Origin of the sequence: Neobacillus cucumis, from assembly GCF_016908975.1 — a bacterium.
Classification (GTDB): domain Bacteria; phylum Bacillota; class Bacilli; order Bacillales; family Cytobacillaceae; genus Neobacillus; species Neobacillus cucumis.
Genome location: NZ_JAFBEX010000003.1, coordinates 1 through 57,671 on the forward strand (window position 1 = coordinate 1; position 57,671 = coordinate 57,671).

At 37.3% G+C, this 57,671-nt stretch carries 65 protein-coding genes, 1 pseudogene and 1 riboswitch (1 of these 67 running past the window's edge); of the genes and pseudogenes, 7 read left to right on the forward strand and 59 right to left on the reverse strand.

The window, feature by feature from the left end; genetic code table 11:
* Window positions 1–173: 173 nt before the first annotated feature.
* Genes JOC76_RS04150 through JOC76_RS04180 form a run of 7 tightly spaced genes read right to left on the reverse strand, consistent with a single transcriptional unit; the run spans window position 174 to window position 5,758 of the window.
* On the reverse strand, window positions 174–1,151 hold the full coding sequence (locus tag JOC76_RS04150) for a biotin--[acetyl-CoA-carboxylase] ligase (RefSeq protein ID WP_205176680.1): 978 nt from the start codon (window positions 1,149–1,151) through the stop codon (window positions 174–176).
* Entirely contained in the window at window positions 1,136–2,335 is a 1,200-nt protein-coding gene (locus JOC76_RS04155) for a CCA tRNA nucleotidyltransferase (protein WP_205176341.1), read from the reverse strand. Before JOC76_RS04155 ends, JOC76_RS04150 begins: the two co-directional genes overlap by 16 nt.
* 10 nt (window positions 2,336–2,345) lie before the next feature.
* Window positions 2,346–3,473, reverse strand: coding sequence for an N-acetyl-alpha-D-glucosaminyl L-malate synthase BshA (bshA, locus tag JOC76_RS04160; RefSeq protein ID WP_205176342.1), 1,128 nt, complete (start codon window positions 3,471–3,473; stop codon window positions 2,346–2,348).
* The gene (bshB1, locus tag JOC76_RS04165; protein ID WP_205176343.1) at window positions 3,473–4,186 is read right to left on the reverse strand and encodes a bacillithiol biosynthesis deacetylase BshB1; all 714 of its coding nucleotides are present in this window, start codon (window positions 4,184–4,186) and stop codon (window positions 3,473–3,475) included. Before bshB1 ends, bshA begins: the two co-directional genes overlap by 1 nt.
* The gene (gene mgsA, locus JOC76_RS04170) at window positions 4,173–4,595 is read right to left on the reverse strand and encodes a methylglyoxal synthase (RefSeq protein ID WP_205176344.1); all 423 of its coding nucleotides are present in this window, start codon (window positions 4,593–4,595) and stop codon (window positions 4,173–4,175) included. The genes bshB1 and mgsA overlap by 14 nt, the downstream gene beginning before the upstream one ends.
* A 10-nt stretch (window positions 4,596–4,605) precedes the next feature.
* The gene (gene dapB / locus JOC76_RS04175) at window positions 4,606–5,409 is read right to left on the reverse strand and encodes a 4-hydroxy-tetrahydrodipicolinate reductase (protein WP_205176345.1); all 804 of its coding nucleotides are present in this window, start codon (window positions 5,407–5,409) and stop codon (window positions 4,606–4,608) included.
* 4 nt (window positions 5,410–5,413) lie between these two features.
* Complete coding sequence (locus JOC76_RS04180; protein WP_205176346.1) at window positions 5,414–5,758, reverse strand: nucleotide pyrophosphohydrolase; 345 nt, start codon at window positions 5,756–5,758, stop codon at window positions 5,414–5,416.
* A 194-nt stretch (window positions 5,759–5,952) separates the two neighbouring features.
* Here JOC76_RS04180 and JOC76_RS04185 point away from each other — a divergent pair, with 194 nt between their 5' ends.
* A complete protein-coding gene (locus tag JOC76_RS04185; RefSeq protein ID WP_205176681.1) occupies window positions 5,953–6,825 on the forward strand; it encodes a YitT family protein in 873 nt (290 codons plus the stop codon).
* A gap of 304 nt (window positions 6,826–7,129) precedes the next feature.
* On the opposite strand, the gene JOC76_RS04190 is transcribed toward JOC76_RS04185, so the two are convergent.
* The 28 genes from JOC76_RS04190 to JOC76_RS04325 form a co-directional block, all read right to left on the reverse strand.
* Window positions 7,130–7,807: a zinc metallopeptidase gene (locus tag JOC76_RS04190; RefSeq protein ID WP_205176347.1), complete on the reverse strand. Its 678-nt coding sequence runs from the start codon at window positions 7,805–7,807 to the stop codon at window positions 7,130–7,132.
* Window positions 7,808–7,864: 57 nt separating this feature from the next.
* Window positions 7,865–8,659 carry a sporulation protein YpjB gene (gene ypjB / locus JOC76_RS04195; RefSeq protein WP_205176348.1) on the reverse strand — a complete coding sequence of 265 codons (795 nt, stop codon included), beginning with the start codon at window positions 8,657–8,659 and terminating at the stop codon, window positions 7,865–7,867.
* Between the two features lie 61 nt (window positions 8,660–8,720).
* Complete coding sequence (gene lhaT / locus JOC76_RS04200; RefSeq protein ID WP_205176349.1) at window positions 8,721–9,317, reverse strand: lipoprotein heptaprenylglyceryl N-acetyltransferase LhaT; 597 nt, start codon at window positions 9,315–9,317, stop codon at window positions 8,721–8,723.
* A gap of 133 nt (window positions 9,318–9,450) precedes the next feature.
* Entirely contained in the window at window positions 9,451–10,227 is a 777-nt protein-coding gene (locus JOC76_RS04205; protein ID WP_205176350.1) for a menaquinol-cytochrome c reductase cytochrome b/c subunit, read from the reverse strand.
* 56 nt (window positions 10,228–10,283) lie between these two features.
* Complete coding sequence (gene qcrB / locus JOC76_RS04210) at window positions 10,284–10,958, reverse strand: menaquinol-cytochrome c reductase cytochrome b subunit (RefSeq protein WP_205176351.1); 675 nt, start codon at window positions 10,956–10,958, stop codon at window positions 10,284–10,286.
* Window positions 10,959–10,960: 2 nt separating this feature from the next.
* Entirely contained in the window at window positions 10,961–11,470 is a 510-nt protein-coding gene (locus tag JOC76_RS04215; RefSeq protein WP_205176682.1) for a Rieske (2Fe-2S) protein, read from the reverse strand.
* Between the two features lie 136 nt (window positions 11,471–11,606).
* Complete coding sequence (locus JOC76_RS04220) at window positions 11,607–12,071, reverse strand: YpiF family protein (RefSeq protein ID WP_239557546.1); 465 nt, start codon at window positions 12,069–12,071, stop codon at window positions 11,607–11,609.
* Window positions 12,072–12,182: 111 nt separating this feature from the next.
* Window positions 12,183–12,749, reverse strand: a complete 567-nt coding sequence (locus tag JOC76_RS04225) for a ReoY family proteolytic degradation factor (protein WP_205176352.1) — start codon at window positions 12,747–12,749, stop codon at window positions 12,183–12,185.
* A 32-nt stretch (window positions 12,750–12,781) separates the two neighbouring features.
* The gene (locus tag JOC76_RS04230) at window positions 12,782–14,047 is read right to left on the reverse strand and encodes a tetratricopeptide repeat protein (protein ID WP_205176353.1); all 1,266 of its coding nucleotides are present in this window, start codon (window positions 14,045–14,047) and stop codon (window positions 12,782–12,784) included.
* A 428-nt stretch (window positions 14,048–14,475) separates the two neighbouring features.
* Window positions 14,476–15,765 (reverse strand): 3-phosphoshikimate 1-carboxyvinyltransferase, encoded by a 1,290-nt coding sequence (aroA, locus tag JOC76_RS04235; protein ID WP_205176354.1) that lies wholly within the window; start codon window positions 15,763–15,765, stop codon window positions 14,476–14,478.
* 257 nt (window positions 15,766–16,022) lie between these two features.
* Window positions 16,023–17,129, reverse strand: a complete 1,107-nt coding sequence (locus JOC76_RS04240; protein WP_205176355.1) for a prephenate dehydrogenase — start codon at window positions 17,127–17,129, stop codon at window positions 16,023–16,025.
* A 32-nt stretch (window positions 17,130–17,161) separates the two neighbouring features.
* Window positions 17,162–18,250: a histidinol-phosphate transaminase gene (hisC, locus tag JOC76_RS04245; RefSeq protein WP_205176356.1), complete on the reverse strand. Its 1,089-nt coding sequence runs from the start codon at window positions 18,248–18,250 to the stop codon at window positions 17,162–17,164.
* Window positions 18,251–18,286: 36 nt separating this feature from the next.
* Complete coding sequence (gene aroH, locus JOC76_RS04250; RefSeq protein WP_205176357.1) at window positions 18,287–18,661, reverse strand: chorismate mutase; 375 nt, start codon at window positions 18,659–18,661, stop codon at window positions 18,287–18,289.
* A gap of 17 nt (window positions 18,662–18,678) precedes the next feature.
* Window positions 18,679–19,749 carry a 3-dehydroquinate synthase gene (aroB, locus tag JOC76_RS04255; protein ID WP_205176358.1) on the reverse strand — a complete coding sequence of 357 codons (1,071 nt, stop codon included), beginning with the start codon at window positions 19,747–19,749 and terminating at the stop codon, window positions 18,679–18,681.
* Complete coding sequence (aroC, locus tag JOC76_RS04260; protein ID WP_205176684.1) at window positions 19,749–20,921, reverse strand: chorismate synthase; 1,173 nt, start codon at window positions 20,919–20,921, stop codon at window positions 19,749–19,751. Before aroC ends, aroB begins: the two co-directional genes overlap by 1 nt.
* A gap of 168 nt (window positions 20,922–21,089) precedes the next feature.
* Entirely contained in the window at window positions 21,090–21,536 is a 447-nt protein-coding gene (gene ndk / locus JOC76_RS04265) for a nucleoside-diphosphate kinase (RefSeq protein ID WP_205176359.1), read from the reverse strand.
* Between the two features lie 107 nt (window positions 21,537–21,643).
* A complete protein-coding gene (gene hepT, locus JOC76_RS04270; protein ID WP_205176360.1) occupies window positions 21,644–22,606 on the reverse strand; it encodes a heptaprenyl diphosphate synthase component II in 963 nt (320 codons plus the stop codon).
* 42 nt (window positions 22,607–22,648) lie between these two features.
* On the reverse strand, window positions 22,649–23,353 hold the full coding sequence (locus JOC76_RS04275; RefSeq protein WP_205176361.1) for a demethylmenaquinone methyltransferase: 705 nt from the start codon (window positions 23,351–23,353) through the stop codon (window positions 22,649–22,651).
* Between the two features lie 3 nt (window positions 23,354–23,356).
* A complete protein-coding gene (locus JOC76_RS04280; protein WP_307784686.1) occupies window positions 23,357–24,166 on the reverse strand; it encodes a heptaprenyl diphosphate synthase component 1 in 810 nt (269 codons plus the stop codon).
* 199 nt (window positions 24,167–24,365) lie between these two features.
* A complete protein-coding gene (gene mtrB, locus JOC76_RS04285; RefSeq protein ID WP_205176362.1) occupies window positions 24,366–24,602 on the reverse strand; it encodes a trp RNA-binding attenuation protein MtrB in 237 nt (78 codons plus the stop codon).
* Between the two features lie 34 nt (window positions 24,603–24,636).
* Window positions 24,637–25,203, reverse strand: coding sequence for a GTP cyclohydrolase I FolE (gene folE, locus JOC76_RS04290; protein WP_205176363.1), 567 nt, complete (start codon window positions 25,201–25,203; stop codon window positions 24,637–24,639).
* A 155-nt stretch (window positions 25,204–25,358) separates the two neighbouring features.
* Window positions 25,359–25,631, reverse strand: coding sequence for a non-specific DNA-binding protein Hbs (gene hbs / locus JOC76_RS04295; RefSeq protein ID WP_007084878.1), 273 nt, complete (start codon window positions 25,629–25,631; stop codon window positions 25,359–25,361).
* 350 nt (window positions 25,632–25,981) lie between these two features.
* The gene (gene spoIVA, locus JOC76_RS04300) at window positions 25,982–27,460 is read right to left on the reverse strand and encodes a stage IV sporulation protein A (protein ID WP_205176364.1); all 1,479 of its coding nucleotides are present in this window, start codon (window positions 27,458–27,460) and stop codon (window positions 25,982–25,984) included.
* A 349-nt stretch (window positions 27,461–27,809) separates the two neighbouring features.
* Complete coding sequence (locus JOC76_RS04305; RefSeq protein WP_205176365.1) at window positions 27,810–28,520, reverse strand: YphF family lipoprotein; 711 nt, start codon at window positions 28,518–28,520, stop codon at window positions 27,810–27,812.
* A 34-nt stretch (window positions 28,521–28,554) separates the two neighbouring features.
* Entirely contained in the window at window positions 28,555–28,740 is a 186-nt protein-coding gene (locus JOC76_RS04310) for a DUF2768 domain-containing protein (protein ID WP_205176366.1), read from the reverse strand.
* 235 nt (window positions 28,741–28,975) lie between these two features.
* On the reverse strand, window positions 28,976–30,034 hold the full coding sequence (locus tag JOC76_RS04315) for an NAD(P)H-dependent glycerol-3-phosphate dehydrogenase (RefSeq protein ID WP_205176367.1): 1,059 nt from the start codon (window positions 30,032–30,034) through the stop codon (window positions 28,976–28,978).
* Window positions 30,035–30,060: 26 nt separating this feature from the next.
* The gene (der, locus tag JOC76_RS04320; RefSeq protein ID WP_205176368.1) at window positions 30,061–31,371 is read right to left on the reverse strand and encodes a ribosome biogenesis GTPase Der; all 1,311 of its coding nucleotides are present in this window, start codon (window positions 31,369–31,371) and stop codon (window positions 30,061–30,063) included.
* Window positions 31,372–31,546: 175 nt separating this feature from the next.
* Entirely contained in the window at window positions 31,547–32,158 is a 612-nt protein-coding gene (locus tag JOC76_RS04325; RefSeq protein WP_205176369.1) for a YphA family membrane protein, read from the reverse strand.
* Window positions 32,159–32,262: 104 nt separating this feature from the next.
* Between JOC76_RS04325 and JOC76_RS04330 the strand changes: the two genes are divergently transcribed.
* Window positions 32,263–32,409 carry a YpzI family protein gene (locus JOC76_RS04330; protein ID WP_205176370.1) on the forward strand — a complete coding sequence of 49 codons (147 nt, stop codon included), beginning with the start codon at window positions 32,263–32,265 and terminating at the stop codon, window positions 32,407–32,409.
* Window positions 32,410–32,440: 31 nt separating this feature from the next.
* Here the strand turns inward: JOC76_RS04330 and fni are convergent, their stop codons facing one another.
* The 13 genes from fni to JOC76_RS04395 all read right to left on the reverse strand — a co-directional run bounded on the left by fni (window position 32,441) and on the right by JOC76_RS04395 (window position 44,775).
* Window positions 32,441–33,499: a type 2 isopentenyl-diphosphate Delta-isomerase gene (gene fni, locus JOC76_RS04335; protein WP_205176371.1), complete on the reverse strand. Its 1,059-nt coding sequence runs from the start codon at window positions 33,497–33,499 to the stop codon at window positions 32,441–32,443.
* Window positions 33,500–33,510: 11 nt separating this feature from the next.
* Window positions 33,511–34,650 carry a 30S ribosomal protein S1 gene (gene rpsA / locus JOC76_RS04340; RefSeq protein ID WP_205176372.1) on the reverse strand — a complete coding sequence of 380 codons (1,140 nt, stop codon included), beginning with the start codon at window positions 34,648–34,650 and terminating at the stop codon, window positions 33,511–33,513.
* 151 nt (window positions 34,651–34,801) lie between these two features.
* A complete protein-coding gene (locus tag JOC76_RS04345) occupies window positions 34,802–35,395 on the reverse strand; it encodes a lysophospholipid acyltransferase family protein (protein ID WP_205176686.1) in 594 nt (197 codons plus the stop codon).
* 2 nt (window positions 35,396–35,397) lie between these two features.
* Entirely contained in the window at window positions 35,398–36,078 is a 681-nt protein-coding gene (cmk, locus tag JOC76_RS04350) for a (d)CMP kinase (RefSeq protein ID WP_205176373.1), read from the reverse strand.
* 206 nt (window positions 36,079–36,284) lie between these two features.
* The gene (locus JOC76_RS04355; protein ID WP_205176374.1) at window positions 36,285–36,470 is read right to left on the reverse strand and encodes a YpfB family protein; all 186 of its coding nucleotides are present in this window, start codon (window positions 36,468–36,470) and stop codon (window positions 36,285–36,287) included.
* 240 nt (window positions 36,471–36,710) lie between these two features.
* On the reverse strand, window positions 36,711–38,060 hold the full coding sequence (gene ypeB, locus JOC76_RS04360) for a germination protein YpeB (RefSeq protein ID WP_205176375.1): 1,350 nt from the start codon (window positions 38,058–38,060) through the stop codon (window positions 36,711–36,713).
* Between the two features lie 14 nt (window positions 38,061–38,074).
* Window positions 38,075–38,767 carry a spore cortex-lytic enzyme gene (gene sleB, locus JOC76_RS04365; protein ID WP_372441913.1) on the reverse strand — a complete coding sequence of 231 codons (693 nt, stop codon included), beginning with the start codon at window positions 38,765–38,767 and terminating at the stop codon, window positions 38,075–38,077.
* A 225-nt stretch (window positions 38,768–38,992) separates the two neighbouring features.
* Window positions 38,993–39,949 carry an asparaginase gene (locus JOC76_RS04370; protein ID WP_205176377.1) on the reverse strand — a complete coding sequence of 319 codons (957 nt, stop codon included), beginning with the start codon at window positions 39,947–39,949 and terminating at the stop codon, window positions 38,993–38,995.
* Window positions 39,950–39,955: 6 nt separating this feature from the next.
* The gene (locus JOC76_RS04375; RefSeq protein ID WP_205176378.1) at window positions 39,956–40,927 is read right to left on the reverse strand and encodes a YpdA family putative bacillithiol disulfide reductase; all 972 of its coding nucleotides are present in this window, start codon (window positions 40,925–40,927) and stop codon (window positions 39,956–39,958) included.
* Between the two features lie 138 nt (window positions 40,928–41,065).
* Window positions 41,066–42,346, reverse strand: a complete 1,281-nt coding sequence (locus JOC76_RS04380; protein WP_205176379.1) for a Glu/Leu/Phe/Val family dehydrogenase — start codon at window positions 42,344–42,346, stop codon at window positions 41,066–41,068.
* A 215-nt stretch (window positions 42,347–42,561) separates the two neighbouring features.
* Window positions 42,562–43,143, reverse strand: coding sequence for a genetic competence negative regulator (locus JOC76_RS04385; protein ID WP_205176380.1), 582 nt, complete (start codon window positions 43,141–43,143; stop codon window positions 42,562–42,564).
* Between the two features lie 73 nt (window positions 43,144–43,216).
* Entirely contained in the window at window positions 43,217–43,999 is a 783-nt protein-coding gene (locus JOC76_RS04390) for a metallophosphoesterase (RefSeq protein ID WP_372441914.1), read from the reverse strand.
* 143 nt (window positions 44,000–44,142) lie between these two features.
* Window positions 44,143–44,775 (reverse strand): CBS domain-containing protein, encoded by a 633-nt coding sequence (locus JOC76_RS04395; RefSeq protein WP_205176381.1) that lies wholly within the window; start codon window positions 44,773–44,775, stop codon window positions 44,143–44,145.
* A 146-nt stretch (window positions 44,776–44,921) separates the two neighbouring features.
* Here JOC76_RS04395 and JOC76_RS04400 point away from each other — a divergent pair, with 146 nt between their 5' ends.
* The 3 genes from JOC76_RS04400 to JOC76_RS04410 are packed head-to-tail and all read left to right on the forward strand — an operon-like array spanning window position 44,922 to window position 45,998.
* Entirely contained in the window at window positions 44,922–45,152 is a 231-nt protein-coding gene (locus tag JOC76_RS04400; protein ID WP_205176382.1) for a spore coat associated protein CotJA, read from the forward strand.
* A complete protein-coding gene (locus tag JOC76_RS04405; RefSeq protein ID WP_205176383.1) occupies window positions 45,149–45,409 on the forward strand; it encodes a spore coat protein CotJB in 261 nt (86 codons plus the stop codon). The genes JOC76_RS04400 and JOC76_RS04405 overlap by 4 nt, the downstream gene beginning before the upstream one ends.
* A gap of 19 nt (window positions 45,410–45,428) precedes the next feature.
* Entirely contained in the window at window positions 45,429–45,998 is a 570-nt protein-coding gene (locus JOC76_RS04410) for a manganese catalase family protein (protein WP_205176384.1), read from the forward strand.
* A 31-nt stretch (window positions 45,999–46,029) separates the two neighbouring features.
* Here JOC76_RS04410 and JOC76_RS04415 read toward each other — a convergent pair whose 3' ends face one another.
* On the reverse strand, window positions 46,030–46,485 hold the full coding sequence (locus JOC76_RS04415; protein WP_205176385.1) for a DUF2663 family protein: 456 nt from the start codon (window positions 46,483–46,485) through the stop codon (window positions 46,030–46,032).
* 588 nt (window positions 46,486–47,073) lie between these two features.
* Here JOC76_RS04415 and JOC76_RS29860 point away from each other — a divergent pair.
* Window positions 47,074–47,257 (forward strand): annotated as a pseudogene (locus JOC76_RS29860) (transposase); the annotation flags it as partial.
* Window positions 47,258–47,559: 302 nt separating this feature from the next.
* Here JOC76_RS29860 and JOC76_RS04420 read toward each other — a convergent pair.
* The 4 genes from JOC76_RS04420 to JOC76_RS04435 are packed head-to-tail and all read right to left on the reverse strand — an operon-like array spanning window position 47,560 to window position 51,099.
* Window positions 47,560–47,940 (reverse strand): hypothetical protein, encoded by a 381-nt coding sequence (locus tag JOC76_RS04420; protein ID WP_205176386.1) that lies wholly within the window; start codon window positions 47,938–47,940, stop codon window positions 47,560–47,562.
* Entirely contained in the window at window positions 47,937–48,548 is a 612-nt protein-coding gene (locus tag JOC76_RS04425; protein ID WP_205176387.1) for a CPBP family intramembrane glutamic endopeptidase, read from the reverse strand. Before JOC76_RS04425 ends, JOC76_RS04420 begins: the two co-directional genes overlap by 4 nt.
* Window positions 48,545–50,062, reverse strand: a complete 1,518-nt coding sequence (locus tag JOC76_RS04430; RefSeq protein ID WP_205176388.1) for a RecQ family ATP-dependent DNA helicase — start codon at window positions 50,060–50,062, stop codon at window positions 48,545–48,547. Before JOC76_RS04430 ends, JOC76_RS04425 begins: the two co-directional genes overlap by 4 nt.
* Window positions 50,053–51,099, reverse strand: a complete 1,047-nt coding sequence (locus JOC76_RS04435) for a YpbB family protein (protein WP_205176389.1) — start codon at window positions 51,097–51,099, stop codon at window positions 50,053–50,055. The genes JOC76_RS04430 and JOC76_RS04435 overlap by 10 nt, the downstream gene beginning before the upstream one ends.
* A gap of 262 nt (window positions 51,100–51,361) precedes the next feature.
* On the opposite strand from JOC76_RS04435, the gene JOC76_RS04440 reads away from it, so the two are divergent.
* Complete coding sequence (locus JOC76_RS04440) at window positions 51,362–51,610, forward strand: ferredoxin (protein ID WP_144563023.1); 249 nt, start codon at window positions 51,362–51,364, stop codon at window positions 51,608–51,610.
* A 256-nt stretch (window positions 51,611–51,866) separates the two neighbouring features.
* On the opposite strand, the gene JOC76_RS04445 is transcribed toward JOC76_RS04440, so the two are convergent.
* From JOC76_RS04445 to ccsB, 6 genes are all read right to left on the reverse strand, one after another.
* Entirely contained in the window at window positions 51,867–52,436 is a 570-nt protein-coding gene (locus JOC76_RS04445; protein ID WP_205176390.1) for an ECF transporter S component, read from the reverse strand.
* 161 nt (window positions 52,437–52,597) lie between these two features.
* A riboswitch (FMN riboswitch) is annotated at window positions 52,598–52,730 on the reverse strand.
* 132 nt (window positions 52,731–52,862) lie between these two features.
* A complete protein-coding gene (locus tag JOC76_RS04450) occupies window positions 52,863–53,609 on the reverse strand; it encodes a peptidoglycan DD-metalloendopeptidase family protein (protein ID WP_205176391.1) in 747 nt (248 codons plus the stop codon).
* Between the two features lie 185 nt (window positions 53,610–53,794).
* Window positions 53,795–54,340, reverse strand: coding sequence for an RNA polymerase sigma factor SigX (gene sigX, locus JOC76_RS04455; RefSeq protein ID WP_205176392.1), 546 nt, complete (start codon window positions 54,338–54,340; stop codon window positions 53,795–53,797).
* 246 nt (window positions 54,341–54,586) lie between these two features.
* Window positions 54,587–56,371, reverse strand: a complete 1,785-nt coding sequence (locus JOC76_RS04460) for an ATP-binding protein (RefSeq protein WP_205176393.1) — start codon at window positions 56,369–56,371, stop codon at window positions 54,587–54,589.
* Complete coding sequence (locus JOC76_RS04465) at window positions 56,368–57,084, reverse strand: response regulator transcription factor (RefSeq protein ID WP_205176394.1); 717 nt, start codon at window positions 57,082–57,084, stop codon at window positions 56,368–56,370. Before JOC76_RS04465 ends, JOC76_RS04460 begins: the two co-directional genes overlap by 4 nt.
* A gap of 166 nt (window positions 57,085–57,250) precedes the next feature.
* A protein-coding gene (gene ccsB, locus JOC76_RS04470) for a c-type cytochrome biogenesis protein CcsB (protein WP_205176395.1) crosses the window boundary here: on the reverse strand, window positions 57,251–57,671 show its 3' portion. It continues 767 nt past the right edge of the window; only the last 421 of its 1,188 coding nucleotides appear in the window; the start codon falls outside the window, past its right edge; it ends in the stop codon at window positions 57,251–57,253.

The following is a 57,671-nucleotide window of genomic DNA, read 5'->3' on the forward strand; positions in this document are numbered from 1 at the left end:
TAAGACGCACCCTGAAAGAAGGCGCTTTTTGCCTTCTTCAGGGGGTGGCTTAGACTCCGAGTCCCAAGGAGCCGCAACTGGATAAGCTTATGACCCGAGCCCCTAGGCGCTGGAGCTAGACAAACCCAAAAGCGCAAGCGCCATAATTAGGGGCGCTTACGCTTTTGGGTTTGTTAGATTTCTATGTCGGCTGAATAAATATGGTGAATAAATCCTGTTTTATCCTCTAACTTTAAAACACCATCTTCCGTAATCCCTAGTGCTATTCCTTCAATTACATTTGTTAATGTTCTAGCCTTGAGGTTTTTACCAATACTAATAGCGTATCCTTCCCATAATAATTTAATTGGGAAAAATCCTTCATCTAAATAAAGCAAATATAGTTTTTCGAAATGCTTAAAAATGCTTTTAATTAATTCAGCACGGGAAATAGTACTGCCTTTTTCAATCGAAAGAGAAGTAGCCGTAGAATGAAGCTCAACAGGAAAATCTTCTAATTTTTGATTGACATTAATGCCCATACCAATGATAACAGAATGAATTCGGTCTGATTCCGCTTGGAGTTCTGTTAAAATACCAGTCATTTTTTTACCATTTAGTAAAATATCATTGGGCCACTTTATTTCTGGTTCCAGCTTTGTGACTTCTTCAATAGCCTGAACAATCGCCACCGCCGTTAAGAGAGTCAACTGAGGGGCTTTTGTAAGGGGAATGTTCGGTCTAAGAATTAAGCTCATCCAAATTCCGCTATACTTTGGAGAATGCCAGCTTCGATTCATCCTGCCTTTTCCAGAGAGCTGCTCTTCAGCTATTACAACCGTACCTTCTGGTACCCCTTCATTGGATAAAAAATGGGCAATTTTTTGTGTTGATTCAACACTTTCTTCATAATGAATATTTTTTCCAATAAAGTTGGTTAAAAGACCCAGTCTAATTTCATCGGCAATAATTGTTTCTGGTGTTTTGATAATCCGATAACCCTTGTTCCTAACTGCCTCTAATGTAAATCCTTCTTTCCTCAACTCTTCCATATGCTTCCAAACAGCTGTTCTTGAACAACCGATTAATTCAGCTAAATATTGTCCTGAAAGAAAGGTATCACCTGCATTAGAAAAGGCATCGAGCAATTTTTTTCTTATTTCTGACTGCACTTGATCAGCCACTCCTTAATCATTTCTTTGTCATTTTGGACGTCCCCAGCCAGAACGGCACATTCAATTTTTAAAAGGGTCTCCCTTAACCAAGGCCCCCCTTCAGATTGAAACCATTCCATGACATCTTTACCGGTTACATTTATATCATGGCGTTGCTTGATCGGCAGCTCATCATAACGCTTTAACCAATATGGCAGGGATAATGTCTCTGTTAAACCTTTTACAAGGTGATATAACTTTTCTGTGGAAGACAAGACCTCTCTTCCTGCCTTATAAAGGTCATATTCAACCCATTCCCTCTCCATCCTCTTTTTAATAAAATACAAAATCTCTTGAATTTCTTTGATTTCTTTAACAGGCAGCTTCCACTCTCGTAAAAATACTTCAGCAGACTTATCTTTTAAGTTTAAATAAAAAAGCAGTAAAGCCCACATTTCGATTTTATTTAAGTTTTTGAATGATATAGAGATGATTTTTTCGATTTGGTCTTTATGGTTCTTTAAACCAGGTAAATACTTATATAAATCAGAGTCAAGCAGCAGCCTAATAGCTTTGTTAGCATTTTCTCCAACAAGCAGTTTTTCAAACTCCACTTTAACTCGTTCCACTGCAATATTTTTTAATAATGGACCCAGATTTTTTATTGCTTCAAGTGTTTCGTTTTCAACCGAAAAAGAAAGCTGACTAAAGAATCTGACCGCCCTCATGATCCTTAAAGCATCTTCCTGGAAACGCTCATCAGGTAATCCAACGGTTTCGATTACTTTTTTCTGAATAGCAGTCTGCCCATGAAAAGGATCAATTAAGTTGCCGTTTCGATCCATTGCAATGGCATTCATCGTAAAGTCCCGTCGTTTCAAGTCATCTTCAAGATTACGTATAAAAGCAACCTCTTTTGGCCTTCGGTAATCTTGATAGGCTCCCTCTGTCCTAAAGGTGGTAATTTCATAGGATTTATTCTGAAAAAGAACAAGCACTGTTCCATGTTCAATTCCAATATCGACAGTTCTTGGAAATATTTCCTTCACTTCGTACGGAGTAGCCGAAGTTGCTATATCTACATCACTAATCGATCTCTTCAATAAATAGTCCCTTACAGATCCGCCAACAAAATAGGCTTGAAAACCTGAAGCCTCGAGCTGTTCAATTATAGGAATTGCCGTTAAAAAAGGCTCTATCATATTATTCACCTTAATTCAATAACTTCCAGTATATCTGCTCATATTGTTCCACAATTTGTTCTGCCTTAAATTTTGTTTTTACAGATTTCAATGACTGTTCAGACATATTTTGATGCAAATCAGAATTGTTTAGGAGGGAAATCGCTTTTTCAGAAATATCGTTAATGTCGCCAACCTCACAAATATACCCAGAAATTCCATGATGGATCACTTCCGGTATACCCCCGACATTTGTTCCAATACAAGGCACACCGCATGCCATAGCCTCTAGAGCCACAAGACCAAAACTTTCCTTTTCAGATAAAAGCAGCATTAAATCACTAATAGAATATAGTTCCTCTAGATTCTCTTGCTTACCTAAAAAGATTACCTTATCTTCTAACGAAAGCTGTCTAACCAATTTACAAACGACCGTCATTTCCGGTCCGTCACCAACCATTAATAATTTGGATGGTATGCTTTCCGAGATTTTGGCAAAGGATTTTATGACATCCGTCACCCTCTTAACAGTACGAAAATTAGAGACATGTATAACTACCTTTTCTTCATCCTTTATATGTAATTGAGTTTTTAAGGAAGTGTCATCTGTTTTATGATAAATCCTTTCATCAATAAAGTTATAAACCGTCTCAATTTCTTTATCAGGATTTATAAGTTCATATGTTTGGTTCACCAAAGCATATGAAACTGCCGTCACAACGTCCGATTTTTCAATTCCAAACTTAATTGCATCTGTTAATGAAGGGTCATACCCAAGTACCGTTATATCCGTACCGTGTAAAGTTGTAACGATTTTTATATCTCTGCTTGACATTTGTTTAGCTAGAATCGCACAAACCGCATGAGGTATTGCATAATGAACATGAAGGATATCCAATTTTTCACGATTAGCAACCTCAGCCATTTTACTTGCTAAAGCAATATCATATGGTGGATATTGAAAAACGGAATATTGGTTAACTTCCACTTGGTGGTAATGAATATTATGATACATTTTATTTAATCGAAAGGGGAGGCTTGATGAGATGAAATGAATTTCATGACCTCTTTCAGCTAACATTTTCCCTAATTCTGTTGCCACCACTCCTGACCCACCAACAGTCGGATAGCATGTAATTCCAATTTTTAGTTTTCGCATTATTCTTCTCCTAGCAAATCATGTTTCAAAACGAGCGGGACTTTTGTCTTAAATCCCTCTGCATATGATACTCCCACAAGTTTTCCAAACATTCTTTCCCTTGCCTCGACTGTCTCAATATAATCGTTCACAAGTGGTGTTTGAACACTCTGAGCTGTTAATTCGAATTGACTTCTATAAGCTCGCAATGCCGCAAGCTTCTTTTCAATCATTTGTGTAATATCAATAGTGAAATCAGGTTTATGGAATCCATTGATCATGTAAAAATACATCTTTTTTACTCGATGAGGTTCATTCCATCCAACCGTTTGATATTTTTTTATTCCGGCAGAAAAAACCGCTTCTTCCACAATCCGTGCGCAATTTCCATGGTCCGGATGCCGATCTTCCAAATATGGAGCAAACACAATTTGCGGTTTGTACTTTCGGATTATTTCTACCACCTTTTGAATATATTCTTCTTTTAAGAATAATCCTCTATCTGGAAATCCTAATGAAGCTCGCACTTGTACACCTAAAATGTCCACTGCCCTTGCTGCTTCTTCCTTTCTTAGTACTACATTCCCATTAGAAGAAAGATCCGCATCAGTTAAATCACAAATACCGATTCGTTTCCCTTCTTCTGTAAGTTTCGCAATGGTTCCACCCATACCAATTTCTACATCATCAGCATGTGCACCAAATGCTAGGATATGTAATTTATTTTCCTCCATTAACATCACCGTTCTCTTTTGCTACATTTCGCCATTCCAATAATCCCAGTTCTAATCCTCTAATTAGTAATTCAGCCGTCCCCATATTTGTAGCAAGTGGAATCGAGTAAACATCACAAAGCCTTACTAAAGCTGTTACATCTGGTTCATGCGGCTGTGCTGTTAACGGATCTCGAAAGAAAAAAATGGCATCCATTTCATCTTTTGCAATCATTGCGCCAATTTCTTGGTCTCCTCCTAATGGTCCGGATTTAAAACGGGTAACCTCTAATCCCGTCGCTTCATTGATCCTCATCCCTGTTGTTCCAGTGGCAAATAATCTGTGTTTGGCAAAAATATTCTGATAGGCAGTAACAAATTGAACTAAATCATTTTTCTTCTGGTCATGTGCGATTAATGCAATATTCATATCTTTTCCCCTATTCTAAGATATTTTCAAGTCCATAAACAAAAGTATTATTCTTCATAACAGTTTCTACAGCAACTTTTACACCCGACATAAATGAGGCTCGGTTATAAGAATCATGTCGAATAGTTAAGGATTGACCATCTGAACCAAATAAAACTTGTTGATGGGCAATTAGTCCCGGTAATCGAACAGAATGAATACGCATTCCGTCAAAGTCCGCACCTCTAGCTCCTGTAATGGTTTCTTTTTCATTTGGATGACCTTGTTTTTTAACTTCCCTTGCAGTTGAAATCATTTCCGCTGTTTTAACAGCTGTTCCTGACGGTGCATCAAGCTTTTGATCATGGTGCAATTCAATAATCTCGACATCAGCAAAATATTTTGCTGCCAGTTGAGAAAATTTCATCATAAGCACTGCACCAATTGCAAAGTTAGGGGCAATGATACAGCCAAGTTCTTTTTCCTGACAAAGCCGTTCTAGTTCTTCTAAATCCTGTTTACTAAATCCAGTTGTTCCAACAACAGGCCGGACATTATAGTTAAGCGCTGTTTTAGTATGGTACATGCCAACTTCCGGTGTTGTTAAATCTACTAATACATCTGCTTTAATCTCTTGCAGACACTTGTCGATATTGGAGTAGACTGGTACATTGGGAATTGATTGAAATCCCTCTACATCACTTAGCATCATTCCATCATTTTTATGATCAATAACTGCAACTAAATCAAAGTGTTCTGTATTAGCAGCTAATGTGACTGCTTCTCTTCCCATACGTCCTCGTGGACCTGCAATAATTATTTTAATCGTATTCATTTCTTCACTCCACACTTTCTTGGTCAATTCTTGTCCAGCGATTTTTATCTCTTGTGTTAAATTTATTCATGACATAATCATGCGCTTCTTCCAGATCTATGTTTAAGGAATTAGCAAAACAAATTGTCACAAAAAGCAAATCCCCGAGTTCCTCTTCAATTGCTTTTTCTGTTTCTGTCGATTTTTTCGGTTTTTCACCGTAATGATGGTTTACTTCTCTCGCCAGTTCCCCCAGCTCCTCTGTAAGCCTTGCGAGCATTGCCAGCGGGCTAAAGTATCCTTCTTTAAATTGGCTTATGTATTGATCTACCTCTAATTGAAGCTCCTTCATCGACTTCCCTTTATTCATACTTACACCTCATTTTCAAAACGGGCTATATGTTAATATGCATATTCCCTTTAATGTTAGCTAAATTCAAGCAGATTTACAAATGTTTTCGCTTTAAAACAGCGCTTTTCCTACCCACATTGCTCTTATGAACCTAATTCGATATAATTAAAACCGCCATAATAGAGTCATAAATGGAAGAGGTTGAAAATTGGATGATTTTTGGACTTAAATTAAAAAATATCGTTTTTATACTCATAGGTTCCGCAATTATGTCTTTTGGACTTGTTAATTTCAATATGCAAAATAAATTGGCCGAGGGTGGTTTTACAGGAATTACACTGTTATTCTATTTTTTGTTTAAATGGGATCCCTCTTACACGAACTTAATCCTGAATATTCCTTTATTTTTTATTGGTTGGAAGCTGTTGGGTCGAAATGCTTTTCTATATACGATTATTGGAACAGTGGGTGTTTCCATTTCTTTATGGATTCTTCAGCGCCATACAATTAAAATGCCTCTTGAGCATGATCTAACATTAGCTGCCTTGTTTGCTGGTGCCTTTACAGGGATTGGATTGGGAATCATTTTTCGTTTTGGAGGAACAACAGGAGGAGTGGATATTATTGCCAGACTTGTCCAAAAATATGCAGGATGGAACATGGGGAAAACAATGTTTCTGTTTGATGCATGTGTAATTGCCGTATCATGGTTTACATACTTAAATTATAAACAAGCTATGTATACGTTAGTGGCTGTTTTTGTCGGTGCAAGAGTAATTGATTTTATACAAGAAGGCGCATACTCTGCAAGGGGAGCCATGATTATATCTGACCAAAATGAGCAAATTGCTGCAAAGATAATGGCTGATATGGACCGTGGCGTAACTGCTCTAAAGGCATATGGTTCATATACAAAAAATGAACGTGAAGTCCTTTATTGTGTTGTTGCTAGAAATGAAATAATCCGTTTAAAAAATTTAATTACGTCAGTGGACCCACATGCCTTTGTATCTATTTCCGTTGTCCATGATGTTCATGGTGAAGGTTTTACCCTAGACGAAAATAAAATGCCAATTGGCGATTAAGAAAAGCGTAAGGCGCTTAGCTTTCGGCGACAAGCACAAGGCGAGCCGGCCGAAAGGTTGTTCTTTAACCTTTTGAACGGATTGTTCTAGATGTGGAGGCGACTGTTCTGGGACGGAGGCATAAGACGAACCCTGTAAGAAGGCGTTCTTTGCCTTCTTCAGGGGGTGGCTTATGACTTGAGTCCCAAGGAGCCGCAACTGGATAAGCTTGTGACCTCGAGCCGATGGCGGCTGGAGCTGGACAATTCTCGTGTCGAAAATGCTTATTCATATAAAAAAATGTCACCTTATTTGAGGTGACATTTTAATCATTGTTTCTATTCATTCCTGTAAAAATTAACACAAGCCTTAGTAATTCTAATACGGCTACAGCAGCTGCTGCTACATATGTTAATGCGGCTGCATTTAAAACTTTTCTTGCTTCTCTTTCTTCGCGATTCCCAATTAAGCCAAGAGAAACCACTTGATTCATTGCACGGTTGGAAGCGTTAAATTCTACTGGCAATGTAACAATTTGAAAGAGAACAGCTGCCGCCATAAAGAAAATTCCAATCAAAAGAAGCCCGCTTAAATGAGCCAATATTCCGATCATAATTAGAATCCAAGAAGCATTTGAACCAAGATTAGCAACCGGAACTAATGCGTGGCGAAACCTTAGAAACGCATAACCTTCACCGTCTTGAATGGCATGTCCACATTCATGGGCAGCGATTGCAGCCGCGGCAATTGAATTTCCATGATAATTTTCAGGTGAGAGACGAACGGTTTTGCTTCTTGGGTCATAATGGTCACTTAAAAAACCACGCCCTTCTTCCACCGCAACATTATATAGTCCATTTGCATTTAGAATTTCTCTTGCCACATCAGCACCTCTTCGATAAGTCGAAGTAGGTACACGTGAAAACTTAGCAAATGTATTTTTCACTCTCATTTGTGCCCATAAGGGAATGAAGACAATAATAGCAAAATAAATAAGATACATAATGACCTCCAAATCAGCACTTGATGTTAATATCATATAGTTGACCGATTCGATGCGTCAATCTTTTTGGTCCCTAGAGCGATTTTTCCGCAGTTCTTTATCTCCTTGATACTTTCTCCAGCCAACATATGATAATGTCATGATAATGATGCTCCCTGTAGAAATAATTACCCACCACAACGATGGATCAGCCTCATCATCTTCCATATTAGCAAAAAGATTTTTCAGGTCAGTATCAAGGGCATCAAGCTCTTGTTGACTTTTCGCGTCACTAACCACTTGTGATTGATATTCGTTTATAAAATCAATCCGTGCATCTAATCTTTGAATATTTTCCACAGGAACATCTATTTTCATACTTGGATAAATAACGTTATATAGGTTTAAAAAGGTATTAAAATTAGAATGAAAGTGGGCTGAATCTCCCATTAAAGCAGCATCTTTTGCCTGGTGAAAGGCAGTCATGATTTGATCTTCCATTGCTGTCCATAAAGGTTGATGACTTGTTGCTAACGCATCAATAACAAGCCGAAACTTGGTTAGTTTATTAAGCCTTTCCTCATATTTCATGTTGGGGCTAACTGCAGCTTCCATTGCTTCATCATGAGAGGTGTTAACAATTCTAACCTCGTCCATTGATAGTGGTTCTTTTGCTCCAGTTATACTTGTAAACTGGTCAGAAAAATAATCAAGCAATTTTTTTGCATCATCATATCTTTGAAACTTCACCATTTGAAGAGCCTCATCCGAAATATCATCGAGCTTCTCCATTGGCGATTGCTGTTCCGCATTAACAGTTATGGGAGTGAGCATCATGATAATTGCTAATAAATATAACCATTTGAATTTCAATCGTTGTCCCCCCTTTCATTTCTATAAAATGTATGAAAGGTTGGACAAGGTTAGACCATGTTTAACTATTAATTTTTAGTTTAAAACGGTCGGGTCTTATTCCTAAATAGTAGGCAAGACCAATGGAGATACAAGACAGCCAAAATGTAAAATAACCGATTTGCGGTATAAATTTATCTAACATATGATAGCTCGGCAGCATAAAAAAGACATAATCAATTACGTCATTATGTAGTGTCCAAATAGCAGTTACAACTAAATGCCACATCTTAAAACGATAAAATGGAGCAAAAAGAATCCCTTGGACAGCCATTGCAAAATGTGAAAAAATCAGCATATATCCAACCCAATCTAGTTCTCCTTGTACTAGGAATACAAGAATGTTCATAACTACTGCCCAAATCCCATATTTAAACAATGTGACCATCGCCAAGGCTTCCATTAATGGCCAATTCTTTTTTAGTAAATACGCCAAGAGGACAAAAACAAAAAACAAACTTGCTGTTGGACTATCCGGTACAAAGGCCAAAAAAACAGGTGGCGTTTCTTTCAATTGCCAACCATACCAATAATATCCATAAACAGTTCCAGCAATATTAATTAATAATAAAAGTTTTAATACCGATCGACTAGATAGGAGAGGGTAAATCCACCCCACATATACTCCTCCTTTTATTTAGAAAAGCCAAAACACCTGTTTTACGCACAACAAGACTGAACTTGACATTTCTATAAGTATTTTATTTCAAGAAAAAAGCTGACGATTCACCGCCAGCTTTTTATTCATTAAGTTATTTTTTACCAAGACCTGAGATATATTCAGATAGCGTTTTAAGTTCAGCGTCAGTCCCTTTAAAAACACCTGGTGGCATCTTACCGTCTTTACCTTGTTTAGCAATCTTAGCAATCTGATCAGGAGATAATCCTGTACCTATTAGCGTTGGCGCACCGGCCCCGCCTTGGAAACTGTCACCATGGCAGGTAATACAAGTATTAGCTTGTGCAATTTTATACCCAGCACTAGTCTTGTCAATCTCCACTTTAGCGACAATTTTCCCTTGACGCTCTGCAGCTGCCCAGTCATGCGTCGCAACGGACTGCCATGTTAAGAACACAATAGCCGCTAATGCAAGTAGCATAAATCCTGTTGCCAATGGGCGCTTTCTTGGACGGCGTTCAGGTCCTCGGTCAAGGAATGGTGCTAATAATAATCCACCAAATGTTAAACCTGGTATTACCATTGCCCCAATAACTGTATACGGACCAGAAGCAAAAGAGTATTTTAATAATTGATACAAGAACAAGAAATACCAGTCAGGTAATGGAATATATCCCGTATCTGTTGGATCCGCAATCCTTTCAAGCGGAGCCGGATGGGCTACAGTTAAGCATAAATAACCGACAAGGAATACTGCTCCTACCATCCATTCTTTCAAGAGAAAGTTAGGCCAGAATGCTTCTGTTTTACCAGGATATTCAGAGTAATCTTTCGGAAGTTTTGGCGTCCGCATTTCTGGTGCTGGAACACGCGAATCACCAACAAACTTCATACCTTTACCGCGATGCATTAAGCAATCCCCTCCTTTTTTCTGTAATAACTGTTACATTTCAGAAAAAACTAATTTTAAAGTGGTCCAGAGATACCTTGTCTACGAATCATGATAAAGTGTGCTGCCATTAAAGCAAACAACACTGCAGGCAGGAAGAATACATGGATTGCAAAGAATCGGGTTAATGTTTGAGCACCAACTATATGTTCATGTCCTGCTAGTAAAACCTTAACATAGGATCCTATGAACGGCGTTGCTTCAGCAATTTGCAAACCTACCTTTGTAGCGAACAGCGCTTTCATATCCCAAGGTAATAAATAGCCCGTAAATCCTAAACCCAACATGACGAAGAAAATAAGTACTCCGACAATCCAGTTTAATTCACGAGGTTTTTTATAGGCACCTTGGAAAAAGACGCGCAGTGTATGTAAAAACATCATTACAAGTACTAGACTGGCTCCCCAGTGATGCATCCCACGGACGATCTGTCCAAATGCAACTTCGTTTTGCAAATAATAAACTGATTCCCACGCATTTTTAATATCCGGTACATAATACATTGTTAAGAACATACCAGAAAGAATTTGAATAACTGTAACGAAAAATGTTAGACCCCCAAAACAATAGACAAACGCTGAAAAATGATGCGCAGGGTTCACATGCTCTGGTACTTCATGATCTGCGATATCGCGCCACAATGGCGTAATATCTAAACGTTCATCTACCCAATCGTAAATTTTGTTTAACATGATTACGCCTCCTTCCGTGGTTGAGCTTTACCTAAATAAAGATAGCCGCCCTTTTCCTTGTATGGGTATTCATCAAGCGGGGCTGGCGGCGGTGTACCAGGAATATTGGTTCCATCCTTCTCATAGCGTCCAAAATGGCATGGACAGAAGAATTGGTTAGGATGATCCTTGTTAGTATTCCAGGCCACAGTACATCCTAGGTGTTTACAAATTGGAGAAAGGGCTACAATTTTGTCCCCATCCTTATAAACCCAAGCAGTATTGGTAACATCTGACTCATACCATGCATCCTTTTGTTTAAAGGTAAAGTCTACACGAACTGGTTCACTGGTTAATTCAGAAACCTTTTGTTTTGTTGCGATGAAATCTCCGGCTCCTTCACCTTTTAAAACAGGATCAACAGCAAATCTAACCATTGGCATTAACATACCAGCAGCCATGAAACCGCCTACACCAGTTAGAGTGTAGTTTAAAAATTGACGTCTTGATACGCGCTCTTTACTCAAGCTTATCCCCCCTTTGTTCAAAGTTCCAGTCCATCGGACACAATTCAAACACTTATAAAACTAGGACATAACAATGATATATCAATCCTCAAGTAAGGTCAATATCATACTATTTCAAAAACTCATAATATAGATTGTTTTACTAGTTTTGATTCCATTGCTGTGTAAAAATTGAAAATACCTGTTTCACTTGACTATCAATTACCTCCATTTTTTGAGGCTCACTCATATTTCCAAGTGGAAGGGACGGAAGCCATAGCAAAGATCCAGCTAACCTATTCTCATACATACGCCAATCCAGCTCGGAAGTTATGTAAAATATATGCTTAAATTCACTATTTAAAACGTTTTCTCCCCATTTGATTAACTCATCTAGTACATTTTCCATGTTATCACTTTTCAGATAAGTAAATGGAGGGAATAATAAGATTCTCCCTGTAAATTGCCTTTCAAGATAACCTGTCAAAAGAGTTATAAATTCAAATGCAGCAGCAGACTGTTTCATCTCCTCTCCAAAAGATAAAGAGTATACTGGAATAACCGCGGTATCAATGTACTCTTTTGCACTTAAGTACGTTTCTACCTCTTGAGGTATCCATTTCATCATTACACCAACCTTTTTATTCACTAATTCTATCATATCACTATCTGATAAAAATTTAAAAGGTAAAATGGATAATTTTGAAATTATTGTTATTAATTGAAAAAAGAAGCCTGCTTAATGCAGACTTCCCCTTTCTTGAGTTTGAGTTAATTTATTTAATTTTTCTGTTAGCATTTGAAATGTTTGATGATCCTGACGATCAAGAGCTTCATCAATAAGCTCCATTAATTTCTCACGTTGGAAACGATCAATGCTGTATTGCAATAATTGTTCCGCAATAATTCCATCCTTTTCATTTACTTGCAAATGTTTCGGTACATATGGATTTTCTTCTAATACAGCTGCATATTGGTGTGCCTGATTCGAAGCGTGAAAGTTTAATTGAATAAATATATCCTCATCTCGATTCAGCCGAATATCGTGAAAGGATTTTTCTGCATCTGTTGTCATAACATTTTCTTTATAAAAACGAAACGGCACTTTATCAACACAATGTGTAGACATAATGAGACCGCGGGGACAATATTGTGCTTGCTCAACAAAATGCACTTTTTCCATTAATTGGTCGTGACTCATTAGATAATTAAGAATCCAAACACATTCTCTTCTTTTTAATTGATAGTGATTTAGAAACCAGCGAATAAAGTCTTTCTTCTCGTTGACAGAAACAGGGGTTGTCATGGTAGTTTCCCTCCTCTGCATAATCAGCTTTTTTAATTGTTTACATCTGTAAGTCGTTCTAGCAAATCCAGATACTCTACATTTGTGGGGTCCCCTATTAGTAGCTGTTTAAAAATTTCGGCGGCGCGTTCGTTTTTTCCTTCTTCTACAAGAAAATATCCATAATCCTGTAAAAATGCCTCATTATTCTTAAAAAAAGTATATGCACTTTCATATTTGTCTAATGCAAAAGAATATTCTTCAAGCTTATCGTAGGCTAGGGCTGAATCCCAAAGAAGCTGAGGTTCCTCTTCACCATGTGTATCTAATTGGGAAATTAAATCAATGATATCTTCGTACCTTTCCTGCCGGAAAAAAATCTGATTAAGCGTTATGGCAGCTTCCATAAATCCAGGGTCTAGAGCCAGTGCCTCACGAAAATATTGTTCTGCTTCCTCTTCATTTCCAAGTTTTAAACACATTTTGCCGCCATAGAAAAATAATTCTTTATTGAATTCATCCTGCTTAATACCTTCTTTAATAGAGTGTAAACTATTTTCGATCTCTTCTTCTCGCTCATAGGCTTTAGCAAGATGTAGATATAGAGAATGGTATTCCGGGTCAAGCTCTTTTAATTCATTAAACTTTTCAATCGCTGTACGGTTATATCCTGCTTGGAGTGCTGTAAAAGCATAACCAAAAAGAGTATTAATCTCTAATTTTTCCCCTAATGCTTGATCATAGTAGGAGAGAGCCTCTTCGAAAGCACCTGATGCGCTTAATAAATCTGCCATTCTTCCATGGATATTTACTCCGGCAATTTCATCCTCTTCCTTTAACACTCGCTCGTATGCATTTTTGGCCTTTATGACTTCACCTTGCTCACTGTAGAGTTCTCCTAACGCAAAATCAATAATAACCTCTTCTGGCAGCAACTCTTTTGCTTTTAATAACTTTCTTTCACATACTTCATAAAGTCCCTGAACTTGATATAAATCTGCTAACAATAACAGAGACTGTCCAAAATGTGCATCTTGTTCCGCTATTTTCTCTAATACCAGGATTGCTTCTTCTTCTTCCCCTGCTTCCACTAAAATTTCACCTAGCAGGACAAGCAGTTCACCCTCTTCGGGATAAGTTTTTAGCAAGCTTTCAATTAATGCCTTTGCTTCATCTAAAAAACCATAATGATAAAGTTCCTCTCCGAGAAGAAATTTTTCTTCTGGATTACCGCTTAGTAATACATCATTATATTCATTTAATGCCTCTTTATGTTGGCCGTTTTCTAACATTTGAATAATTTTATTTACTCGTTCCATTGGCTCTTACCTCTACTTCCCCAGATTTACAAAAGATTAATAAGATGGGGCTTTCACCTTAACATGTTCTCCACATCCTGGTTTAAATAATACCTTTTCTCCAGAGCGGATTACCATTCCTTTGTGAATTGTTACTACAAGTCTACTCTCATAATAATGAAATTAACATTCTTCATCAACCATCTTGATGTCACGTGTAAAGTTGGTATTTTTTCTTTCATCATCCTATCTTTCCATTTCGACAAAAGGACCTTTGCTTCCTTCTTTTGTGATGAAGAAATTAATGGAATTATTGGGCTGTAATAGGGAAACACGGCTTCTCTTATCCAACTTCTAATTCCTTTTCTTAAGACAAGCTATGCTATAAACCATAAATCTATGACTTTTTTAAGATGATAAAAATAGCAAAAAGCTGCACAAAGGCAGCTCTAGCGGATAAGATTATTTAGATGTGAAAAAAAGTTCGGATATGATACAGAAATTGCCTCCGGTCGTGCTAGTTCTACTTTATCCTTACATAAAAGGGCAGCTATCGCTAGCATCATTCCAATACGATGGTCTCCATGACTGGAAACATCACCACCATTTAACTTGGATTTCCCGTGGATAATCATCCCATCATGAGTGGCTTCAATGTTAGCACCCAATTTATTTAATTCTTGAACTACTGTGTCAATTCGGTTCGTCTCTTTAACCTTTAACTCTTCGGCATCCTTGATGATGGTTGTTCCTTCTGCTTGTGTTGCCAATAGAGCAATAATCGGAATTTCATCGATGAGTCTTGGTATTAAGTTTCCTTCTACAACCGTACCTTTAAGATTTGAAGTTTTGATTCTAAGATTTCCAGATGGTTCAAAACCATTGTCCTCCGCTTGGACAATCTCTAAATCCGCTCCCATGTTCTGCATAACTTCAATGATTCCGGTTCTAGTTGGATTTAATCCAACATTTTCTAATAAAATTTCACTATCCGGGATAATAGCACCAGCTACTAGGAAAAAAGCAGCTGAAGATATATCACCTGGGACACGAATAGTAGTTCCAGTCAATTTTTGTCCACCTTCGACTCGAATCGTATGGTGATCTTTAGTGATTTCACCACCGAATTGGCGAATCATTCTTTCAGTATGATCACGTGTCTCAGCCGGCTCAATAATCGTACTTACACCATCTGCTTGAAGTCCCGCAAGAATAAGTGAGGATTTAACCTGTGCACTTGCGACTGGAAGTTCATATTCAATCGGCTGTAAATTTCCCCCGCGGATTGCAATAGGAGTATAAGAGCCATTTTTTCGACCATCCAATTTTGCACCCATTTTTGAAAGTGGCACCGTCACCCTTGTCATTGGTCTCTTTCCAATGGATTCATCGCCAATTAATGAAGAGAAAAATGGTCTTCCAGCTAAAATTCCCATTAATAAACGGATTGTTGTACCAGAGTTGCCTACATCAAGGAGCTCGGATGGCTCTGTTAATCCTTCAAATCCATTGCCAATAATTCGAAGTTCATTATCTGATTCCTCTATCATAACCCCAAGCTTCCGGAAGCAAGAAATGGTACTTAAACAATCATCACCAGGCAAGAAATTAGTTACCTTCGTTTCACCATGAGCGATGGAACCGAACATAACAGAGCGATGGGATATTGATTTATCTCCTGGAATTGTTACATTACCAACTAAACGATTGATGTTGGTCTTAAGTTTTAATGTCGACATCAAAATCACCTTTTTATTTATATCAAAATTTATCAAACATGTAATAACAAATCAGCTTTAATAATTAGGCTGTGTGAACAGTTATAGTTAATTTTAGAATGATGTTGATTGTAGCGGAAGGCGCTCGACTCCTGCGGGAGTACGGGGCTGGGGAGACCCCACAGGCGCTTTAGCGCCGAGGAGGCTCCCCGGCACGCCCGCGGGTTTGCTGAGCGCCTGTAGCGGAAATCAACATACATGTTTAACCCAGACAATAATTAAATACCTACTGAAGTGGCGTAGTTAGAATAGCTGCCTATACATTGCTCAGCCCTTTGACGGTCTTCCTCCGTTTGAAAACTAATAACCAACACTCCATTAATATCTTCACGTGTTTCTAAGATTCGAATATTAGTTATACTTATTTGTTCCTTAGCTAGATAACCAGTTATCTCTGAAATGACCCCAGGATAATCGGGAACATCAACATACAAATCATAAAAGGATGGGATTGCTCCTTTTACCTTCTGTGGCAGTCCATCGCGAAACTGTTTTGCCTGGCTAAAATAATTGAAAATTGCCGAACTGTTTTCTTGTTCTAATAGTGTTTTAACCTCATTCATTTCCGACTGCCAGTGATTAAGTAATTGGATTAGTATGTCGCGATTGTGAAGCAAGATATCCTTCCACATCTTAGGGCTGCTTGAAGCAATCCTCGTTATATCACGAAATCCACCCGCTGCAAGGCGTGGAATAAGACTCTCTGTTTCGGAGAGTTTTTCCGTCTGACGAACAATCGAAGCAGCAATAATATGTGGAAAATGACTTACAATTCCAGTTAAATAATCATGTGTATCAGGAGTTGTCCTTAAAAATTTAGCATGTGTCCCTTTTAACCACTCTTTTAGCGTTTCGACTTTGTATTCTTCAATATGGTCTTCAGGAGTTAACAAATAAAAAGCATTTTCAAATAATATTTCTTTCGCTGCTGAAACTCCACTTTTGTGTGAGCCGGCCATAGGGTGACCACCAATAAAGGTGATCCCCTGCTCATTCAAACTTCGGCTACTCTCGACAATTTTCCCCTTAGTACTGCCTGTATCTGTTACAATTACTTCGGAATTAAGTGGTAGCTCAGAGAGCAATTGAATAATTTCTTTTGTTTCGTTTACCGGCGCCGCTATAATGATTAAATCAGCTCCGATAGCCCCACTAGGGATACTTTCCGCTATTTCATCTATGACGCCAAGCATCTTAGCCAGCCTAGCCTGTTCGTAGTTAATATCGAATCCTACAATTTCTGACTCCATATGTTCCTTCTTAATACACAGCGCTAAGGAACCACCTATTAATCCTAAGCCAATGACAAAAACCCGGCCCTTCAATTTTATTCCCCCTAAATAGAGAAAACCGCCTATTAGTTCGCTCCAAGAAATTCACTTAATACCTTTAACACACCCTCGTTCTGTTCACGAGAGCCCACGGTAATTCTTATTGATGTTGGGAAGCCTAGAGGCTTACCGGAACGAACAATATAACCTCTTTCTTGTAAATATTGAAAAACCTTATCTCCATCTACTTTAAAATCTATTAAGATAAAATTAGTCTGAGTAGGGTAATATTCTAGGTGATGCTGTTCGCAAAATTCATAAAATTGTGCAAGTCCCTGTCTATTCTTCTCTCTACATTCTTTGACAAACTGCTGATCATCAATGGCTGCACTTGCAGCTAACTGGCCTAGAGAATTAACGTTAAATGGCTCTCTCGCCGGCTCTAAGGCCTTGATTATAGCTGGATTTGCAACCCCATAGCCAATTCTTAAGGCAGCCAAACCATAAATCTTTGAAAAAGTCCTTAGGACAATTAAATTATTGAACTTACGTGTCAACTTTATGGAATCATAATAATCATCCGCCACAACATACTCATAATAGGCTTCGTCAAGAACTACTAAGATATGGGAAGGTACCTTTTCGAGAAATGGGACTAATTTATTCTCCGGTATATATTTACCTGTCGGATTATTAGGACTGCAGACCCAAACGACATTTGTCTGATCATCAATGGCCGCTAACATAGAGTCTAAATCATGTTCCCCGTTCACAAGTGGAATTTCCTTGATAATGGCCCCCTCAATCACAGCATTATGTTTATACTGTGAAAAAGTTGGATCAGCCATAACCGTACTGGCATTAGGATGTAACAACGCCCTTGAAATAATCTGAATTAAGTTATCAGATCCATTTCCCAAAATCAGCTCCTGCTCTTCCACCTGCAGAAAGGAGGCTAGTTTCTCTCTTAAATTCGTAGCATAACCATCAGGATAAATCGCAAAACTTGTTTGATTGGACTGAAGTGCTGTCTGAGCTGACTCAGAGCACCCAAATGGATTTTCATTGGATGCCAACTTTACAATTTTTTCAAGATTAAATTGTTTCTTTACTGCCTCAATGGACTTACCTGGTTGATATGGAGTCAGTGATAATAACTGCTCTTTCCATCTCATTTTCTCCACCCCGTTTACTTATTAAATTTATTGATTTTATAAAGCAGGACTGTTGTTTAAATCAGGTCTTAATACTTCTGCACCGTTTAAGTAAACATGAATAATTTCTTCCTGTGGTACACTTGTATTGACGTGCATCATTACTCTAACACATAACTTCAACGAATTAGGTACAGGCATTTCCCTCATACACATTACTGGTACATAAGTCCAACCAGGAAATTTTCGCAATACCTTTGCTGGAAAAACAGCATCAATATCTTCTGTTGTAGAGACAAATACGGAGGCAACCGAGTCAGGTTCAATTTGATTAACTTCAATTAACTTAGCAAAAAGTTCTTCCGTTGCTGTCAAAATTTCTTCTTCAGAATTACTATTAACTGTTGTAGCTCCCCTCAACCCTCTAATCATAAACAATCACCCTTATCTTAAAAATTGTTTAACTCTTGCCATATTTTTTCTTCAGCTACTTCTTTAAGTATTGGGTTCCCCACTTGTTCAAGTAAAACAAAGCGGATTACATTTCCAACGGATTTTTTATCCTGTTTCATTCTTTCAATCAATTTCTCAAAGGAGAGCTGCTTAGGTACAACAGTTTCATAACCTAACTGTTGTACCCAATCAATAAATTCACCTAAATTAAATGATAAACCTGATAAATGATTACTTAATTTTAAGGCAAATATCATTCCAATCATGACTGCTTCACCATGGGTAAATTTACCATAGCCCATTTCTGCTTCGATGGCATGTCCAAGTGTATGCCCTAAATTCAAATAGGCACGAACTCCGGTTTCTTTCTCATCTTGAGAAACGAATTTATTTTTTATTTTGATCCCTTTTACCAATGAATCAGATAATTGCTTACTTGTAATTTCGTTTAAATTATGAATATTTTCCTTTAACCAATCATAAAAATCAGGATCTGAAATTAGGGCATGTTTAATAACCTCAGCAAACCCCGAGCGGATTTCATGAATTGGCAGAGTTTTTACCAGTTCAAGATCATAAAAAACCGCTTCAGGCTGATAAAAGGCGCCAATCATATTTTTCCCTTGTGGATGATTGATCGCGACTTTACCACCAACAGCACTATCATGTGCGAGAATTGTCGTTGGAATCTGAATGAACGGAATCCCGCGCATAAATGTTGCCGCAACAAATCCAGATAAATCACCAACTGCCCCTCCTCCAAATGAAAGTACAACTGACTTACGGTCTAGATGATTTGCAAGTGCCATTGATTGCGCCTCATAATATACATCAAAGGTTTTTGCCTTTTCACCTGCAGGTGCAGTGAATACGATTGGGTCCCAAGACTTTAGAACTCGAAGCAACTTTTCAAGATGAAACGTTGCAACGGTTTCGTCTGTAATGATTAGAATTTTTGTTAAACCAGGAAAATGATTGGTTAGAAATGTGCTTATTTCTGCTCTAATTCCTTCACCAACATAAACAGGATATTGTTTAGATTCTGTTTGAATCTGAATGGTTTCCATTAAAATTCCCTCGCATATTCACGATGTCTATTGATTTCATCAACAAGAGTCGTAAACCGGTCACTGTTAAATTGGTCAATTATTGCATCGGCCAATTCCCATGCGACCGCATGCTCAGCTACTACAGCCGCGGCTGGGACTGCACAACTATCCGACCGTTCTACACTCGCCGCAAATGGCTCTTTTGTTTCAATATCAACGCTCATAAGTGGTTTATACAATGTTGGAATTGGTTTCATAACGCCCCTAACAACAAGTGGCATCCCAGTTGTCATACCGCCCTCAAAACCGCCAAGACGGTTTGTTTTACGGTAGTAACCTGTTTGTTCATCCCATGCGATTTCATCATGTACTTGACTGCCAGGAAGTCTCGCTGCTTCAAAGCCAAGACCAATTTCAACACCTTTAAAAGCATTAATACTCATAATGGCCGCTGCTAATTTACCATCCAATTTCCGATCATAGTGCACATAGCTTCCAATACCCGCAGGCATACCTGTAACGATGACTTCGACAACCCCACCGATGGAATCACCGTTTTTCTTTGCATCGTCAATAGCCGTCATCATTTCTTGTTCCACCTGAGAATCAGCAACTCGAACAGGGGATAATTCTGTCACTTCTTTTAATGCCTCAATCGACATTGATCGATTAACCGAGGCTTTCACCCCGCCGATTTCGACAACATGTCCAACAATGTCGATGCCTAGCAATGATAATAATTTCTTCGCTACTGCACCTGCTGCAACTCTAACCGTTGTTTCTCGTGCCGAAGAACGCTCTAAAACATTTCTCATATCCCGGTGACCGTATTTAATCGCACCATTTAAATCGGCATGTCCAGGTCTAGCCCTAGTCACCTTCCGCTTGATTTCGTCTTCTTGCCCTTCCTCTAAAGGCTCAATGCCCATTATTTTTGTCCAGTGTTTCCAGTCATTGTTTTTAACCACTAGCGCGATTGGTGAACCAAGAGTTTCTCCATGACGAACACCTGAAACAATTTCTGCTGTATCCTTTTCGATTTGCATACGTCTTCCGCGACCATATCCTTTTTGACGTCTGGCTAATTCATTATTTATATCTGAAGCTTCAAGCGGCATTCCCGCCGGCAAGCCCTCTAATATTGTTGTTAACTGCGGTCCATGGGATTCTCCTGCTGTTAAATATCTCATTCCCATTGCTCTTTCCCCCTTCAACTCATTAAAGAATTATGTATCAATATAACATATTCGACAAAATAAACATAGTACTACTATTCAGAAAATAGGGATAAAATTTTTCTGAAATCGGATACAAAAAAGGCGCTTGTATAATTAATACAAGTGCCCACGTTTTTTAATTTAATAAATCCATTCGTTTACTAGTTTAGAATAATCTACCAGTTCCGTTTCTTTAAAGAATAAACCGATTTCACGAACGGCACTTTCTGGAGAATCTGAACCGTGTATAACATTTTTACCGACAATTAGACCAAAGTCACCACGAATGGTTCCTGGGGCAGCGTCCTTCGGATTAGTAACACCCATCATTTGTCGTGCTGTTTTTATGACATTTTCACCTTCCCATACCATAGCAAAAACAGGTCCAGAAGTAATGAAGTCTACTAATTCTCCAAAAAAAGGACGCTCTTTATGTTCACCATAATGTTCTTCAGCAAGCTCATTAGGAATACTCATTAATTTAGCCCCTACTAATTGAAAGCCCTTTTTCTCAAAACGAGCAACAATTTCACCAATTAAGTTACGCTGAACTCCATCAGGCTTTACCATTAAAAAAGTTTTTTCCATGGTTTTCACTCCTAAAAATATTATGTATAAATGATTGTTAGTTGGAACAATCCATGGAAATGTTAACATTTTTTTGAATATTAAGCAAGATGGCAATTGAAAGAAAACTAAAACTTTCGTCTGCCTATATATTTTGCAATATCTCTTAATGTTTTTTTAGCTTTATTCTCTGGTAACCCGTCTAAAACAGTTAACGCTTTATCTAAGTAGTGATCACTTAATGCGAATGATTTTTCTATAGCACCCGATTTTTTAATTAAGGAAATAATCTCACCTATTTCCTGTGCTTTCATATTTACATGTACCTTTTCAATTTGACTAAATATTTGCTCGTTATCCATTGCAAAAAGGGCTGGCGCCGTAATATTTCCTTGTAGCAGATCGCTTCCTGCAGGCTTTCCAAGTTCCTTTTCCGTCGAAGTAAAATCTAATATATCATCAATAATTTGATAGGACATTCCAACATAATAACCAAATCGGAAAAGTTTTTTATGATAGTTTTCTTCAACCCCTGCAGCAATGGCACCTAACTGACAACTCACCGCAATTAACAAGGCTGTTTTCCTTTTAATTCTCCTCAGATAATCCCTTAGGGTTTGATTGAATCTGTACTTATCTTTAATTTGTTGAATCTCCCCAATCGTCACTTCAACGATTGTATTGGCTAATATTTTATGTGCGTCAGGGCTTTTGATATTTGTCATCAATTCCAGGGCAAGCGCAAAAACAAAGTCACCTGTATACATCGCAATTTTATTATCCCATTTTGATTTAACGGTAGGCTGTCCTCGTCGAAGATCTGCATCATCTATAACATCATCATGGACAAGAGAAGCCATATGAATTAATTCTAAAGCAACAGCTACATTTTTTAACACATGAATGTCGTAATGGCCAAATTTACCAGCAAGCAAGACAAAAACAGGACGAATTCGTTTTCCTCCGGCTTGTAATGTATGCATAGAAGCTTGTTTCAAAAGAAGAGACTCTGGCTGAATGGTCTCTTCAAGTTCCTTTTCAATTATGTTAATATCCGAATTCAAAAATGAATACATCATTTTTAATTTCATTTGTATTCACCCTGCTTTTCATCCTGTCTCCAATTTGAAGAATTATATTTTTTTCCCTATATGAACAGCGGCTGCTCCTCCGCTATACGGTTTATATTTCACATCATTAAAACCAGCTTGTTCAAATAACTTGGCAAGCTCTCTCATTCCAGGGAAATCCCTTGCTGATTCATGCAGCCAAGCATATTCTCGATAGCTTTTCGCCAATAATTTACCGAAGAGCGGCATAATAAATCGGAAGTAAAAATAATAAAGCTGTTTATAGCCAATCAAAGTTGGCTGTGATGTTTCAAGACATACAACTATTCCACCAGGTTTTACAACCCGGTACATTTCTTGTAAAACCTTCAAGTAATCCGGCACATTCCTTAAGCCAAAACCAATGGTAACATAATCAAAGCTGTTGTCAGGGAAGGGTAATTCCATGGCATTTCCATGGATTAAGGTAACCTGCTCAAGACCTAAATCTTTCACTTTTTCTTTACCCACGTTTAACATGTTTTGACTAAAATCAAGACCTGTCACTTTTCCAGTTGGACCAACTGCTTCCGCTAAAGCAATTGTCCAATCAGCCGTTCCACAGCATACATCGAGAGCCTTTGACCCAGGTCGAACACTCATTCTTCTCATGGTATCTTTCCGCCACTTGACGTGTTGTTGAAAGCTAATAACCGAATTCATTTTATCATAGTTATCAGATATCTTTTCAAACACATTGTGTACGCGCTGTTCTTTCGATTGCTGCATGTTTTACCCTTCTTCCACAAAAGTTTTTACATATGGCTGGAACTGATCCAATAAAGCTATGGTCCTTTTTTCAAGAAAGTCATTTAGGTTTGGGAGTTGGTATAACTCTGTTTCAATAGTCTGTTTCGAACGTTCTAAATATTTGTCACAAACATTTATTAAATGCTGTTGTTGTTCTTCTGTAAAATTTTTTACCCCTGTGAAGAACATCTTTTCCAATGATTTAAATAAGATTGAGCTACCTGACTGAAGAAATTGATTTCTCTCATTTAATAATCGTTTAAATAATAGCAAATTTGCAAGAAAGCCATTCCATAACTCTACTTTAAAATACTCAGAGAACTTTGTTAGTAAGGAACTTTCAATTCGGAGCATACTCCTCATTAAACTCTCTATTTCCTTAGCCTGACTTTGGTACACAAGAATCTTATTTTCGTTTACTTCCTTTACCCCTTTTGAAAGCGACTTTATCATGTTAATATCTTCTGCATCCGCGAGAAGTTTATAGTATAGTCCGCTAAAATAATCTCCTGCTAGTACTGTTAATTGACGTTTCTTCTCATCTAAGGGAGTACTTGAAATAAACTCATGGGTGTCAAGGGCAATTTGGATTAACATTGTTGCTAATGTATAATTAGAAATTTTGCTAAAAGACAGACCGAGCGGTTCCAACATAGAGACAAGGATTAACAGTTTATCCTCATCAATCCTTGGGGGTTCAATGTATTCAAGCAAGTAAGAATCCAAAACCCTTTTTTCGACCTGTTCTTTTATCAATATAAATTTTTGCCGAATGTCCTGCACTTTTATCACCCTTGCTTCCCCGATGTAATCACTCTATGTATTTTTTATTATATCTTATCTATATCAGTGAAATTAACATGCCCATTTATAATGAATAAATTGTCTCGTAAAATAAACAAGGCAGACACAATTATATCACAAAAGCACTGACATGGGCAGAATTTCACAAAATAATCATTTATCGTTTAATAAGGGGAGAGTCTCTCCGTTACTTTCTGGTTTCACTTTCAACTTCACCGAATTGTGTAAGTATTTTAGCGTTTCCACGAATTTTTATCGCTGATGTATGCTCAGTAAACTGGGCAATGAGTACTTCCCCTTTATCAAGCTTTTCCGAATGGTGAAACCTTGTATCAGATCCTCTTGTTAAACCGATCACACTGACACCATCATCTATTGCTTTAATGACCACATAATCACTATTTTGCGGATTTTTCTTTTCCAATTTCTTCACTCCAATCTGTCAATAAACCAGGGACCTAGCTTTTAATTAATGAAAGCACTTCAGACCGGGCTATTGCATCGTTTGCAAAAATCCCGCGAACCGCTGTTGTAATGGTTTTGGAACCAGGCTTTTTAACGCCGCGCATTGTCATACACATATGCTCCGCTTCCACTACTACCATTACACCATGTGGGTCAAGCTTTTCCATCATACTATCAGCTACCGTCGAAGTAATCCTTTCTTGCAGTTGCGGTCTCTTAGCTACACTTTCAACCGCACGGGCTAATTTACTTAGGCCTGTAACTCGACCGTTTTGTGGAATATAAGCTACATGGGCTTTCCCAAAGAAAGGGACTAAGTGATGTTCACACATTGAAAAGAACGGAATATCCTTCACTAGGACAAGTTCTTCGTGATCTTCACTAAATATAGTCTCAAAATGCTGCATTGGATCTTCAGTTAATCCGCTGAATACTTCCTCATACATCTTTGCGACTCTCTTAGGTGTATCAAGCAAACCTTCTCGGTTCGGGTCCTCACCGATTGCTTCAAGTATTAAACGTACCGCATCTTCAATCTGGGTACGATTGATTTCTGACATACAAATTTCCTCCTAAAGTGTATCTTTTAAGTATAAACAACAAATACATATTAGCACAATCATTTCGGTGCAAGCAAAAAAAGTAGAAAAAAGGCCATGGACTTGTCCATGACCTTTGCTCTTAAGCTACTCGCTTAAAGCAATCATTTATGTAATTACTTAACTGCATCTTTAAGCGCTTTACCTGGTTTGAAAGCTGGCACTTTGCTAGCAGCGATTTCAATTTCATCACCTGTTTGAGGGTTACGACCTTTACGGGCAGCACGCTCACGTACTTCAAAGTTACCAAAACCAATTAATTGTACCTTATCACCATTTTTTAAAGCATCTAAAATCGCATCAAAAACAGCATCAACTGCTTTTGTAGCGTCCTTTTTTGAAAGCTCGCTAGCTTCAGCAACTGCATTAATAAGTTCTGTCTTGTTCATGCCATTCACCTCCTCCCAAAGAATGATCAGAATTCGTAAATAAGATTACTTATCTACATTTCTAAACAATTTTTCTAATTTCTATACGTCATAGCTTGGTTTTATTCACAGAGTAATACAATTTTGCCAAATTTAAAGACCTAAATCTATTTATTGATTGAAAACCCTGTAAAATAAAGGTTTCACGCACTACAACGTAATCTGTTAAAAGATTATCATAATCATTTCCGCATATCAAGATGATTTCATGAAATAATGGTAATCTTTTCTTTCGTTTCTCGATATTCTGCTATATTTGTCTTATTTTTTGCCAGAAACAAGAAAAAAGGACCCCGAATGGAGCCCCACTATTAGAGGATTATTGCAATCAAGCCACCTGAACCTTCATTAATGATTCGCTCTAAGGTTTCTTTTAATTTATATCTTGCATTCTCTGGCATTAAAGATAATTTAGCTTGAATTCCCTCACGAACAATGGAACTTAAACTGCGACCGAAAATGTCTGAATTCCAAATGGATAATGGATCATCCTCAAAATCCTGCATTAAATACCGGACTAACTCTTCACTCTGTTTCTCCGTTCCAATAATCGGCGCAAACTCTGATTCAACGTCGACTTTAATCATATGAATGGATGGAGCTACCGCTCTAAGTCTAACACCGAATCTAGCACCCTGACGGATAATTTCCGGTTCTTCAAGACTCATATCTGAAAGGGTTGGCGAGGCAATACCATAGCCCGTTTGTTTAACCATTTTTAAAGCATCGGCAATATGATCATATTCCGCTTTTGCATGAGCAAAATCCTGCATTAATTCTAGCAGATGATCCTTACCTCTAATTTCAACACCGACAATTTCTTTTAATATATCATCATATAACTCATCCGGAGCAATTAAATCAATTTCTGCTACCCCAGAGCCCATCTCAATACCTGCTAATCCAGCCTTATCAATAAATTCAAAATCACTGAATTGCTGGACGACACGGTCAACATCTCGTAACCTCTTAATATCTTTAACGGTTTCTTTGACAGCATCTTGATAGCTTTGGCGAAGCCAATGATTTTCCTTAAGTACCATAACCCAACTTGGCAGGTTCACATTGACTTCAAGTACTGGGAACTCGTATAGCGCCTCGCGGAGAACATTTAGAACATCGCTATCACGCATACTTTCTACACTCATGGCGATAACAGGGATATCATATTTTTCTGCTAAACTTGTTCTTAATGTTTCTGTGCTAGGGTGGTAAGGCTGAGCACTATTAACCACCATAATAAATGGTTTGCCAACTTCTTTAAGCTCATCGATTACCCGTTCTTCTGCTTCAATATAATTACTTCTAGGTATTTCGCCAATTGTTCCATCCGTCGTAACGACAACCCCAATGGTGGAATGTTCCTGGATCACTTTTCTGGTACCAATTTCAGCTGCTTCATGGAATGGGATAGGTTCCTCATACCATGGTGTGTTAATCATTCTAGGACCATTCTCATCCTCGTAGCCCTTAGCACCTGGGACTGTGTATCCCACACAGTCTACAAGTCTTATATTTACATTAAGACCCTCTTCAACATGCACTGTTGCTGCCTGATTTGGGACAAATTTTGGTTCAGTGGTCATAATTGTTTTTCCAGCTGCACTTTGCGGCAGCTCATCTATTGCTCTTGATCTTTCTGCTTCGCTGTTTATATTCGGTAAGACAACAAGCTCCATAAATTTTTTAATAAATGTTGATTTACCAGTTCGAACTGCTCCGACTACTCCTAAATAAATATCACCGCCTGTTCTCTCGGCAATATCTTTAAAAATATCAACCTTTTCCAAGTGATCCCCTCCCGATCATTGAGTAAAGTGGGATAATATCATCCATATTAGGTATTTTTGGACAGTATATATTTATGACGTTGTCCTATCTTGTTATGACACTTTTAAAAATTTTTTTACCCCCTTGTTAAAATTTCACACCTTTACTTATCTGTTTTTCTCTGAACATTTGGCATAATGGAGGGTTTCTAAGTATGGTTAACGGATATGGAGATAAACCGCTCATCCCATATCGACATTATATTTTTAAGCGGAAAAAACCCTTCTCCTACAATATATTTCGTAGGAAAAGGGTTATGACAAAAATTAAGTTGGTACCTTAGGAGCAAGGTATAACACCATTCATGATTTATTGTTCTAAAAATACCGGTTCTTTTGTCTTAGGATCGATGGTAATGGGAAGGGAATATGCCGGTACAAACATGGAATCATCCATTAAGATTGAACGAATATCTTCGCCAGGTTTTAGTACTTGATGTGTCTTTTTCATTGCTTGATAGAGATCAGGTCGATAATCCACGTATACTTCTGCATCACCAGTAATAACAAGAGAGAGGTTTTGATTCGTAAATGGACTTACTACATAGGGATCATTCTTATAACCAAGTTTAGAATAATCCAGAGTAAACACATTCCTCGCTAATTGTTTTTTATATGGCGGATACCCATTGGTGCTTATTCTTAATTTAATATCACGAATGGTATCTGCCAGTCTTAGATCCAACAGTTTAACGGTGGGATTAGTCTCAACATTAACAAGCACATATTGGAAAATGCCACCGCTCTCATAAGCATTTCCTGGCGGCTCGGCTATATATTTAGGTGCAATCTTTTTAAAGTCAATGGGATATTTTTGATAAATCGGTGTATTAGCTTCTTTTGTTTTAATCGGGAGAATCCCGCCATTATCTTTTTGAAAGTCATCTACTGCTGTTTGTACAGTTTTAATTTGATCTTTATATGGGATCTGATTTTGCGTCAATTTTTCTTCCGGATACATGCATCCTGATATTAGGATTGCAGTTAGCACAAGAAAGCTGAGCAGCGTTATTTTTTTCATAAAATCACCTTTAGATTTATGTATATTAATAAATTCATGTAAAAAAAACGATCAATAAGGTTAACCCTGCGACAATCATAAATAAATAAGCGAGAAATGCTGTTAATATTCGAAATACCCCAGTTAACTTATACCGGCTCCAATATATAGTAATAATAGCAAGAAACATAAGAGCCATCCCTGCAATGGAAATCCACATTTTTATCATGGCTGGCGACAATTCCTATTCCCCCTTTTTCGAAAATTAATTATAACATAGCTAGGATTATAAAAGAATTTTTTTACTGAAAATAAAAAAAACCGAAGTAAAGAGGGGCGATTTCTTTACTTCAGCCATTCTGACTAAATAACCCATAATCCAGCGTATACTACTAGGTTGCTTCGTTGCATTGTATGCAACCTAGAGAAAAAACGCTTCATGAGATAGCCTATTTTCTTGATAAAAATGCACATTTTTAATCCTCAAGGGATTTTTCTTCAAGGACATTCACTAGATCTTCCATTTCATGGGTTCTGCCACGTGCCATTAGAACATCGACGGCATCTTTGGCATTTTTACCATTGAATAAAACATTATATAAAGCTGATGTAATTGGCATTTGAACATTATACTTTTGTGCGAGCTGAAAGGCAGCTTTGGTTGTCCTTACTCCCTCAACAACCATCCCCATATTCTCAAGAACCTCATCAAGTGTTTTTCCTTTACCAAGCAAGTTTCCAGCTTTCCAGTTCCTTGAATGAACACTTGTACAGGTAACAATAAGGTCTCCAATCCCAGTTAATCCGGAGAAGGTTAAAGGATTTGCCCCCATTTTTGTTCCAAGCCGGGCGATTTCTGCAAGCCCCCTGGTCATTAATGCCGCCTTTGCATTATCACCATACCCAAGTCCATCTGTAATACCAGCAGCCAAGGCAATGATATTTTTTAACGCGCCGCCAATCTCTACTCCGATAATATCTGAGTTGGTATACACACGAAAATTTTGATTAATAAATAAATCCTGAACATATTCAGCTGTTTGCATGTTTTCAGACGAAACGGTTACGGTTGTTGGATGTCTAAGGCTTACTTCTTCGGCATGACTTGGTCCTGATAAGACAACAATATCTTTTAACATTTCTTTTGGCATTTCTTGTTTTATAATCTCAGAAATACGTAAAAGGGTATTAGGCTCAATCCCTTTGCTGACATGTGTAATGATAAGAGGGGCTTTTTGTACAGCCCTAATCTTTCCAAGCACTTCTCTAATAGCTTTGGTCGGGACAGCCAAAACAATGTTCTCTACCCCCATTAGTGCATCGCTAAGTGAGGCAAACCCTACAATTAATTCTGGCAGCATAATTTCAGGTAAGTATTTTTTATTGGTATGCAATTCATTAATTTCTTTTACTTGATCCTCATTGTGACTCCATAAACGTACTTCATAAGCATTATCTGCAAGTACAATCGAAAGGGCTGTCCCCCAACTCCCAGCCCCAATAACTGTAATTGGTGCTTTTGTTTCCTCCTTCATTACCCTTCACCTGCCTATATTTTATTTTATTTTCTTTCTCGAGCATAAATCTTAATAGGGGTTCCTTCAAATCCGAAAGCGTCTCTAATTCTGTTTTCAAGAAAACGCTCATATGAAAAATGCATTAATTCTGGTTCATTTACAAAAACAACAAAGGTTGGAGGTTTGACAGCTACTTGAGTCGTATAATAAATTTTAAGCCTTTTCCCTTTATCTGTTGGTGTTGGATTCATGGCTACCGCATCCATAATAACATCATTTAACACACTAGTTTCCACCCGCATTGAATGGTTTTCACTTGCCGTATTGATCATTGGCATTAAAGTATGAATCCGTTTTTTTGTTTTTGCCGATAAAAAGACAATTGGAGCATAACTAAGAAATAAGAAATGTTCTCTTATCTTTTGCTCTAATTCTTTCATCGTCTTTTCATCTTTTTCGACAGCATCCCATTTATTGACGACAATAACTACAGCTCGTCCAGCTTCATGAGCATATCCCGCTATTTTCTTATCTTGTTCAATGATTCCTTCTTCGGCATTTATAACCACTAGAACTACATCAGAACGTTCGATTGCCCTTAGCGCCCGAAGAACACTATACTTCTCAGTGCTTTCATACACTTTCCCTTTTTTTCTAATTCCAGCGGTATCAATAATGACATATTCTTGTCCGTTATACGTATAAGGAGAATCGACTGCATCACGTGTTGTGCCAGCAATATTGCTGACGATGACACGCTCTTCACCCAAAATGGCATTGACCAGTGATGATTTTCCTACATTCGGTCGTCCAATCAAGGAAAACTTGATTACATCTTCATCATATTCTATTGGCTTAGATTTTGGGAAGTGTTTTGCTGCCTCATCCAACAAATCTCCAAGTCCCAATCCGTGTGAACCTGATACCGGGACTGGTTCACCAAATCCCAATGAATAAAAATCATAAATGAACTCACGCATATCAGGGTTATCAATTTTATTTACCCCTAAGACTACTGGCTTTTTGGATTTATAGAGGATTTTTGCTACTTCTTCATCCGCTGCGGTAACCCCTTCACGTCCATTTGTTAAAAAAATGATAACATCCGCTTCATCAATGGCTACCTCTGCCTGCTGACGAATTTGCTCTAAAAACGGCTCATCGCCAATATCTATTCCTCCCGTATCAATTACATTAAAATCATGTGTTAACCACTCACCTGAACTGTAAATCCGGTCTCTTGTTACTCCAGGAATATCCTCAACGATTGAAACACGTTCACCGACGATCCTATTAAAAATTGTGGATTTACCAACGTTAGGTCTTCCCACAATGGCAATAACAGGTTTAACCATATAAATCGCCATCCTTTCAAATATATTTCACTAAAAAAGTGTTATTTTGTTAGCATTATTTATATTGTTCTTATTAAGTAAAGAAACCCTTCTGTCAACAAGAAGGGCCTAACTTCAACTATTTTAACAATGTTAATCCTTTCCCGCAATGGAAAGGATTATCCTTCAACCCATTTTATGAAGATTTTTGTTTCTCCTTTTCAAAATAATGAAAATGAGCCTGGATATAAGTACCAGCATTTTCGATAGCACTCCAGCATACCAGTAACGCTGCAATTAACGCAATTGCGTCAAGATATTCATAACTGCTTATTTCATAAGGAAAAGAGAATTGGCTTAATGTATAAGCATATAAAAACTCCCCTTGCAGTGTTCCACAAATCACAATCAACAATCGGCCTTTTAAGGTTTTCTGTAGAAGAATGGCAAGGTATCCAAAACAAATCCCCATCATCCATTCCTTTTTAAAAATAATCCATATCGGATCAAAAATCTCAAATAAATGGAAAGCTACATAACCAATAGATACTATTAATGAACAGATATAGAAATAAAACATTGCTCCTTGTTTTTCTTTACTAAAAAATGAATAGCAAATGATTAATAAAAATATACCACAAGCATGAATCTCTAAATTCTCCCCGATAACAAACTTCAGATTGGATAATAGAATGACAATCAGAATAATGGCGGATAGTTTTAATCGGTAAGGGTTTTTTTTGTCAGTCATGAATGTAAGATATACCCAAAAGAACCAGCAAATCCAATAAAACATCGAACCCTCCATCCATACACCTCCTATTATTTTCATTATTGGTAATCTTTATGTACTTTCATACTATCTGTATAATATTTCAATCGTGAATCATCTTATAAATAGGAGGTGTGAAAATGGGAAAAGACCGCCAAGAGAAAAAACTTAAAGCTAGTAGAAGAGTGGAATCCGATCGGGATCAGGCGTTACACTATGCAGGTTCAACGAAATTATCAAGTCCCGAGGAAGCAAGGGATTTGAACGATGGAAAATATGATCAATAATAAATTAAGCTCTCGCTAATCTGCGAGAGCTTTAATTTATTTTTCGCTGGCTATATAGTTTGGTATCAATTCCTCTTTGATTTAACCAATGATGAATTTCACCTGAAATAATAAGTGGAGCCTTTTTTAAGTCGGATATGGATTTTGCCCCTAATGCTGTCATAATCATAGTTAACTCGCGATGAAGAGTTTCAATTCCCTCCACCAACGCTTCCAAGCCTTCTTCAATTAAAATCTGTAAAAAGAAACCAGCCATTCCGATGGCACTGGCCCCAATTGCTATTCCTTTTGCAATATCTAAACTTGAAGTAAAACCACCAGAGCCAATGATTGGAATTTCCGGTGCAATACTTGCTGCCTCCAGAATAGAAATAGGGGCAGAGATCCCCCAATTATTAAAAAAAGGAAAAGATTTTTCTCTTCGTTTATTTTCTATTTCCGCAAAGTTGGTCCCACCAGAGCCACCAACATCTACGATAGAAGCACCTGCCGAATATAATAATTCAACTGTTTCTTTGGACATTCCAAAACCGACTTCTTTAACAATTACAGGCACATTTACTCTTCCGACAATTTGTTCTATTCTCTTTAAAGCACCAGTAAAATCTCGATCGCCTTCTGGCATTGTTAGTTCTTGGATAACATTTAAATGAATTTGCAGGGCATCTGCACCGATCATATCGATTGCCAAACTTGCATGTTCAATGGTTGCCTCACTTCCTAGATTGGCAATCACGATTCCATTTGGATTTTCTTTACGGACAATTTCGTACGTATATCTTTCCTGTTTATCTTTAATTGCTGACATTTGTGACCCAACAGCCATAGCTAAGCCAGTATGTTTCGCAGCGATCGCTAGTTGTTTATTAATTTGATATGTTTTTTCTCCGCCGCCGCCTGTCATGGCATTGATAAAAATTGGCGAACTTAAAGAAAGTTCGCCAATTACGTCATTTAATCGAACATCCGACACATTGATATTCGGTAAGCTTTGGTGAATAAATTTAATATCGTCGAAAACTGTAGAACGATTTTGCCTATTCTCTAGGGCAAAGCGAATATGGTCCCACTTTCGTTCAGATCTTGACACTTACATCACCATTATTTTCCTAGATTCTTTAGTTTATCTCCGATCATTTCCCCAAGCTGAAAACCCTTAGATTCTTCAGGAAGCTCGTAATCGAAATTTTCCTCAACCTCTTTTTCAAGCAATTCCTTTATGCTCAATGATAAACGTTGATCTTGCTCGTTTACTTCTAGAACCTTTACTTGTACTTCTTGACCCTCTTTTAAAACTTCATGCGGAGTTCCGATATGTTTATGAGCAATTTGTGAAATATGAACAAGTCCTTCTACTCCTGGGAATACCTCTACAAAAGCTCCATAAGACACTAGTCTTTTCACAGTACCACTTAAAACGCTTCCTTTAGGTGCTTTTTCAGTAATATTGCTCCAAGGTCCTGGAAGGGTTTCCTTAATTGATAAAGAAATTCTTTCATTATCACGGTCAACACTTAATACTTTTACGTTCACTTGTTGACCTTCATGTACAACATCCGAAGGCTTATTTACATGATTATAAGATAACTGTGAAATATGAACAAGTCCATCAATTCCACCGATATCTACAAATGCGCCAAAATCAGTGATTCTTTGAACTGTCCCCTCAATAACCTGTCCTACTTCTAGAGCACCAAGGCGGTTTTGTTTTGCCTTACCTTTTTCATCTTCTATAACTGCACGATGAGAAAGGATTAAACGATTTTTATCCTTGTCAAGTTCCACAATTTTAAATGAAAGTGTACGTCCTTTATAGTCACTAAAATCCTCAACAAAATGCGCTTCAACAAGAGAAGCTGGAACAAATCCGCGAACACCTAGGTCCACTACTAGTCCGCCTTTAACAACATCCTTAACCTCAGTTTCAAAAACCTCTCCCGCTTGGAATTGTTGCTCTAAGCTTTCCCAAGCTTTTTCTGCATCGACTTTACGCTTTGAAAGAACTAGTGCTTCTTCTTCTACTTTAGTCACTTCTAATTCTAGCTCATCACCTTCAGCTACAGCATCAGATGCCTTTTCAATATGCAAGCTTGACAGTTCGCTAATTGGAATAATTCCATCTAGTTTACTGCCTGGAATATTTACAAGCACCTGTTTTTCCTCTACTTTAGTAACTTGTCCAGTTACTTTATCCCCAATTTCAAAGTTTTTCACTTCTACTTGATTTAATTCTTCCGACATATGTATTCCTCCTTAATCCTTTTACTCATAAAAATCTATATATGATTTGGTGAAAAGCAGGCAGCAAACACCACATATAAAATAAAACAAAACCACAAGAATTTTCAAAAAAAACCTCTTTTTATTAACTTCTTACAAATAGCCTTTTTTGTCAAGCAGAAGCTTTTTTATGCTCTTTAATAAGTTTATCAATTTCTGACATAATTATTTCAGTAACTTGCTCGGCAGAAGCTTTAGTTTGCCTCATTTCGGTTAAATCAATGGGTTTACCATAAACCACTTTTAATTTTCTTAAACTTTTATACGGACCAATAACAGCACAGGGAACAACCTGTGCTTCTGTTCTTAATGCGAAAAAACCGGCTCCGGCCAGACCTTTTCCTAGTTCGCCAGTTTTGCTTCTGGTTCCTTCGGGGAACAAGCCAAAAACATGTCCATCCTTTAAGAGCTTTAATCCTGTTCTCAATGCTTCACGATCATTAAATCCTCGCTTTACTGGAAATGCGTTACATTTTCTAACAATATTTCCAAAAACCGGTATGTTAAAAAGCTCTTCCTTAGCCATATAATGTACAGGACGTGGTTGCATAATGCCAACAACGATTGGGTCAATAACACTAATATGGTTGGAGCATAGCAGAACGCCGCCCTCTTTCGGAATATTCTCTACCCCAATGGCTTGTACCCTGTACCATGGTTTAAAAATGGTATACACCACCGATTTAGCAAACCCATAAAACGTCAAACTCACCCTATACCCATCCTTTCATGTACAAGTACCATAATTTTTTCGACAACATCAGGAATGGTCAAAGAGGTTGTGTCAATTTCAATTGCATCAGTAGCCTTCTTCAATGGAGCTACTTCTCTTTGGGAGTCTAACTTATCTCTTTGTGCAATTTCTGTTTTTAATTGTTCCAAATTAGATGGAAAGCCTTTATCAAGATTTTCGGCATGACGTCTTTCAGCTCTCTCGTCTACGCTTGCAAGCAAAAACACTTTAACTTCAGCATTCGGTAAAACATGTGTTCCAATGTCTCGTCCATCCATTACAACTCCGCCATCCGTTGCAAATGCCTTTTGTCTCTTGACCAATTCTTCTCGAACTTTTGGCTGTCTAGCAACATAGGATACTGAATTTGTTACCTCTGTGGAGCGTATCAGATCAGTAACATCTTGGTTGTCAAGAAAGACCAATTGTCCTTTTTCAGAAGGTCTGAGTTCAATTACGGTCGAAAGAAGAGTGTCTAATAATGATGCTTCATCTTCCAAATCCAATTGGTTTAAGATCGCTTTATATGTCAATGCTCTGTACATCGCACCAGTATCAATATAGATATAAGAAAGCTTTTCTGCCACAATTTTTGCTACTGTACTCTTCCCGGCTGCAGCTGGACCGTCAATTGCAATTGAGATTTTTTTATTCATATATCCTCCTAAATGCCTTCATAATCGTCTAGTCTACTCTATTTATTTTACCACAATAAAGTGATATGCCTCTTTTTTTTAACTTTTTAATAAAGAAAAAATAATTTATTTTCTTTCTATATGTCAAAACAGTTCATAAGAAAATAGGAAAGTATAACCCTCACAATGAAATGGGAAGGTTTATACTTTCCTATTTGAGACAAGTTTTATTTTTCAATTCCTTTAAAGGTTTGGAGGATTTCCGTTGGTTTACTCTCATTAACACCTTCATACCTTGTTAAATGTTTTATCTGCGGGAAGATATCCAGTTGATGAAATAGGAATTGTGTTAAAAATAAAAAGATAAATTGAACAATCACTAATTTAATGATAATTCTCTCAACTGTTTTCATTCTGCTCACTCCTAATTTAAAAAAAGGCTTTGTTGTTAATTTAGGCTGTTGATTTCCGCTCCAGGTGCTCGCTTTCCCCGGGCGTGCCGGGGAGCCTCCTCGGCGCAAAAGCGCCTGTGGGGTCTCCCCTGCCCCGTACTCCCGCAGGAGTCGAGCGCCTTCCGCTTCAATCAACATAGTATAAAATCAACAATGTCGTTTAACAAAGCCTATTTAAAAGAGGGATATAGTGTATCCACCTTATAAAACATCTTTGTAGGTAGCTTCGGCGTTTTTCAGCTTATCCACTTCTTCTTCTACTCCTGTTTTTGCATTGATGAATATTCGATACGTATCATCACCCATAGTTCCAAGGAACTCGTAGCATAAAACATCTTGGTTTAAATCATTCACAATCATCGCTTGCCGATGTTCCATTACCTTTAATTTTGGATTCACTTTAGCACGAGCTTGTTCTAGGGTTAGTGTTGGTTTTTCTATTGTTCTTGTTTGATAGGATTTTAAGTACTCTTCAGAAGAAACACCTATAATATCTCCATTATCCAATGCTACCTTAACTTTTACTGATTCAGGATAAATTCTTACCCCATTAATATTTGTAACAAAATTAAAGACTCCAACATGGTCATATTGTGTACTTTCAAAGAGCTCTAAATTCTTAAATCCTGTTTCTCTTAAAAAAGCAGATGCTTTATTGTTTGCATCATTTAAACTTAGGACTTGTTTATTAATATCCCGATTATTAATAAACCAGATCGGGTGCCCTGCCTTTTTGGTTATATCCATACTAGCTTCTTGGTTTGCTTTTTCGTTTTCAATTACTACACTGTAAAAGCCAAAATCAGATCCCTTTCCATTATCTGTGACTTTTACATTCGCATTGCCGTTAAATTTTATATATTTTTTAGCAATGTTGATAGCTTCTTGACGAGAAATAGTCTTCCCTTTTATTTTATTAAAGTTTTCATCTTTTGTTTGCAAATTGGTAAAGGTAGGTCCTAGGTCAGTTTCATCATAACTAGTTACCGTTTTTTCAACAGTCTTAAATCCATCAATAATCGTGTTATCTGTATTTTCTTTGCCGGAAGCAAGGGCCATCTCTACGTCCATCCAACGAAGATTATTTTTAAGGATCAAATGCTGAACATTGCGTAATTCGTTTTGAATATCACCTGACCGCTTATAGAGTGTTTGAAGCGTTTGATACTCCTTATCTGTCAATGGCTCTTTTGATAGGTCCCTAACTGCTGTTCGATAACTAAAATTACCAATGTTCGCTAAAAATTCTTCAGTTTTATTAAATGGTAATAATGTCAACGGCAGCTGCCCAACATCCCCATGTGCTTGTGACGTAAGTCTCCATACCTCAACTAAAGAAGGGGATAAGGATTCCTTTGAATTCATAGCCAATGTAGCCCCGATTTTTTCGTGTAAAAGATCCATTCGATATGCAAGATTGTGAAATGCTCGTTGATAGTTGTTTTCAGCATTAATTAGTACCGCATTTTTCTCTTGATGTTCTTGATAGCCCCAATATGCCGTACCTGCAATACCGAGTGCGAGAACTCCTATCAAAATTCCTCTAATCAATTTAACTCACCTCTCTATTTACAAAATATATGATTACCGATTCGTTTTATTTGAGGTCTGCCCCAAATCCAGCTGCTTGTAGCAGTAGCAGGGTTAAAGTAATACAATGCTTCCCCCGATGGATCCCATCCATTAATAGCATCTAGGACAGCTTTCTTAGAAGTTTCATTGGGTGTCAGCCAAATTTGTCCATCAGCAACTGCTGTAAATGCACCAGGTTCAAAAATAACTCCGGAAACGGTGTTAGGAAATGAAGGACTGTTCACACGGTTTAAAATAACAGCAGCAACAGCAACCTGACCTATATATGGTTCTCCTCTTGATTCACCATTTACAGCATTTGCTAATAGTCGGATATCATTTTGCGAGTATCCTTTTGGTGTATTGGACGCGGTTGTTTTAGTGGCAGTTGTATTAGTTGCTGTCGAATTTTGTGCCGTTTGTTTAGTATATTTTGTCGCTTTTGTTAATTTTGCCTTGGTAGTTTCCCCAGCAAGTCCGTCAATCGGTAAACCAAATTCATATTGGAAATTTCTCAGTGCCCAATAGGTGCTCCAGCCAAATACCCCATCTATGTTCCCGTGATAGAAGCCAATATACTTAAGCCTTGATTGCAGTTCAATTACATCCTCACCAACGGCCCCTCTTTGAATAATCTGATTGGTAAAAGCATGAACCTTTTGGTTCTCCAATAAAGAAAATGGCATAAGACACGAAAAAATGATGATGAGGAATTTTAGTTGGATGCTTTTCTTTATCATGGAATAATAACCCCCAATTTGAATCTTTTTAACAGTAATCCTATTTTTTGTTTAATTGGTGTTTTTATTCCATTTCGACAAAGAAAAAACCCTTCAACAAATTGTGAAGGGTTAAAAAACTTTAATTAAGGGCCTGTGAGCTGTATATTATTTTATAAAATGACTGGTCTGTTAAAACTTAATGGAATCTAAGCCACTGGCCATTGCTACCGCCAATTTCATTCTTGCCTTTTTAGAATCATTATCACTTCCTAGGATTACACCCTTTTTATAAAGGTCATATGCACTTCCTTCATAATCATACGTTGTATAGACAGCCCCTTCTTCAGCACTGGTTGTAATCACCAATTTAATACCCGCTTTAATGGACTTTTCTAATTCTTCCATCATTTTAGGAGCGACCTGTCCTCGTCCAACTCCTTCGAGGATGATTCCAGCAACACCTGCTTCTCGGGCAGCTTTTATAAACTTTCCGTCGGCTCCGATATAGCACTTAATAATTTCAACTTCAGGAATCGAGTTCTTAATTTGATAATATTCTCTTTTTATTGGTCTCTGAAAAACATGGACATTGTCATTATCAATGATTCCTAAATAACCGAATCCAAAAGCATTAAACCCTTGGATGTTGGAGGCATGTTCTTTTTTAACATATCTAGCCGCAAAGATGCGTTCATTAAATACAACAACAGTCCCTACTTCCAGTAAATCAGGAGAGCAAGCCGAATAAATAGCGTGTCGAAGGTTAATGTATACATCACTACCTAAATCTTCGGGTGAACGTTGCGAACCCGTCACCACTACTGGTCTACGGTCATTTATGGTTAAATCCAAAAAATAGGCTGTTTCTTCCATGGTATCCGTTCCATGGGTGACAACGACACCAGAAACTGTCGAATCTTTAAAATAATCCTCTATTTTATTCTTTAAAATGACTAAATCGTCAAATGTAATATGAATACTAGCCTTTTGAAAAACAGATTCGACAATGACCTCAATTTCATTTGGCAGATTACACATGGCAGCCAGCTCTTCACCCGTAATAGCTCCTGAAGCTAATTTTCCAGAAGTCTTATTTGCTTTACTCGCAATTGTTCCACCTGTTGTTAAAAGAACAACCTTACCCATTAATAATCACCCTTTAATTTCTTTTTCTAGTATAGATTGTGCAATCTGACCTCCATGAAAGCGACCATTTTCAATAAAAATTTCATTTGCATTATTACCAGCTGCAATAACACCAGCAATAAAAATCCCACTGATATTCGTTTCCATTGTGTCGGGGTCGTGAAGAGGTCTGCCCGTTTCATCATCGATTCCAATACCCATTTTTAATAAGAATTCATGATCCGGATGATAGCCTGTCATAGCAAAAACAAAATCATTTTGAATGGTTTTTAGGACACCATCCTTCATATAGATGACTTGATTTTCGGTAATCTCGTTTACATTTGCTTGAAACTCCATCGTAATAATTTCATTTTTTACCAACGATTCAAACTCTGGCAATATCCATGGTTTTATACTTGGAGAATATTCTTTCCCACGGTATAAAACCGTTACCCTGGCTCCTGCCTTTACAAGTTCAAGTGCTGCATCAACACTAGAATTTTTCCCTCCAATGACACAAACATCTTTATCAAAATAAGGATGGGCTTCCTTAAAATAATGGAAAACTTTCGGTAAGGATTCACCTGGAACATTCATATAATTAGGATGGTCATAGTAACCTGTAGCCACGACCACATAGGCAGTTTGATAGGTACCTTTATCCGTTTTAACCTGAAAAAGTTCTTTCTCCTTCGAAACTTCTAATACGGTCTCAAAAGCATTAATCCGCAGCTGTTTACGCTTTACGACTTCCCTATAATACACTAATGCCTGGTTTCGTTTCGGTTTGTAATGTTCTGTTACAAAGGGGAAGCCGCCAATTTCTAATTTTTCACTTGTACTAAAAAAGGTTTGATGTGTGGGATAATGATAGATTGAATTGACGACATTACCCTTTTCGATAATTAAAGGTTGCTTCCCAATTTCTTGTAAAGCAATTGCTGCCGCTAATCCGCAAGGTCCCCCGCCAATAATGATTATTTCTTCTATTTGCATTTAGAACATCTCCTTAAAAGACAAAAATTATATAATGAACGCATTATTTTAGTTCAAAAAAAAATCTCCTACCGTAACATGATAGGAGATTTTCTATTTAGTTTCAACAAACAAAGCTTTTCATGAACGAGCGGTTAATTAAATCCAACCTCTAAAACGGCTGGCTTCGGCCATTTTTCTTACCCCGATCATATAAGCCGCAAGGCGCATATCAACTTTACGAGTTTGCGCAGTATTATAAATATTTTTAAATGATTTCACCATTACTTTTTCTAATTTTTCTTCTACTTCTTCTTCTGTCCAATAATAGCCTTGATTATTTTGAACCCACTCAAAATAGGAAACTGTTACTCCACCAGCCGATGCTAAAACATCGGGAACCAGTAATATGTCACGCTCAGTTAAAATTTCTGTTGCCTCTAAAGTAGTCGGGCCGTTTGCAGCCTCAACCACAATTTTCGCACGAATATTATGAGCATTGTCAGCTGTAATTTGATTTTCAATTGCTGCCGGAACTAAAATATCACAATCAAGTTCTAATAGCTCTTTATTGGTAATCGTATTTTTAAATAATTTAGTAACCGTGCCAAAGCTGTCCCTTCTATCCAATAAATAATCAATATCCAGTCCGTTTGGATCGTATAATGCTCCATATGCATCAGAAATGCCAATTACTTTTGCCCCAGCATCATGCATGAACTTAGATAGATAACTGCCTGCATTGCCAAAACCTTGAACAACTACCCTGGCTCCTTCAATTTGTATACCTTTCTTTTTAGCCGCTTCTCGTATACAGATGGTTACACCTTTTGCCGTTGCTGATTCGCGCCCATGCGAACCTCCTAAAACAAGCGGCTTTCCTGTAATAAATCCGGGTGAATTAAACTCATCAATTCGACTGTATTCATCCATCATCCATGCCATAATTTGTGAATTAGTAAATACATCTGGAGCTGGGATATCCTTTGTTGGACCGACAATTTGGCTGATTGCTCTTACATAACCACGGCTTAATCTTTCAAGCTCTCTAAAGGACATATCCCTTGGGTCACAGACAATTCCACCTTTACCTCCACCATAGGGAAGATCAACGATCCCACATTTCAAGCTCATCCAGATTGACAGGGCTTTCACCTCTGTTTCCGTTACATTCGGATGAAAACGAATACCACCCTTGGTAGGTCCTACAGCATCATTATGCTGTGCACGGTATCCTGTAAATATTTTAATTGAACCATCATCCATTCTTATTGGAATTTTCACTGTCAGCAAACGAAGTGGCTCCTTTAAGAGCTCATAAACTTCTTCAGGATAACCTAACCTTTCAAGGGCTTTATGTATAACTGTTTGGGTTGATTTTAACACATCTTGGTGTTCTCCCTCTTGATTAGTTTGACCATTTGCTTTTTCGGCTGCCATTTGAAATCCTCCTAGAAAATGCTTTACGAATGTTGTCCTCTTTCAGAGACAAGTATACACGTTTAATCGATTTATGCAAGAAGAAAAGATTAGACTAATTCTTTTAGTGGAAACGCTATCATAAAATTAAAAAATTTCAGGAAACAAAAATTAAATAGGAAAAGATTTATTAAATATAAAGGGGCATTCCGCCCCTTATATAATAATATTGGTTGTTATCTAAAATAATGAAGAAGCGTTTCAATAGCAACATGTTTCATCACAGGCTTACCATATTCAGCAAGTACATATGGACTTAGTATAGATGGATTACCAAACTCTGATAAAATACAAGCAGCCTTTATTTTTTTGGAGACTTCTACATTGTCCATTAATAGATAATAGCGATTTTGAAACCAATAGAGTGTTCCACCATAAATGTCTAAAATTGAAAGTCTTTTTGATAGACCAATTAGATCTTCGAATTCGTCAAACTCATATATGAGTTCCTCGCATCCCTCAACCCTTACTTGCATTTCAATATAACCATCATATAATAAATCTTCATCATCTTTTACTTCATCAACCGTGATGATTAAAATCATTCCTTGAGCCTGAAGGGAGAAAATTTCTACAGCTACAGAACCCTGAATGTCAACATCAAATTCCTCACTAGCCTCTTCAAGCATATCATGGAAGAGTTGATTCCATTTACTTGAATCCTTCCAGATATCCTCTTTTGAAAGCCCTCTTTCAAACAAATCATCTGAGGTTAGAAATATTTTTATTTTATTGGCCGTTAAGCGTTCTAAGCGCATGCTTTTGCCCCCTGCCGTGACGTAACTCTTGTTTTCAGTGTATGCCACAGAGGAATATTGGTGATTTGTCTCCTCAGCCAATCTTTTGGATTCCTTGTTTAACTGTAATAAGATGCGTTTCAGCAGGTGCTCCTAACCTTAAAGGAACTCTCGTGGTTCCATAACCATTGCTAATCAAAATCGTTGTATTTTCAAGCTTTTTTATCCCTCCCTTTTTAAAAGGGCTATACCCCATAATATGTATTTGTCCTCCATGAGTATGTCCGGAAAGCACTAAGCTAATGTTAGATTCATTCAGGATCTTATCTGTAATATCTGGAATATGACAAGCTAATATTTTAAAATTGCTTTCTTCCGCATCTATTAAGGCTAAGTCAAGCCGATCACGTTCTTGACTGCAATCATCGACACCTAAGAGCGATAATTTTTCTCCTTGCCCAGATTCAAAGCTTACAGCAGTATTATCCAAGATTTTTACACCCATATCTAGTAAAGTAGCATCCAATTTGCGAAAATCCACCTCATAATCGTTGTTTCCCCAAACAAAATAAACAGGACCAATTTGTTTTAATTTTAATAAATTTGCTTTTACTTGCCCAAAGGAAACTCCTTTTTCCGTTAAATCTCCTCCAATGATGACAAAATCAGCTTTACCTTTTACACTCTCGATAATGAAGTCTGAGATAACACGTCTATGAATATCCGATATAAAAAATATCGTCACCTTACCAAACGATTCTGGAAAATCTGGAAAGTATAACTCATGTTCCACTACTTTATTTAGGAACGCCTCTCTGACCATAAAAATGAGAAGAAAAATAATTCCTAATAACAATACCACGAGGCACCAAATAATCACGTATTCTCCCCCCTTAAAGTTCTATGGAAATCATACCATAAACAAGACCTATACTAAAAAAGATGCATCACAATACTATTAATATAAAAATCCTTCCCATACAGTGTATGAGAAGGATTTTCTTTATTCCCTCTTTATTCCTAGTCTTCTTGTATACTTAAAATTCTAAAGCCGTGTTCTTCAAGTTTCTTAGTAAACCTGCTAATATTGTCTTTCTTTTCAATCTTCATGACAATTCGACGGACAAGTTTATCAGTCTCATCAAAAGTAACGAGGGAAATGATATGCTCATGAAATTGATGAGCAATTTCCGATAACCTAGCAATACGCCCTTCTGTTTCAATCGATGTAAAGGCAATTCTTACTCCTGGTCGGTTGACACCAAATGCACTCTCAAACGAACTTAAAACATCCGATCGTGTTACTACTCCTTGAAAGGTATTATGGTCATCAACAATCGCTAATAATGGGAAATCCTTCAAATCGAGAAGTGTTTTTTCAAATAATTCTCCACCCAGCAAAAATTTATCTCCATGTGAAGTGACATCGCTTACAATTGTGAAAGTCAAATAATCATCCTTTTGCTTACCTGAATGAAAAAAGCCTTCATAGATATTGAATCTTGTTATAACACCTACGTATTTATCACCATTTAATACAGGAAGCCCATCAATTTGGTGTTTTTCTAACCTATCCAAAGCATCGTTTAGTGTTTCATCAGCATGAGCTATAATGCATTCATGCTTAGGGATCATAATATTTTTTACAAACAATTCCCATCACCTCCTAAATAAAGTCCTATATGGTTTATTATACTTCTTCAATCCCTTGAAAAACCGTTGATAATATTAAAGATTTATGTCATGTAATTAAAATCTTCTCATAAGATTAAATGATATTGAATAAAGGGAGGGCGACTATGAATACACATATTAAGACTTTTCATCCTTACGTTAGTCCTTTTGACCCTTGTAAGCCAATCCTTGAAAAAGCATACTCCACACCACCCAATTTATATATGGGCTTTCAACCGCCAAATTTACCTCAGTTTACACCACTTGAAGCACTAAGGGCAGGGACTTTATGGAAAGACTTTTACGACCCTTGGTTTAGTCCTCTTGAGCCAGGTAAAGGAGGACTTCCGCAATGAAACAAGTTCCTGCGGAATATTATCAATTAATGGAACAGCTTCAAGCAGTGGATTTTGTTTTAGTTGAATTAACCCTATATTTAGATACACATAATGATGACCAAGAAGCTATACATCAATTTAATCATTATGCAAAAGAAAGAAAACGAATAAAAAAGTTATTTGAAAGTCAGTTTGGACCTTTACAACAATATGGTAACAGCTACTCAGGCTATCCTTGGAACTGGGATGATACTCCTTGGCCATGGCAGGTTTAATTGAGGGGGGATTTCGATAATGTGGATATATGAAAAAAAACTACAATATCCAGTCCGAGTTAGCACATGTAATCCAAGACTGGCTAAATATTTGATTGAGCAATATGGCGGTGCTGATGGTGAACTTGCTGCTGCACTTCGTTACTTAAACCAGCGATATTCGATTCCCGATAAGGTAATTGGACTTCTAACCGATATCGGAACCGAAGAATTTGCCCATCTTGAAATGATTGCCACAATGGTCTATAAACTCACAAAGGATGCTACACCAGAACAAATTAAAGCTGCAGGTATTGAAGACCACTATGTGAATCATGATAAGGCATTATTTTACCATAATGCTTCAGGTGTACCCTGGACCGCTTCATATATTCAAGCTAAAGGTGATCCAATCGCAGATCTTTATGAAGACATTGCCGCTGAGGAAAAAGCAAGAGCAACCTATCAATGGATCATCAACCTTAGTGATGATCCAGATTTAAATGATGGATTAAGATTTTTACGTGAAAGAGAAATTATTCATTCACAACGATTTCGAGAAGCCGTTGAAATTATAAAGGACGAACGGGGAAAAAAGAAAATCTTTTAGTAAGTAAAAGAAGCAGCTGTATATCTGCTTCTTATTTTTTTTCATGGTATAAATTAATATCATATTGTTTCTTCATAATTTCAAATACAATATGGCGGTTTTTCCATTCATCTTCTCTCTTCCACAGATCCTTACTTCGATCAACAATTTCACACCTTAGCTCCTGATATTCTTTCTCCTTTTTATCCTTTTGTTGTTTCAACAAATTCATTGCGCCAAATCCTACAATGGTAAAAGCCAATATATAGACAGCAACCGTATCATTTATAACAGCAGATAGTAATGCTATAAAAGAAAGTGAATATTGTTTATAAAAATTAATATAGAAGTCAACCGCAAAAATAAAGGCAAAAAAGAGTGTTCCATATATCGAAATGTAGTGCCACTTTTTCACATCATCGAATTTTTTTTTCCTTTTTCTCACGTTTTCTAACATTTGCTTTGTTGCTTGATCGGTATGTTCAAGTTGTTGAATTGGTGAGTCCATCAAAAAGTCCCCCTCCCTATTTCAATATATATATTTATGATCTTGTCCTAGGATTTATGTTTGGAACAAAAAAAAAAAACCGATTCAAGATCGGTACAGGCTGTCGAAAAACTCTCGATAGCCTTTTATTTATGTATTTTAACAGTTCACCGCGTTAATTTGTTATAATATTATTAATTTATGCTTTGGAACATGTCTGTTGATTGGCGCTCCAGGCACTTCGCTTTCCGCGGGCGTTCCGGGGAGCCTCCTCGGCGCTAAAGAGGAGGGCACTGAAAAAGTGCTTTTCTGTTTAATTATGAAATTTCCGAAAAAACTAATCCCAAAATTTCACCGTTTTTCAATATCAAAGTGGGGGAATTCAGTCTATTTTACCACTAATTATAAACTGGAAGTGGGGATGGGATTTTCAGGAATTAGTTTCGCATTAAATTTCACAGACTTTTTCAGTGGCCTCGCTAAAGCGCCTGTGGGGTCTCCCCAGCCCCGTACTCCCGCAGGAGTCTTCGTACCTTCCGCGCCAATCAACAGAGTGTTTTTCAATAAGGTCTTATACTGAACTAGTACATATTAAAATTGGTGAAATCAATGTTTAAGCTAAAAGAATCTAGCCAAAGTGAATATGAATTTGCGTCTATTGATGATTTAGTTCCTGAAGACCACCTTCTCCGTCTAATTTGATAAATTTATTGATTTTTCATTCCTTCTTGAAAAGGTTCGTCCTTTTTATAGCGATGACAATGGTCGACCATCTGATCCCCTTATTCTGTTTGTAAAGGACTTTTTGATCGTGTTTCAATACTTTAAGTTGATTTACTTCCCTGTTGATTGGAGCGGAGGGCACTCGACTCATGCGGGATAGAGAGGTCACTGGAGACCCCGCAGGCGCCATTGCGCCGAGGAGGCTCCAGGACCTCCTCGCGGAAAGCGAGTGCCTGGAGCGGAAATCAACAGGCCCATTTGCAGGACAAACTATAAATTATGACAACATAAAAAATTGCCGAGAAAAATACCCTTTCTCGACAATCTGAACCGATTCAAGTTCGATAAACTTTATTTATGCAATTTTGAGGACTATTTTCCTTGGTCTATTTTTTCAGTTTCAGTTTTCTTTGTTTTACTATTCGTTTTAACATTTTCAGAATTTGTCTTCTCAAGATTAATGGTTTCATATCCTACTGAATTTCCAGAAGTTTTTTGTGTCCCAGTGACTTTCTCACTTTTCCCCTTATAGGAGATTACACTAAAAATGATAATTGGAAGAAGGATAAAGCACAAAACTAATAAGCGAATGATAGGATATTTAATCTTCCATTTTGTTTTCCTTTTCTTTTGCCTATGGACTTGCTCTCTTGGCGGTAGGTTCTCACTAGAACTGTCAATTTTTTCATTTATCTTTTGAATCCGCTGTTTGAGTCTCTCCGCTTGATCTCTGTATGGTACTTCTTTATTCACAGAGCTGTTCCTCCCTGTTTATTAAGGTCATCATTTGATGTCTGCCTCAATTTTATATATACGCCTAGCAGAAAGTCTATGACAAAATGCATCATAATCGTTACTGCTAAATTGCCGGTCCAATTGTATATAATCCCTATAAAAAAACTTAATAAAGTAATATTTAAAAAGAGGAAGAAATTAAAAAGGTACCGATAATGAATAATGGCAAAGATGATACTTGCCAAAATTAGACCCACCTTTGTTTGGATAATTCCCCGAAAGAGCAATTCTTCACTGAACGCTACAATGATAGCAATGAAAAAAGTATGAAATACATGTTTATTTTTAAAAATTCTTTCGTTTAATCCCCCGTCATCATAATAGGATGCAGGCAGCCATTTCATTAACAAAATATCCACTATTACTATCATCACACCTACAGGAAAACCAATGGATATAATATGGACATCCTTCCAATCCATCTTTTTCAAATAGGAAAAGTGATCATATAATACTGCTCCTAGGATAAGCGAAAGAACTAAAAGAATAATTTGTGTTAGATACAGGTGATATAGTAACTCTTTATCCGATAATGCTGAAATGATTTGATTATACTTTCTTTTCATTTACTCAACTCACTATTGATTAGAATTTTCGCTAGATAATCCTTCCAATTCTCTTCTGTTGTCTCTCTTAAAAGAGTATGTGACGTTGCTTGATAAGCACTTAGATTTACCCCACAAATATCACAGCAAGAAGGAATCTTGTTATGGACAAATTCTTCCTCGAAATAATCAAAAATAAATTCACGGCGGCACGTATCAGCATGCACAAAACGTCTCATGTGAAAGATGTTACCTATCTTCACTTGTAATCTTTCTCTCACAAACTCTTGGATTGAAGATTTGATCAACTCAAGATTACTCATTTCGATATCCGGATTATTGATAAATTCCTTTATAATTCTCCATTGGATTTCAGAAAATCCGCCTTGTTTACTTAACTCTTGATTTAATTCCACCCGACCATCACCTGGGTTACTCTGTTCGGTTAGCTTATTAAATAACCAATCAATTTGCTGTTGCGATGGTAATTCCGCTTCAGCCAACTGAAGCGGCAGCTGTTCATCACCTGGTGCATATAACAGAATCGCCACACTTGGCAGCCCATCACGGCCTGCCCTGCCAATCTCTTGAAGGTAAGATTCCACTTGCATAGGGAGATGAAAATGAATAATAAACCGAATATTTTCTTTATTTATTCCCATACCAAAGGCACTAGTGGCACAAACAACGTCAAGCTGATTATGAATAAACTGTTGTTGAATCAGCACCCTTGTGGTTGGCTCTAAACTGCCATGATAAGCCATTGCTTTACATATACCTTTTTCCATTAATAAGGCTGCCATTTGGTCAGCTGCTTTTTTACTAGAAAAATATATAATCCCTGGTTTTTGTAATGCAGAAACAAGCTCAATGGTTCGATGTTGTTTTTCGTGATAAGCATTTAATCTTTCAAGATGGAAGGCAATGTTTGGACGATCAATGGTCGATTCTATTTTTGTTATTTCATTAGCATCAATCCCTAATGAATGAACTATATCTTCACGCACCTTTTTAGTAGCCGTTGCCGTAAGAGCAAGTGTTAAAGGACTGTTTAACTTTTTTCGTATTTCACCCAACTTAGAATAGTCCGGACGAAAATCATATCCCCACTGTGAAATACAGTGGGCTTCATCAACCACAAACAAAGAGATGGTCAACTGCTGTAAGACCTTAATAATAAAAGGAACCCACAACATCTCAGGTGATATAAAGATGAACTTGTAGTCATTAATATGACGTAGTACGTCGTTTCTTTCTGAAACAGATAGAAATGAATTTAAAGCAATAACTCTTTTTTCACCTAACCGCTTCATTTGCTCTACCTGATCCTGCATTAAAGAAAGTAAAGGGGAGATAATCAATGTTTGCCCTTGTAGAAGATAAGTAGGTAACTGGTAGCATAATGATTTTCCCGTTCCTGTTGGGAGCATCGCCAATGTGTGCTGTCCAGCAAGAATTGAAGTGATAACTTCCTTTTGTCCAGTTTTAAATGAAGGAAAACCAAAGTATTTTTTTAAATGAGTTTCTAGTTCCATTCTCTATCACCATATTTGGCTAATATTAACCTAATTTGAAGGTAGGTCGCAGCCTTCACTTGATCTTTTATTCGTTTTAGCTGTCTTGTCCCATTACGGCGTGAAAAATCGATAATCTCTTCTTGCAAATGTTTGTCAACGTATGGATCTATTGAGAATTCTTCAAGATGAAGGGCAAATTCTACTAAATGATCTTCAATTGTACTTAATTTTAAATTTCTTAAATCTGCAATTTCTTTTGCAGAATATCCCTGTTTCAAAAGATTCCAAGTTTTTCTTGAAGAGAGGGTTAATACATTCTCTTTATCCAGGTCATTTATTAAGAAAATTAACATCGAAAAACGGCTGGAGTTCTTTTGAATCGTCTGAATTAAATAATGAATAATTTGAATGAATTGCAGATGATAATCGTGAATGTCCATCTTTAGCTTCATTGCTGCTTGGAGTGGCGTTAACCCTATTTGCTGGAATCCGGTTAAGCGAAACACTAAAATGGAAGGATCTAAATTCTTCCCCTGATTAAAACTTTCTGTTAATTCCGAGAACAAAATCCTACCTAAATCATTTCTAGGCTTATTTATTTTTTTCAACACCGATTTCAGCCAATTTTGTAAATCTATATTTTTTTGAATGGGAACATATTTTGTTTCCTCATATACTAGGTTTGAGATAACCTGAGTCAACAATGACAATCTATCCCAAAATAGCATTGTGTAAGTATGATAATTCCAACCATCTAAATAATGATCAAACCATTTACTTTCTAAATACTCTAACCCAGCAACTGTTAATTGGTATTGTTGTTCACCACAAATATCAATCAAATTTTTTCTAAACAAATCCTCAGTGATTTGTTCAAATGCTTCTCTAGTTAGCTCTCCATAAACACCAAAAAATTCCTTCAAGGAAAATAAATGGGCATCTTGTATTGTTTGTGATGACTTTTTTCCATTTAAAAGATGATAGATGGAATAAATGGTCCGTTCACCATTTAATTGTTTAAGACAAAATAAAATTACGGTTTCTAAATGCAGCATTTGAATCCACCACTTTTTCGAATAAATCGACAAAAATCCACATTTTATCTGATTTTATTTTATCATGAAATTTGATTAACTGGTGGGCTAATATTGAAGAAGTTTCATCAAAATGATAATATTCAATCCATGCACTAATATCATTTTTCTATTGAAAAGTTGCTCTTACAGCTTTACAATAGGAATGAGTATTTCGTTTCCATATTTCTCAAATTAGGAAACACTGAAGAATAATATTTGTTATTTCCTGGGAGGTTTTTTTATGGCAAAGTATACAATTGTTGACAAAGAAACATGTATCGCTTGTGGTGCATGTGGCGCAGCAGCACCAGACATTTATGATTATGATGATGAAGGGATTGCATTCGTTACCCTTGACGATAATGAAGGGATTGTTGAAATCCCAGATGTATTAATCGATGACATGATGGATGCATTTGAAGGCTGTCCAACTGATTCAATTAAAGTTGCAGACGAGCCATTTGAAGGAAATCCAACTAAGTTCGAATAATTCTTTTTTGTTAAAAATGAACCTCGTCTTTTACAGGCGGGGTTTTTATTTCAGAATAAGAAAGTATAAATATTGACTTTGTGAATTGTCTAGCTCCAGCGCCTAGCCCCTCGAGGTCACAAGCCAATCCGTCCAAAAGGTTAAAGAACAACCTTTCGGCCGGCTTGTCTTGTGCTTGTCGGGGCTGATCAAGGCGCTTGCGCTTTTCTAATTCAAAAATAACAAGAGCAACCGTGAAGGCAGCTCTTGTTGTTATTTATACACTTTTTAGATTCTTATTCATCCATACTTGCAGACGCACAAACAGCAACATGAATATGACTGACATCATGATACCCTTTAATATATTAAAAGGAAGGATAGCGGGAACAACCAAATTTCTCATATCGGGGAAACCCATCAGCAGTGTATATGCAGGTAAGATTGCAATATAATTCAAGGCACTCATTACCACGGCCATAATGATGGTTCCAGCTACTAACGCAATGGTCATCCCTTTCCTCGTTTTAAGTTTATTATAAACAAAATAAGTTGGAAGGACGAATACAATCCCTGCGATAAAATTGGCAATATGACCAACTGGTATTCCAGTTTGACTTCCGGTTGCTACATAATTTAAAACATTTTTGATAAACTCTACTAAAATACCAGCAAGCGGCCCAAAAATTAAGGCAGCAAATAATGCTGGAAGGTCACTGAAGTCAACGAATAGAAAATTAGGGAATAATGGAAGCGGGAAGTTTAATAGCATTAATAGATAGGCTATACTGCTCAGCATTCCAATTGAAACATAAGCTTTAACATTTAATCTCTTTCTTTTAACCATTGTCCTCTCTCCTTTTTGATCCATCATGTTAGGAAGAGAGGTTCAGCCAAACAACGCCCAAGATAAACAAAAGCTCCCTCAAGATAAATTTCTCGAGGGAGCTAACAAAGGCATGCTTAATAAACATTCAATTTCCATGATTTTTTGAATGTCTGCAGAACCTCCATCTTCTCCCATCCAGACTATACTGTCGGCTTTGGAATCGCACCAAATCCTGCCTAAAAAGGCTCGCGGGCTTAAGAGTATTACTCTAATACCGCCGATCGGGAATTTCACCCTGCCCCGAAGATAGATCGATATTAAATTATGTGTATATTATACTAAAGAAAAATTAATTTGTTAACCCTTATAATTACGAAATAATTTTGTCTATAATTTCTCTATAAAAAAATCCGCAGGATCACAACTGCGGATTGGTTAATGAACTTATGGGACATATAATATTTGTTTAGGTTTAATAAGATCTGTTGTTAAGTGATTAAGATTTTTTACTGCCCTAACAGAAGTCTTCAGTTTTTGAGAAATCGTATATAGGGTGTCCCCTTCTTTCACTACATATTTATTCAAGGTGGCGGAACTGTCGTGCTGTTGTGAGCGTATCTGTGAACTTGCAGCTAAAACAGAGTCACCTACCTTTGTTATGCCAGCCTGAACAGATTCTCCCACATCTGCTTTACCCAATAGCTTTTCAGGATCCAGTGCATATTTTTTATCGTATCTCCATTCGAAATGATGTACTTCGAAATGAAGATGGGTTCCCGTTGCTTGACCTGTTTGCCCCATTTCTCCGAGCAAATCACCTTGTTTTATCTTTTGTCCTTTAAATACCTGCCTTTTGTTTAAGTGGGCATATACAGTTACAAAATCATTCTGATGCTTAATAAAGACCACATTTCCATATGTATTTGAATAATAAGACTTCTCAACTACCCCATCCAGAACGGCAAGTATGGGTGTATTTATTCTTCCAGCTATATCAATACCTTTATGTCTTCCCTGTCTTGTTCCATATGTATCAGAGATGATGCCATCCGCCGGCCAAATCCAATGGTTCGTTATCACTTCATTTTTATTAATGCCTGCCGCTTCCGAATGTTTTCCTCCTAGAAATAATAAACTCACACATATTGCCATGATTATGGCAATGATAAATCTCTTTATATAGTCACGCATGACCTTTTTGTCCTCCTTATATCTTGTCCCTCCTCCCACCATATGTTCAGTCAATCAAATTTAGAACGACCAAAATATCAAATTCTATGGGAGTTTGAGCATATTTGTTATAATTTGGAGACTTCTCTTATTTTATGCATAAAAAAATCAACCGGTTTGGTTGATTTTGGGTTATTTATGGGATATTACGCAAGTTCCATAAGTGAGGTATAGGTTGGGGGTCTATTAAACATTTCCATATGCTTTTTTAAGACCTTCAAGGAGCGATGCTGTGTTGTTTTCACTTTACTTTCTGTCCACCCTAGAACATTAGCTGTTTCAGCAATGGATAAATCCTGTAAAAAGCGAAAGATTATGACAGACCGCTGATCTATCGTGCAAAATTCCAGACAATTATATATCCATCTAATTTCTTCTTTTTGGACCATAATTTCTTCGGCAAGCGGATAATCATCTTTAACTTGGTTATTGGACCAATCAAATTTTTCAAGCAGACGCTCCTTCCACCCCCTTTGTTTTCGAAAGTAATCGATTGCAACATTACGAGCAATCGAGAAAAGCCATGTTTTCTCACTGCTCTTTCCCTCAAAACGATTGTAAGACTTGAAAACCCGAATATAAACTTCTTGGACAAGATCCTCGGCTTGCTCCTTATTCCTAACCATATAAAATAGAAATTGAAAAACGTCATGATGATATTTTTGATAAAGATCATTGAAAACGGAGTCCATCAATTCCCCTCCCCGTTCATAAGATTATTCAGTCTCTCTTTATAAAAGGTTTCACTATTTAAATATAGGCTTTTTTTTTACAAAAAGGAAGATATTGACAGAATATTTTTTCCTAACTAATTCTTATCTATTAAAAAGGCTCATCAATCATAGGATGAGCTTTTTACACTTTATTAGAAACTTACTGTCTAGAGACTTCCGCTTTAATTGTTTCTTGTGAATCAAGAACAATCGGCAAATTTTTCACTAATCCTCCTTTTTTCGTGGCAGTAAGAAGGAGAATGTTGCGCCAATTCCTGTTTTACTCCGTACAGAAATAGTGCCGCGATGGGCATCAATAATATTTTTGGCTATAGCCAGTCCTAAGCCAGTACCTGCTCTGCCCCTGGTCCGAGCTTTGTCTGCCTTATAAAACCGTTCAAACACAAATGGCAGATCTTCTTCAGGAATACCCGAACCAGAATCGGCTACTTCCATTTTAACTCCTCTGGCATCTGACACAACGGTTACCTTTACTTTTCCACCTTTTGGTGTATGTCTAATCGCATTGTCGATTAAATTGGTCAGCACTTGTTCAATCCGGTCAGGATCAAAAAGAACTGGCGAGCTATCATTTTCCACTTCTGCATTCAAAAGAATTTCATTATCTTTCGCTAGACCCTGAAATTTATAAATTATGCGATTAATAAATGCGGAAAGATTAACGTCTTCGACTGATAAATGAAGATGTCCAGCCTCCATACGTGCTAAATCCAACAGTTCATTGACCAATCGTCCCATACGTAGTGATTCATCATAAATGACTTTTGCCATCTCTTTTTTCTCTTCTTGTGTTTCCGCAATGTCATCCACAATAGCTTCACTGTATCCTTGTAACATTGAAATGGGTGTTCTTAACTCATGTGAAACATTCGCAATGAAATCTTTTCTCATTTTTTCAAGCTGTCTTTCATGGGTCATGTCCCTCAGAACTGCAACTGCCCCTCGAATAAAGCGATTGCTATAAAGAGGGCTGACCAAGATGACCCAATGACGCCCTTGAAGGGATATTTCACCAATTTGTTCCTTTTCCTTTTCCAATGATTCTTGAAAAAGCTCCATCACTTGTGACGGAATGGCTTCAGCATCGGTGAATCCACCCTTTTCATAATACCAATATTGCAGAAATCGATCCGCTGGAGGATTGGTAATTAAAATCGTGCCATCACGGTTAAAGGTAATAACCCCATCAGCCATACTGCTTAAGATACTGGCAAGCTGCTCTTTTTCTTGGCTTAATGCATTCATATTAAATTTTAATTGACGGCCCATTTGATTAAAAGCAGTTGCTAATTCCCCAATTTCATCATGTGTTAAAATAGGGACTTTTGTATCGAATTTTCCTCTCGCCACCTCAAATGCCGCTTCTCTCATTTTTCTGAGCGGTGCAGTTATTCTAGTTGACAAAAAGAAGGCAAAGATGGTGGTTAGAATGATTGCAACCCCAGCCACTAGCAAGATATATTTCGTTGTTTCATTGGATGTTTCCTGCATTACTTCAAGTGATTGATAAATAAAGACTGCTCCGTTTTTTTCACCAGGGAGAGTTAATGGTATACCGATGATCGAATAACTTGCAGCCTGATCAATATCTTTGGAAGAAAGAGTAGAAACCTTTTCAATCGATTTTTTGTGGTGATACACGGCTAAGAAGTCCGAATCATTTTTGATATCATCCATAGTTAGCTTTTTATCTTTTTCGGTATTTGGCGAATAGTAGACTTCATGATCATTTTTTACAATCACTACTTTGGTCACATTATCAATAATCTCCCAAGAAATCTCCAACCCAAGTGGTAACTGATTATTTGGGTGGGCTTCCAAAACATCGGCAATCTTTTCAGCTGTATTTGTTAAATTAGTCTTTGTTTCAAGGGTGTTATGGTTTTGGAAAAGCTCAAGAAGCATGATTGTTAGGATGAACAGAACAAATGATACTAATAAAAGTATTGTAAACCAGAGTTTACCAACAACACTTCGTAAAAAGGTCATTCATTAATTACCTCAAATTTGTAGCCCACTCCCCAAACGGTCACTATCATTCTTGCAGCCTGCTCTGACACCTTATTAAGCTTTTCACGGAGACGTTTTACATGTGTATCAACTGTACGTAAATCCCCAAAGAACTCATAATGCCAAACTTCTTTTAATAATTGCTCTCGGTCAAATACTTTATCCGGTGCTTTTGCCAAGAAATACAGCAATTCATATTCTTTAGGTGTTAAACTTACTTCCTTGCCATCTGCCAGAACCCGGTGGGCATCATTATCAATCGTTAAATGTGCGAAAACAATTACATCTTTTGTCGTTGTTTCTGTTTGCAAATAACTGGTTTGTGATGAGCGTCTTAAAAGTGCTTTAACGCGTAGAACTACTTCACGTGGGCTGAATGGTTTAACAATGTAATCATCTGTCCCAACTTCGAAGCCCTGTACACGGTTAATTTCCTCACCCTTAGCAGTCAGCATAATAACGGGAGTTGCCTTTTTTTCTCTAAGCTCACGGCAGACTTCAATTCCGTCTTTACCAGGCATCATTAAATCAAGTAAAATAACGTCGTAATCATTAGTTAAAGCTTTTGCTAAAGCTTGATTTCCATCTTCTGCTTCGTCAATCATATATTCTTCACGCTCTAAATACATTTTTAATAAACGGCGAATTCTTTCCTCATCATCTACTACTAAAATTTTAACGTCTTTATCCATAATTAATCCCCCCATGGAGTTTATTTTACAAAATGGAACTGCATTTTGCTACATTTTCAAGGTAATAACTCATTTAAAGTGTGTCAATAATTTGACAATCTGTTTTTTTAGTAAAAAAGTATTGATTTTATAAAAGCCTTCACTTTTAAAGTGAAGGCTTATTTCGCTATGACCCTGCATAAGAATGAAGACCAGCGATTACTAGATTAACGGCAACTAAATTAAACATGATGATAACAAAGCCAATTACAGCAAGCCATGCAGATTTTTCACCATGCCAGCCCTTTGAAAGACGAAGATGTAAAAAAGCTGCGTAAAAAAGCCAAGTGATTAAGGCCCAAACTTCTTTTGGGTCCCAGCCCCAGAATCTTGACCAGGCCATTTGCGCCCAAATCATTGCAAAGATTAGTGCCCCAAGTGTAAATACGGGGAAACCGATAAGAACGGAGCGATAACTAATCTCATCAACAAAATCAAGTTTAATATTTTTTACAAGCGGTTTTAGTGCAGCAGCAATTCGTTTTCGTAACACGGCGCGAATAATTCCATAAAGTAACAAGCCCCCAAATAAAGACCAGATAACTGTA

Bases quoted from the DNA above. Each gene is read 5' to 3' on its own strand.
- JOC76_RS04155 (WP_205176341.1), bottom strand. From the start codon at position 2,335: ATGATAGAGCCTTTTTTAACGGCAATTCCTATAATTGAACAGCTCGAG.
- bshA (WP_205176342.1), bottom strand. From the start codon at position 3,473: ATGCGAAAACTAAAAATTGGAATTACATGCTATCCGACTGTTGGTGGG.
- bshB1 (WP_205176343.1), bottom strand. From the start codon at position 4,186: ATGGAGGAAAATAAATTACATATCCTAGCATTTGGTGCACATGCTGAT.
- mgsA (WP_205176344.1), bottom strand. From the start codon at position 4,595: ATGAATATTGCATTAATCGCACATGACCAGAAGAAAAATGATTTAGTT.
- dapB (WP_205176345.1), bottom strand. From the start codon at position 5,409: ATGAATACGATTAAAATAATTATTGCAGGTCCACGAGGACGTATGGGA.
- JOC76_RS04180 (WP_205176346.1), bottom strand. From the start codon at position 5,758: ATGAATAAAGGGAAGTCGATGAAGGAGCTTCAATTAGAGGTAGATCAA.
- JOC76_RS04185 (WP_205176681.1), top strand. From the start codon at position 5,953: ATGATTTTTGGACTTAAATTAAAAAATATCGTTTTTATACTCATAGGT.
- JOC76_RS04190 (WP_205176347.1), bottom strand. From the start codon at position 7,807: ATGTATCTTATTTATTTTGCTATTATTGTCTTCATTCCCTTATGGGCA.
- JOC76_RS04205 (WP_205176350.1), bottom strand. From the start codon at position 10,227: ATGCATCGCGGTAAAGGTATGAAGTTTGTTGGTGATTCGCGTGTTCCA.
- qcrB (WP_205176351.1), bottom strand. From the start codon at position 10,958: ATGTTAAACAAAATTTACGATTGGGTAGATGAACGTTTAGATATTACG.
- JOC76_RS04220 (WP_239557546.1), bottom strand. From the start codon at position 12,071: ATGATGAAATGGATACCTCAAGAGGTAGAAACGTACTTAAGTGCAAAA.
- JOC76_RS04225 (WP_205176352.1), bottom strand. From the start codon at position 12,749: ATGACAACCCCTGTTTCTGTCAACGAGAAGAAAGACTTTATTCGCTGG.
- JOC76_RS04230 (WP_205176353.1), bottom strand. From the start codon at position 14,047: ATGGAACGAGTAAATAAAATTATTCAAATGTTAGAAAACGGCCAACAT.
- aroA (WP_205176354.1), bottom strand. From the start codon at position 15,765: ATGTCGACATTAAAACTTAAGACCAACATCAATCGTTTAGTTGGTAAT.
- hisC (WP_205176356.1), bottom strand. From the start codon at position 18,250: ATGAGATGGAAAGAGCAGTTATTATCACTGACTCCATATCAACCAGGT.
- aroH (WP_205176357.1), bottom strand. From the start codon at position 18,661: ATGATTAGAGGGTTGAGGGGAGCTACAACAGTTAATAGTAATTCTGAA.
- aroB (WP_205176358.1), bottom strand. From the start codon at position 19,749: ATGGAAACCATTCAGATTCAAACAGAATCTAAACAATATCCTGTTTAT.
- aroC (WP_205176684.1), bottom strand. From the start codon at position 20,921: ATGAGATATTTAACAGCAGGAGAATCCCATGGACCGCAGTTAACAACA.
- ndk (WP_205176359.1), bottom strand. From the start codon at position 21,536: ATGGAAAAAACTTTTTTAATGGTAAAGCCTGATGGAGTTCAGCGTAAC.
- hepT (WP_205176360.1), bottom strand. From the start codon at position 22,606: ATGAAATTAAAAATGATGTATTCATTTTTGAATTCGGATATTAACATA.
- JOC76_RS04275 (WP_205176361.1), bottom strand. From the start codon at position 23,353: ATGCAGCAATCGAAAGAACAGCGCGTACACAATGTGTTTGAAAAGATA.
- folE (WP_205176363.1), bottom strand. From the start codon at position 25,203: ATGTCAGAAATCAATCGTACCCAGATTGAAGATGCGGTACGTTTAATA.
- hbs (WP_007084878.1), bottom strand. From the start codon at position 25,631: ATGAACAAGACAGAACTTATTAATGCAGTTGCTGAAGCTAGCGAGCTT.
- JOC76_RS04305 (WP_205176365.1), bottom strand. From the start codon at position 28,520: ATGAAAAAAATAACGCTGCTCAGCTTTCTTGTGCTAACTGCAATCCTA.
- JOC76_RS04315 (WP_205176367.1), bottom strand. From the start codon at position 30,034: ATGAAGGAGGAAACAAAAGCACCAATTACAGTTATTGGGGCTGGGAGT.
- der (WP_205176368.1), bottom strand. From the start codon at position 31,371: ATGGTTAAACCTGTTATTGCCATTGTGGGAAGACCTAACGTTGGTAAA.
- JOC76_RS04325 (WP_205176369.1), bottom strand. From the start codon at position 32,158: ATGGAGGGTTCGATGTTTTATTGGATTTGCTGGTTCTTTTGGGTATAT.
- JOC76_RS04330 (WP_205176370.1), top strand. From the start codon at position 32,263: ATGGGAAAAGACCGCCAAGAGAAAAAACTTAAAGCTAGTAGAAGAGTG.
- rpsA (WP_205176372.1), bottom strand. From the start codon at position 34,650: ATGTCGGAAGAATTAAATCAAGTAGAAGTGAAAAACTTTGAAATTGGG.
- cmk (WP_205176373.1), bottom strand. From the start codon at position 36,078: ATGAATAAAAAAATCTCAATTGCAATTGACGGTCCAGCTGCAGCCGGG.
- JOC76_RS04355 (WP_205176374.1), bottom strand. From the start codon at position 36,470: ATGAAAACAGTTGAGAGAATTATCATTAAATTAGTGATTGTTCAATTT.
- sleB (WP_372441913.1), bottom strand. From the start codon at position 38,767: ATGCCATTTTCTTTATTGGAGAACCAAAAGGTTCATGCTTTTACCAAT.
- JOC76_RS04370 (WP_205176377.1), bottom strand. From the start codon at position 39,949: ATGGGTAAGGTTGTTCTTTTAACAACAGGTGGAACAATTGCGAGTAAA.
- JOC76_RS04375 (WP_205176378.1), bottom strand. From the start codon at position 40,927: ATGCAAATAGAAGAAATAATCATTATTGGCGGGGGACCTTGCGGATTA.
- JOC76_RS04380 (WP_205176379.1), bottom strand. From the start codon at position 42,346: ATGGCAGCCGAAAAAGCAAATGGTCAAACTAATCAAGAGGGAGAACAC.
- JOC76_RS04385 (WP_205176380.1), bottom strand. From the start codon at position 43,143: ATGCGCTTAGAACGCTTAACGGCCAATAAAATAAAAATATTTCTAACC.
- JOC76_RS04400 (WP_205176382.1), top strand. From the start codon at position 44,922: ATGAATACACATATTAAGACTTTTCATCCTTACGTTAGTCCTTTTGAC.
- JOC76_RS04405 (WP_205176383.1), top strand. From the start codon at position 45,149: ATGAAACAAGTTCCTGCGGAATATTATCAATTAATGGAACAGCTTCAA.
- JOC76_RS04410 (WP_205176384.1), top strand. From the start codon at position 45,429: ATGTGGATATATGAAAAAAAACTACAATATCCAGTCCGAGTTAGCACA.
- JOC76_RS04415 (WP_205176385.1), bottom strand. From the start codon at position 46,485: ATGGACTCACCAATTCAACAACTTGAACATACCGATCAAGCAACAAAG.
- JOC76_RS04425 (WP_205176387.1), bottom strand. From the start codon at position 48,548: ATGAAAAGAAAGTATAATCAAATCATTTCAGCATTATCGGATAAAGAG.
- JOC76_RS04430 (WP_205176388.1), bottom strand. From the start codon at position 50,062: ATGGAACTAGAAACTCATTTAAAAAAATACTTTGGTTTTCCTTCATTT.
- JOC76_RS04435 (WP_205176389.1), bottom strand. From the start codon at position 51,099: ATGCTGCATTTAGAAACCGTAATTTTATTTTGTCTTAAACAATTAAAT.
- JOC76_RS04440 (WP_144563023.1), top strand. From the start codon at position 51,362: ATGGCAAAGTATACAATTGTTGACAAAGAAACATGTATCGCTTGTGGT.
- JOC76_RS04445 (WP_205176390.1), bottom strand. From the start codon at position 52,436: ATGGTTAAAAGAAAGAGATTAAATGTTAAAGCTTATGTTTCAATTGGA.
- JOC76_RS04450 (WP_205176391.1), bottom strand. From the start codon at position 53,609: ATGCGTGACTATATAAAGAGATTTATCATTGCCATAATCATGGCAATA.
- sigX (WP_205176392.1), bottom strand. From the start codon at position 54,340: ATGGACTCCGTTTTCAATGATCTTTATCAAAAATATCATCATGACGTT.
- JOC76_RS04460 (WP_205176393.1), bottom strand. From the start codon at position 56,371: ATGACCTTTTTACGAAGTGTTGTTGGTAAACTCTGGTTTACAATACTT.
- JOC76_RS04465 (WP_205176394.1), bottom strand. From the start codon at position 57,084: ATGGATAAAGACGTTAAAATTTTAGTAGTAGATGATGAGGAAAGAATT.